Source organism: Pseudarthrobacter sp. efr-133-R2A-89 (assembly GCF_030209315.1).
Taxonomy (GTDB): Bacteria; Actinomycetota; Actinomycetes; order Actinomycetales; family Micrococcaceae; genus Arthrobacter.
On sequence record NZ_JARVSE010000013.1, the window covers coordinates 57312 to 113815 of the forward strand.

The 56504-nt window shown below is 66.6% G+C and carries 54 protein-coding genes, 1 tRNA gene and 2 riboswitches (1 of these 57 only partly in view); of the genes, 42 read left to right on the forward strand and 13 right to left on the reverse strand.

Going from position 1 to position 56504, the window contains the following annotated elements:
- Both QRM95_RS19505 and QRM95_RS19510 read right to left on the reverse strand, forming a co-directional pair.
- Positions 1-1641: the 5' portion of a helicase-associated domain-containing protein gene (locus tag QRM95_RS19505; protein WP_285249081.1), read on the reverse strand. It extends 837 nt beyond the left edge of the window; the window shows 1641 of its 2478 coding nt (coding positions 1-1641); its start codon is at positions 1639-1641; its stop codon lies off the left edge, out of view.
- 10 nt (positions 1642-1651) lie between these two features.
- Complete coding sequence (locus tag QRM95_RS19510) at positions 1652-1885, reverse strand: hypothetical protein (protein ID WP_026264694.1); 234 nt, start codon at positions 1883-1885, stop codon at positions 1652-1654.
- A 222-nt stretch (positions 1886-2107) separates the two neighbouring features.
- Here QRM95_RS19510 and QRM95_RS19515 point away from each other — a divergent pair, with 222 nt between their 5' ends.
- Together QRM95_RS19515 and QRM95_RS19520 are read left to right on the forward strand one after the other, a co-directional pair.
- On the forward strand, positions 2108-2491 hold the full coding sequence (locus tag QRM95_RS19515; RefSeq protein WP_018762148.1) for a cold-shock protein: 384 nt from the start codon (positions 2108-2110) through the stop codon (positions 2489-2491).
- Positions 2492-2497: 6 nt separating this feature from the next.
- A complete protein-coding gene (locus QRM95_RS19520) occupies positions 2498-3022 on the forward strand; it encodes a DUF3027 domain-containing protein (protein WP_502934987.1) in 525 nt (174 codons plus the stop codon).
- 74 nt (positions 3023-3096) lie between these two features.
- Here QRM95_RS19520 and serC read toward each other — a convergent pair whose 3' ends face one another.
- Positions 3097-4227 carry a phosphoserine transaminase gene (serC, locus tag QRM95_RS19525; protein WP_285249083.1) on the reverse strand — a complete coding sequence of 377 codons (1131 nt, stop codon included), beginning with the start codon at positions 4225-4227 and terminating at the stop codon, positions 3097-3099.
- 272 nt (positions 4228-4499) lie between these two features.
- Between serC and QRM95_RS19530 the strand changes: the two genes are divergently transcribed.
- The 9 genes from QRM95_RS19530 to QRM95_RS19570 all read left to right on the forward strand — a co-directional run bounded on the left by QRM95_RS19530 (position 4500) and on the right by QRM95_RS19570 (position 15676).
- Positions 4500-5201 carry an iron-dependent transcriptional repressor DtxR gene (locus tag QRM95_RS19530; RefSeq protein ID WP_285249084.1) on the forward strand — a complete coding sequence of 234 codons (702 nt, stop codon included), beginning with the start codon at positions 4500-4502 and terminating at the stop codon, positions 5199-5201.
- 110 nt (positions 5202-5311) lie between these two features.
- Positions 5312-5553: riboswitch (cyclic di-AMP (ydaO/yuaA leader) on the forward strand.
- A gap of 10 nt (positions 5554-5563) precedes the next feature.
- Positions 5564-6385, forward strand: a complete 822-nt coding sequence (locus QRM95_RS19535) for a M23 family metallopeptidase (protein ID WP_285249218.1) — start codon at positions 5564-5566, stop codon at positions 6383-6385.
- A 128-nt stretch (positions 6386-6513) separates the two neighbouring features.
- Positions 6514-6695: riboswitch (cyclic di-AMP (ydaO/yuaA leader) on the forward strand.
- A gap of 70 nt (positions 6696-6765) precedes the next feature.
- On the forward strand, positions 6766-7443 hold the full coding sequence (locus tag QRM95_RS19540; protein ID WP_285249219.1) for a C40 family peptidase: 678 nt from the start codon (positions 6766-6768) through the stop codon (positions 7441-7443).
- A 161-nt stretch (positions 7444-7604) separates the two neighbouring features.
- On the forward strand, positions 7605-8372 hold the full coding sequence (locus QRM95_RS19545; RefSeq protein WP_285249085.1) for an NlpC/P60 family protein: 768 nt from the start codon (positions 7605-7607) through the stop codon (positions 8370-8372).
- 253 nt (positions 8373-8625) lie between these two features.
- Positions 8626-9126, forward strand: coding sequence for an HNH endonuclease (locus QRM95_RS19550; RefSeq protein ID WP_285249086.1), 501 nt, complete (start codon positions 8626-8628; stop codon positions 9124-9126).
- A 42-nt stretch (positions 9127-9168) separates the two neighbouring features.
- Positions 9169-10173: an NTP transferase domain-containing protein gene (locus tag QRM95_RS19555; protein ID WP_285249087.1), complete on the forward strand. Its 1005-nt coding sequence runs from the start codon at positions 9169-9171 to the stop codon at positions 10171-10173.
- Complete coding sequence (locus QRM95_RS19560) at positions 10170-11609, forward strand: molybdopterin molybdotransferase MoeA (RefSeq protein WP_285249088.1); 1440 nt, start codon at positions 10170-10172, stop codon at positions 11607-11609. The genes QRM95_RS19555 and QRM95_RS19560 overlap by 4 nt, the downstream gene beginning before the upstream one ends.
- Before the next feature lie 50 nt (positions 11610-11659).
- Complete coding sequence (fdhD, locus tag QRM95_RS19565) at positions 11660-12544, forward strand: formate dehydrogenase accessory sulfurtransferase FdhD (protein ID WP_285249089.1); 885 nt, start codon at positions 11660-11662, stop codon at positions 12542-12544.
- Between the two features lie 99 nt (positions 12545-12643).
- Positions 12644-15676 carry an alpha-mannosidase gene (locus tag QRM95_RS19570; protein ID WP_285249090.1) on the forward strand — a complete coding sequence of 1011 codons (3033 nt, stop codon included), beginning with the start codon at positions 12644-12646 and terminating at the stop codon, positions 15674-15676.
- A 210-nt stretch (positions 15677-15886) separates the two neighbouring features.
- Here the strand turns inward: QRM95_RS19570 and QRM95_RS19575 are convergent, their stop codons facing one another.
- Together QRM95_RS19575 and QRM95_RS19580 are read right to left on the reverse strand one after the other, a co-directional pair.
- Entirely contained in the window at positions 15887-16621 is a 735-nt protein-coding gene (locus QRM95_RS19575; RefSeq protein ID WP_285249220.1) for a hypothetical protein, read from the reverse strand.
- The gene (locus QRM95_RS19580) at positions 16618-17349 is read right to left on the reverse strand and encodes a hypothetical protein (RefSeq protein ID WP_285249091.1); all 732 of its coding nucleotides are present in this window, start codon (positions 17347-17349) and stop codon (positions 16618-16620) included. Before QRM95_RS19580 ends, QRM95_RS19575 begins: the two co-directional genes overlap by 4 nt.
- A 253-nt stretch (positions 17350-17602) precedes the next feature.
- On the opposite strand from QRM95_RS19580, the gene QRM95_RS19585 reads away from it, so the two are divergent.
- Both QRM95_RS19585 and QRM95_RS19590 read left to right on the forward strand, forming a co-directional pair.
- Positions 17603-19264 carry an ABC-F family ATP-binding cassette domain-containing protein gene (locus QRM95_RS19585; protein WP_285249092.1) on the forward strand — a complete coding sequence of 554 codons (1662 nt, stop codon included), beginning with the start codon at positions 17603-17605 and terminating at the stop codon, positions 19262-19264.
- 2 nt (positions 19265-19266) lie between these two features.
- Positions 19267-21180 carry an ABC transporter ATP-binding protein gene (locus QRM95_RS19590; protein WP_285249093.1) on the forward strand — a complete coding sequence of 638 codons (1914 nt, stop codon included), beginning with the start codon at positions 19267-19269 and terminating at the stop codon, positions 21178-21180.
- On the opposite strand, the gene QRM95_RS19595 is transcribed toward QRM95_RS19590, so the two are convergent.
- From QRM95_RS19595 to QRM95_RS19605, 3 genes are all read right to left on the reverse strand, one after another.
- Positions 21177-21599 carry an NUDIX hydrolase gene (locus tag QRM95_RS19595; RefSeq protein WP_285249094.1) on the reverse strand — a complete coding sequence of 141 codons (423 nt, stop codon included), beginning with the start codon at positions 21597-21599 and terminating at the stop codon, positions 21177-21179. The two genes, QRM95_RS19590 and QRM95_RS19595, sit on opposite strands and share 4 nt — an antisense overlap.
- On the reverse strand, positions 21596-22081 hold the full coding sequence (locus QRM95_RS19600) for a DUF6314 family protein (RefSeq protein WP_285249095.1): 486 nt from the start codon (positions 22079-22081) through the stop codon (positions 21596-21598). The genes QRM95_RS19595 and QRM95_RS19600 overlap by 4 nt, the downstream gene beginning before the upstream one ends.
- A gap of 1 nt (position 22082) precedes the next feature.
- Positions 22083-22155: transfer RNA gene (locus QRM95_RS19605), tRNA-Arg, on the reverse strand.
- A gap of 82 nt (positions 22156-22237) precedes the next feature.
- Here QRM95_RS19605 and QRM95_RS19610 point away from each other — a divergent pair.
- A complete protein-coding gene (locus QRM95_RS19610; RefSeq protein ID WP_285249096.1) occupies positions 22238-23008 on the forward strand; it encodes a DUF998 domain-containing protein in 771 nt (256 codons plus the stop codon).
- On the opposite strand, the gene QRM95_RS19615 is transcribed toward QRM95_RS19610, so the two are convergent.
- Entirely contained in the window at positions 23005-23631 is a 627-nt protein-coding gene (locus QRM95_RS19615; RefSeq protein ID WP_285249097.1) for a hypothetical protein, read from the reverse strand. The genes QRM95_RS19610 and QRM95_RS19615 overlap by 4 nt on opposite strands.
- A 32-nt stretch (positions 23632-23663) precedes the next feature.
- On the opposite strand from QRM95_RS19615, the gene QRM95_RS19620 reads away from it, so the two are divergent.
- Both QRM95_RS19620 and pcrA read left to right on the forward strand, forming a co-directional pair.
- Positions 23664-24494, forward strand: a complete 831-nt coding sequence (locus QRM95_RS19620; protein ID WP_285249098.1) for an inositol monophosphatase family protein — start codon at positions 23664-23666, stop codon at positions 24492-24494.
- Positions 24495-24571: 77 nt separating this feature from the next.
- The gene (pcrA, locus tag QRM95_RS19625) at positions 24572-27064 is read left to right on the forward strand and encodes a DNA helicase PcrA (RefSeq protein WP_285249099.1); all 2493 of its coding nucleotides are present in this window, start codon (positions 24572-24574) and stop codon (positions 27062-27064) included.
- Between the two features lie 57 nt (positions 27065-27121).
- On the opposite strand, the gene QRM95_RS19630 is transcribed toward pcrA, so the two are convergent.
- Entirely contained in the window at positions 27122-27703 is a 582-nt protein-coding gene (locus QRM95_RS19630) for a TetR/AcrR family transcriptional regulator (RefSeq protein WP_285249100.1), read from the reverse strand.
- 121 nt (positions 27704-27824) lie between these two features.
- On the opposite strand from QRM95_RS19630, the gene QRM95_RS19635 reads away from it, so the two are divergent.
- The 17 genes from QRM95_RS19635 (at position 27825) to QRM95_RS19715 (ending at position 44472) form a co-directional block, all read left to right on the forward strand.
- A complete protein-coding gene (locus QRM95_RS19635; protein WP_285249101.1) occupies positions 27825-28502 on the forward strand; it encodes an NADPH-dependent F420 reductase in 678 nt (225 codons plus the stop codon).
- Positions 28503-28520: 18 nt separating this feature from the next.
- Positions 28521-29327: a zinc-binding dehydrogenase gene (locus QRM95_RS19640; protein ID WP_285249221.1), complete on the forward strand. Its 807-nt coding sequence runs from the start codon at positions 28521-28523 to the stop codon at positions 29325-29327.
- Between the two features lie 51 nt (positions 29328-29378).
- A complete protein-coding gene (locus QRM95_RS19645) occupies positions 29379-29927 on the forward strand; it encodes an NAD(P)H-dependent oxidoreductase (RefSeq protein WP_285249102.1) in 549 nt (182 codons plus the stop codon).
- Positions 29928-29987: 60 nt separating this feature from the next.
- Positions 29988-30665 (forward strand): hypothetical protein, encoded by a 678-nt coding sequence (locus QRM95_RS19650; protein ID WP_285249222.1) that lies wholly within the window; start codon positions 29988-29990, stop codon positions 30663-30665.
- Between the two features lie 224 nt (positions 30666-30889).
- Entirely contained in the window at positions 30890-32059 is a 1170-nt protein-coding gene (sucC, locus tag QRM95_RS19655) for an ADP-forming succinate--CoA ligase subunit beta (RefSeq protein ID WP_285249103.1), read from the forward strand.
- A 10-nt stretch (positions 32060-32069) separates the two neighbouring features.
- Positions 32070-32972 carry a succinate--CoA ligase subunit alpha gene (gene sucD, locus QRM95_RS19660; RefSeq protein ID WP_018762176.1) on the forward strand — a complete coding sequence of 301 codons (903 nt, stop codon included), beginning with the start codon at positions 32070-32072 and terminating at the stop codon, positions 32970-32972.
- A gap of 174 nt (positions 32973-33146) precedes the next feature.
- The gene (locus tag QRM95_RS19665) at positions 33147-33878 is read left to right on the forward strand and encodes a FadR/GntR family transcriptional regulator (RefSeq protein WP_285249104.1); all 732 of its coding nucleotides are present in this window, start codon (positions 33147-33149) and stop codon (positions 33876-33878) included.
- Between the two features lie 226 nt (positions 33879-34104).
- On the forward strand, positions 34105-35454 hold the full coding sequence (locus tag QRM95_RS19670) for an MFS transporter (RefSeq protein WP_285249105.1): 1350 nt from the start codon (positions 34105-34107) through the stop codon (positions 35452-35454).
- Between the two features lie 9 nt (positions 35455-35463).
- Entirely contained in the window at positions 35464-36240 is a 777-nt protein-coding gene (locus tag QRM95_RS19675) for an SDR family NAD(P)-dependent oxidoreductase (protein ID WP_285249106.1), read from the forward strand.
- 118 nt (positions 36241-36358) lie between these two features.
- Positions 36359-37048 carry a GntR family transcriptional regulator gene (locus QRM95_RS19680; RefSeq protein ID WP_109863842.1) on the forward strand — a complete coding sequence of 230 codons (690 nt, stop codon included), beginning with the start codon at positions 36359-36361 and terminating at the stop codon, positions 37046-37048.
- A 141-nt stretch (positions 37049-37189) separates the two neighbouring features.
- On the forward strand, positions 37190-38188 hold the full coding sequence (locus tag QRM95_RS19685) for a sugar phosphate isomerase/epimerase family protein (protein ID WP_285249107.1): 999 nt from the start codon (positions 37190-37192) through the stop codon (positions 38186-38188).
- Positions 38189-38231: 43 nt separating this feature from the next.
- Entirely contained in the window at positions 38232-39953 is a 1722-nt protein-coding gene (gene dhaL, locus QRM95_RS19690; RefSeq protein WP_285249108.1) for a dihydroxyacetone kinase subunit DhaL, read from the forward strand.
- Between the two features lie 10 nt (positions 39954-39963).
- Positions 39964-40458, forward strand: coding sequence for a ribose-5-phosphate isomerase (locus QRM95_RS19695; protein WP_285249109.1), 495 nt, complete (start codon positions 39964-39966; stop codon positions 40456-40458).
- Entirely contained in the window at positions 40455-41408 is a 954-nt protein-coding gene (locus QRM95_RS19700) for a 3-hydroxyacyl-CoA dehydrogenase family protein (protein ID WP_285249110.1), read from the forward strand. Before QRM95_RS19695 ends, QRM95_RS19700 begins: the two co-directional genes overlap by 4 nt.
- A gap of 32 nt (positions 41409-41440) precedes the next feature.
- Positions 41441-42208, forward strand: coding sequence for an SDR family NAD(P)-dependent oxidoreductase (locus QRM95_RS19705; RefSeq protein ID WP_285249111.1), 768 nt, complete (start codon positions 41441-41443; stop codon positions 42206-42208).
- An 81-nt stretch (positions 42209-42289) separates the two neighbouring features.
- Positions 42290-43636 carry an MFS transporter gene (locus QRM95_RS19710; RefSeq protein WP_285249112.1) on the forward strand — a complete coding sequence of 449 codons (1347 nt, stop codon included), beginning with the start codon at positions 42290-42292 and terminating at the stop codon, positions 43634-43636.
- 29 nt (positions 43637-43665) lie between these two features.
- Positions 43666-44472, forward strand: coding sequence for a triose-phosphate isomerase family protein (locus QRM95_RS19715; protein ID WP_285249113.1), 807 nt, complete (start codon positions 43666-43668; stop codon positions 44470-44472).
- Here QRM95_RS19715 and QRM95_RS19720 read toward each other — a convergent pair.
- Entirely contained in the window at positions 44430-44912 is a 483-nt protein-coding gene (locus QRM95_RS19720; protein ID WP_141180834.1) for an SRPBCC family protein, read from the reverse strand. The two genes, QRM95_RS19715 and QRM95_RS19720, sit on opposite strands and share 43 nt — an antisense overlap.
- Positions 44909-45268: an ArsR/SmtB family transcription factor gene (locus QRM95_RS19725; protein ID WP_141161354.1), complete on the reverse strand. Its 360-nt coding sequence runs from the start codon at positions 45266-45268 to the stop codon at positions 44909-44911. Before QRM95_RS19725 ends, QRM95_RS19720 begins: the two co-directional genes overlap by 4 nt.
- Positions 45269-45420: 152 nt before the next feature.
- Between QRM95_RS19725 and QRM95_RS19730 the strand changes: the two genes are divergently transcribed.
- The 9 genes from QRM95_RS19730 to QRM95_RS19770 all read left to right on the forward strand — a co-directional run bounded on the left by QRM95_RS19730 (position 45421) and on the right by QRM95_RS19770 (position 55894).
- A complete protein-coding gene (locus QRM95_RS19730) occupies positions 45421-45825 on the forward strand; it encodes a tautomerase family protein (protein ID WP_285249114.1) in 405 nt (134 codons plus the stop codon).
- Between the two features lie 184 nt (positions 45826-46009).
- Entirely contained in the window at positions 46010-47026 is a 1017-nt protein-coding gene (iolC, locus tag QRM95_RS19735) for a 5-dehydro-2-deoxygluconokinase (RefSeq protein WP_141180835.1), read from the forward strand.
- Complete coding sequence (locus QRM95_RS19740) at positions 47023-47961, forward strand: Cgl0159 family (beta/alpha)8-fold protein (RefSeq protein ID WP_285249115.1); 939 nt, start codon at positions 47023-47025, stop codon at positions 47959-47961. Before iolC ends, QRM95_RS19740 begins: the two co-directional genes overlap by 4 nt.
- A 2-nt stretch (positions 47962-47963) precedes the next feature.
- Positions 47964-49934: a 3D-(3,5/4)-trihydroxycyclohexane-1,2-dione acylhydrolase (decyclizing) gene (gene iolD, locus QRM95_RS19745; protein WP_285249116.1), complete on the forward strand. Its 1971-nt coding sequence runs from the start codon at positions 47964-47966 to the stop codon at positions 49932-49934.
- A gap of 31 nt (positions 49935-49965) precedes the next feature.
- Positions 49966-51480: a CoA-acylating methylmalonate-semialdehyde dehydrogenase gene (locus QRM95_RS19750; RefSeq protein WP_285249117.1), complete on the forward strand. Its 1515-nt coding sequence runs from the start codon at positions 49966-49968 to the stop codon at positions 51478-51480.
- A 75-nt stretch (positions 51481-51555) separates the two neighbouring features.
- Entirely contained in the window at positions 51556-52467 is a 912-nt protein-coding gene (locus QRM95_RS19755) for a sugar phosphate isomerase/epimerase family protein (RefSeq protein ID WP_285249118.1), read from the forward strand.
- A 29-nt stretch (positions 52468-52496) separates the two neighbouring features.
- Positions 52497-53510 (forward strand): Gfo/Idh/MocA family protein, encoded by a 1014-nt coding sequence (locus tag QRM95_RS19760; protein ID WP_285249119.1) that lies wholly within the window; start codon positions 52497-52499, stop codon positions 53508-53510.
- Positions 53511-53582: 72 nt separating this feature from the next.
- A complete protein-coding gene (locus QRM95_RS19765; protein WP_285249120.1) occupies positions 53583-54458 on the forward strand; it encodes a sugar phosphate isomerase/epimerase family protein in 876 nt (291 codons plus the stop codon).
- Positions 54455-55894, forward strand: coding sequence for a sugar porter family MFS transporter (locus tag QRM95_RS19770; protein WP_285249121.1), 1440 nt, complete (start codon positions 54455-54457; stop codon positions 55892-55894). Before QRM95_RS19765 ends, QRM95_RS19770 begins: the two co-directional genes overlap by 4 nt.
- 86 nt (positions 55895-55980) lie before the next feature.
- Here the strand turns inward: QRM95_RS19770 and QRM95_RS19775 are convergent, their stop codons facing one another.
- Complete coding sequence (locus QRM95_RS19775) at positions 55981-56430, reverse strand: MarR family winged helix-turn-helix transcriptional regulator (protein WP_141180842.1); 450 nt, start codon at positions 56428-56430, stop codon at positions 55981-55983.
- Positions 56431-56504: the final 74 nt, after the last annotated feature.

Genomic DNA, 56504 nt, shown 5'->3' on the forward strand with positions numbered 1-56504 from the left:
GTCCGCCTGAAGCAGCACATGGTTCAGCGCTGCCGGGAGGTGCTCGCCAAGGATGGCCAGGGCGGCGTCGGGATTGTCTTCGGCGAAAGCGCTTCCCAGCTGGCTCAGCGCCCCCGATCCCACGAGGCCCAGCAGTTCGGCCTCTGCCAGGACGCCGCGGATCAGGGAACTGAACCGCCTGGCCATCCGCGGCTGTGACCATTCCGCCCGCTGGAGGACCGCGGCGGCATCGAGTACCGGGGCAGCGCCGTCCGGGGCTGATGCCTCGCACGTGAGTTCATGCAGGATTTCCAGGATGCGTTTACGGACCACCGGGGCATCGGGCCGCTGTGCTCCGGCGGACAATGCGGCGATGGTGGTGCCCGACGCGGACCGGGCAGCAGGTGTGCCGGGCGATGTACTCACTGGTTGGCCCACCATTGAGGGGACGCGCTCGCTGGCCAGCCAGGCGTTGACCAGCCACAGCCATTGTTCCTGCCTCGGCAGGAGGAGCCACTCGAGCTGGGGCGGCTGCACCCAGCACGAAGAGTCGACGTCGAGGCGGATCAGGCCGGCCAGGCCACACAGTTCCAGAAGCCGCCCCACCGCGCCCTGGTCGATCCGCAGCTGTTCGGAGAGGCGGCGCATTTCGCGTACCCCCACCCCGCCGCTGCGCAGGGTGGCCAGCGGCTGGTCCCGGACGGCATGCAGCAGTTCGGAGACAAGCCGCAGGGTCTCCGAAATCGCGCTCAGGGCCGCGTTCCTTCGCAGTGCTGCGGTGGTGCGGCCGAGTTCGGGGACAGGGGGCGCAAGGGTGAAGTCGTCGATGATGGCACCGCCGCGGAGAGCCAGCCCCACGCTGTGCGGCAATTCGACGTGCGCGGCGTCGAGCGGGACCAGCAGGCCGCGGGCAAGGAGCCAGTCCACCGGGCCGACATCGGCCGGTTCCGTCAGGACCGAGGCCTTCCGTTGCGCCTGGGGGACGGCACCCATGGCCCAGTTCCGGAACCTGGCGAGGAGCGCCGTCGTCCGCTCCGGGGCTGCGGCGAGGATGTCCCGCAGCGCCTCCGGAGATGATGTCCAGTGCTGGAGGGCCAGTGCCGCTTCCATGGGTGTCGTGGCATCCTGGACGGCGAAGCCGCTGCGGTGCAACTCCGCAACCAGCGGTACTGCCCGTTGGGCGAACGCCGGCTGGAGGCGCACCAGTTCCGTGTAGCTGCGGCCCAGTCCGGCCGGGTAGATTCCCACCACGTCCTTGAGGGCGCCAGCCGGGAGGTAGAAGGCGTGTCCGGACGCTGCGGGCGGGGAGCCGTGCGGTGGAGCGGCCGGGTGGACCAAGGCAAGGTCCTGCAGGGTGCCAAGGATCTGTTGGACGGTGGCCAGGGACGAACCCTGGATCAGTTTTTGCAGGCCTTCAGCGGACGCGCTGTGGCCGGTGTCGGTGTTGGTGCACAGATGCAGGGTCTCGAGCACCTGCATCTGGGGCCGGTTGAGCCGTTCCAATGCCCGCTGGACGCTGACCCGGGAGCTCGCCCGCGCTGCGAGTGCCGCGAAATCCGGCACCGAGGGGGAGATCAGGTCCGGCCGCGCGGCGAACAGTGCCCGCAACGAGTCGTCGCTGCGTGCCTCCAGGTCCTTGCCGAGCGCACGAATGAGGGACATCAGTCCAACGTTACCGCGGCTCCCGCCTTCCCGCCCGCCGCCGGGCGGCCACGCCATCGAGGACCAGCAGGAGCATCAGGATGAAGGCCACCGGGAGGCCGTACAGCGCTGAGTAGGTGACCCATGTGGGAGCGACGGACCCCGCGAAGGCGAGCGCCATGACCGTTCCCACCGCTACCAGGGAGAGCAAGGCAATAACAGCTGCGAGCACCATCAGGGGCCGGCGGAAACGCAAGGGTGTCATGGAGGTAACGCTACAGCGGCGCCGGCGTGCCGCTAAAGCCCGGGGCTTGCGCCAGGGGCGGAACAGTGAGGCCGGAAGCATGATTAGGGCATGCGGCAGGATAACCTTGAAGCATACAGACCAACACGGTTTGCAGGGGCCATACCTTGAACCCGCACAACAATGCGGACGCGGTGGCACCTGGCCGTGTCTCATGACAGCAGAACGAAGAAGGTTGATTACGTGCCTACCGGCAAGGTCAAGTGGTATGACAAGGACAAGGGATTTGGGTTCCTCGCGGGCGAGGACGGCCAGGAGGTCTTCCTGCCCAAGTCGTCGCTGCCCGAGGGTGTAACGGAGCTCAAAGCCGGCACCCGCGTGGAGTTTGGCGTCGCGGACGGCCGCAAGGGTGCCCAGGCACTGGGCCTGCGCGTGCTGGACAAGACCCCGTCCATTGCCAAAGCAAAGCGTCCCAGCGCCAAGGACCTCGCACCGCTCGTGCAGGATCTGGTGACTGTCCTGGACAACCTGTCCGGGACGCTGTCCAAGGGCAAGTACCCGGACGGCAACAAGGGCAAGGCAATCGCGGCCGCCCTGCGCAAGGTTGCCGACGAGCTGGACGTCTAGGCGCCGATGAACCCCCAAGCTGAACAACCGGGCATGGCTCCACAGGAGCAGGCTGCCAAGGCTGCGCCAAAGCGCAAGGCCGGGGTTCCGGTATGGCGGACGGGCAAGCCTGACGCGTTCCTGGCGGCCGCTGTGGATGTTGCACTGGCCGCGGTTGAGGGCATCACGCCCCCCGCCACCATCGGGCCGCACCTTGGTGCCAAGAGCGAGGGCGACCGGCTGGTCACGCACTTGTTCGAGTCCCGCTTGGCCGGCTACGGCGGCTGGCAGTGGTACGCGGTGTTGACCCGCAACTCCCGTTCCAAGGTGGTAACTGTCGATGAGCTGGGCCTGCTGCCGTCGGAAGATTCGATCCTCGCCCCGGAATGGGTGCCGTGGGCCGAACGCGTGCGCCCCGAGGACGAGCAGCAGCAGGAACCCGAACAAGCCCGCCAGGACGAGGCGCCGGCAGCGGAGCAGGGGTCCGGGGATGAAGAGGCTGCCGACGACGACGCGGAGCCTGCCGCCGGCGACGCGGAGCCTGAAGACTAGGCAAGGATTTCCTGCCACACACGAAAAGGCGCCGTCCGGGTATTCCCCGGGCGGCGCCTTCGTGTGTGCCTGGACTACTTGCGGAGCTCGCCCACGACATAGTCGATGCTGGACAGCAGTGCCGAAACGTCGCTGGGCTCGATGGCCACGAAGGTGGCGATGCGCAGCTGGTTGCGGCCCAGCTTTCGGTAGGGCTCGGTGTCCACGATGCCGTTGGCGCGCAGTACCTTCGCCACCGTTGCGGCGTCCACCGACTCGTCAAAGTCGATGGTGGCGATGACGTTGGAGCGCTCCTCCGGGTTGGCCACGAACGGGGTGGCGAACTCCGAGGCGTCAGCCCAGCTGTAAATGCGGCCGGCGGAATCGGCGGTGCGGGCAGAGGCGAAGTCCAGGCCGCCGTTGGCGTTCAGCCACTGGACCTGGGCGTCAAGGGTTACCAGGGTGGACAGCGACGGGGTGTTGTACGTCTGGTTCAGCCGTGAATTGTCGATGGCGGTCTGGAGGTCCAGGAAGTCCGGGATCCAGCGGCCGCTTGCCTTGATGGCGGCAGCGCGCTCCAGGGCGGCGGGGGAGAACAGGCCGAGCCAGAGGCCGCCGTCGGAAGCGAAATTCTTTTGCGGGGCGAAGTAGTAGACGTCGCTTTCGGCAACGTCCACGTCCAGGCCGCCGGCAGCGGAGGTTGCGTCCACCAGGACCAAAGCGTCCTTGTCGGCGCCCTGCACCCGCTTTACCGGGGCGGCGACGCCCGTGGAGGTCTCATTCTGCGGCCAGGCATAGATGTCCACGCCGGCCTCCGCCTGCGCAGCAGGACGGGTACCCGGCTCGGACTTGATGATCGAGGATGCTTCCAGGAACGGCGCATTGTTGGTGGCGGAAGCAAACTTGGAGCCAAACTCCCCGAAGGACAGGTGCTGAGCCTTCTTGGACACGAGGCCGAAGCTGGCGATGTCCCAGAACGCGGTGGAGCCGCCCACGCCCAGGACCACCTCGTAACCCTCGGGAGCACGGAAGAACTGGCTGAGCCCCTCGCGGACGGAGCCCACCAGGTTCTTGACGGGGGCCTGTCGGTGGGACGTGCCGAGGATGGTCTTCGACGCGGCAGACAGGGCATCGATCTGTTCCGGCCGGACCTTTGAGGGGCCGGCCCCGAACCGCCCGTCCTGGGGCAGGAGGTTGGCGGGAATCGTGATGCTGGTGTCGCTCACAGGTGCTCCATTCGGCGGGGACGAAAGCTGTGGTCCGGGTGGTGGGTGGCCGGGAGCCGGCCATGGCTGCAGTGCAGACCTCTCCCAATTCTGCCTGAAGCGCGCAGTGTGGCGGGAGCGGGCGGCGCCAATGTCCAGCCAATGAGACGCCGCAGGCGACGGCCTCTATTCGGACTAAATCAAAATAGGCTAAACTCTTCCCCGGACTACGTCGCGGGAAGAGGCGATACGGTGGGACAACGCAAGGTACTGCGCTCGAGGAGCTGAGCTGGATGACGGATCTGATCGACACTACGGAGATGTACCTCAGGACCATCCTGGAGCTTGAGGAAGAGAACATCGTTGCCCTCCGGGCCCGTATCGCCGAACGCCTGCGCCACTCGGGACCCACCGTTTCCCAGACCATCGGCCGGATGGAGCGCGATGGCCTGGTTGTCGTCTCCGGTGACAGGCACCTGGAACTGACCGACACCGGCCGCAAGCGTGCCACTGAGGTCATGCGGAAGCACCGGCTGGCCGAGCGCCTGCTGGCGGACGTGATTGGACTGGACTGGGCCTATGTCCATGACGAAGCCTGCCGCTGGGAACACGTCATGAGCGAACGGGTGGAGCGGCGCATCTACGAGCTGCTGGATCACCCCACGGAGTCGCCCTACGGAAATCCCATCCCCGGCCTTGCCGCCCTGGGCGGCCAGCCCGGGCCCGGGTTCGGAGATGGCGCCATCAGCCTGGTGGAGGCAATGAAGGCCTATGGGCCTGAATCGGCAGTAACCATCAGCCGGCTGGCGGAACCGATCCAGGTGGAGCCGGAACTGCTGACCCAGCTCGACGAGGGCGGTATCCGGCCAGGCGCGTCGGTCTCACTGGAACGCGTCGGTGACTACATTTCGGTACGCGTGGCAGGAATCGAGGGCGCGCTGGAGCTGCCTCCCGAGGTGGCGGCGCACGTTTTCGTCGCCGTGAAGCAGGCCTGACGCCGCCTTTCCATACCCCACCCAAGGGATTCCACGCAAAGATAACGGAATTGTTACCTAGGGCCTGAAGCCCCTATAGTGGAACCCAGCGTTGATACTTAAGCGTTACCTGATCCGGAGCCGAGCTCTGCCAGCGGGCCAGGTGTACGAGTCGTTACTGGCAGAGGCGGGGGAACCACAACCGGCAGCCGGGGGACTGCCTTGGGGTGAAGTCCGTCAGCAGCAAGCCTCTCCAGTGAAGGATTCTTCCGGGAATACCCCTGCGTAGAAGTTTGCCCATGACGGGCCGGGTCTTTGAACTCTCTGACCCGAATCCGACAGCTAACTCCGCAGGCTATTCCAGAGAGGAACCCTTCTTGACCATGCAGACCTCCCGGGGCCGCCGTCGCGCGGCGCGCCCCCCTGAGGCACCCCGGGTTGTCGAAGTAGCCGCCGCGGAGCGCCCCCGCGACCCGCAGCGGGATGCGCGCCGCCGCCGGGGTCCCTTCCGGCAAATCACCGACTTTGCCGCGGCCAGCGGCATCGGCCAAAAGGCCGGCATCGCCCTCGCCGCCACCGGCCTGGTGCTCACGGTGACCATGCCCGCCACCAGCCCCGTCATGGCGACGGATGCGGCCGGGATCGCACCCCAGGCCGCCTCCGCAATCAGCCCCCAGCCCCAGATTTCCGCGGATGTAGGCGCCCAGATCGACTTCAGCCGCTCAGCCGTCGTGACGCAGGCGGACCCCGACGGAAAGCTGAAGCAGCTGCTGAGCGCCCAGTCGGCCGGATCGGTCACCCGCGCGGCTTCCGCCGGGACCCTGGCCGCCCCGCTGGCATCCCTCGTGACCGCGTCCCCCTTCGGCTACCGGGTCAGCCCAATCACCGGCGGCACCGGAGACTTCCACCGTGGACAGGACTTCGTGGCCCAGTGCGGGACGTCCGTCCTGGCGGCCGCAACAGGAACCGTTACCTTCGCCGGCTGGCACCAGTTCGGCGGTGGAAACCGGGTGGTGATCGACCACGGCAACGGCCTGGAGACCACGTACAACCACCTCTCGTCTTTCAACGTCAAGGTGGGCCAAACGGTCTCCCGCGGCGAAGTCGTGGCGCTGAGCGGGACCACCGGCGCGTCCACTGGCTGCCACCTGCACTTCGAAGTCCAGGTCAACGGCGAAGTGGTCGATCCGATGGGCTGGCTGTAACCGTATGATTGCGCACTCTCAGATCGCGGTGACCCGCCGTGACCTGAATGTGACATTGAAGCAAAACTGCTGTACCGTCTAACTTGCGTCAACTTTTCCGAAGTTGACGCTCTTGAGTGGATTGCCTAACTCTGCCACCGCTCAAGGTCCGTTCGCATTTCATCGTCTGGCAGGGGCGGGGGAACCAATTTTGGCCTTCTGCATTCCGGAAGGCCTTGGGGTTAAGTCATGAGCTTCCCAGGAAGCGAAGTGGCCGGGTGACTCCCATCCGAATCCGACAGCTCACCTCGCAGGCATTGGGAGAGGCTACCTTCGTGTCTTCACGCCATAATTCTGCGCGCCACCGTGCGCAAACGGTTCGCGCCAATCCCTTGGACGCCATGTCCAAGGCCGTGAGCGCCAATGCCGGGACCGTGGGCCGCCAGGCTGCCGTTGTGGCAGCGGCTTCAGGCCTCATCCTGAGCATGGGCCTGCCGGCCAACGCCGCGGACACCACCGCCGGCATCTCGGCCTCCACGGAGTCCGGTTCCGCGCAGACCGCCCTTGCTGTCACCGCGGCCCCCACGGCCACCGTTTCCTTCGAGCGTCCGGCGGTCAAGACCACCGCCGCCCCGAAGGTGGAGCCCGTGCGCACCCAGTCCACCGCGTCCGCGGACCGCACCGCCACCGCTGCCGGCCAGGAGGCGTCCAAGGCCGGACAGGCAGTGGAGGCCGTTTCGTCCGCAGCCACCTCCGGCATTGCCGCGATCGCCTACACCGGCATCGGCCACCCCTACGTCTGGGGCGGCACCACCCCCAACGGTTGGGACTGCTCCGGGTTCGTCCAGTGGGTCTATGCCCAGGCTGGCATCAGCATTCCCCGCACGAACGCGTGGAGCATCATGACCCCCACCTCCACCCCCCAGCCGGGTGACCTCGTGGTCCAGAACGGTGGCGCACACGTCGGCATCTACGTCGGCAACGGCATGATGATCAGCGCGCTCAACCCGTCGCAGGGAACCATGCTCCACTCGCCGGCAGCCACCGGTACTTCCACGTACTACCACCTGAACAAGTAGTTCTTGGGCTCCACGCTCCAAGGGCTATTTCTTTGCCCCAAGCTTTTTCGCTAGAAACCACATCCCCGTTCGGGACGCGCCGGCGTACCCCCAAGATGCCGGCGCATCCAACCCCCTCGGACAGGCCACCGCGGTCCAGAGGAAAACGAAAGAGAGAACTGATGACGACTCGTGCTACCGCACGGCACCGCGCCGAGGTCACCAAAACCAACTCGATCGCAATCATTGCCAAGGCTGTCAGTGACAACGCCGGCGGCATGGGCCGCCAGGCTGCAGTAATTGCTGCAGCGTCCGGCCTGGTCCTGACCAGCGGCATCGCAGCCAACGCTGCCGACACCAACGTCAAGCGCGACTCCGCTCCGGCATCCGCCATGGAAGTTGAATCCGCCGTCGACGCTCCAATCTCAGCGGCTTCCACCATTGCCATCAGCTTCGAGAAGCCCGCCGTCACCACCACCCCGGCGCCTGCTCCCGAGCCCGCGGTTGCGGTACAGGAAGCCGCTCCGGCTCCCGTCGCCCAGACCGTTGCCGCTCCCAAGGTCACCGCCAAGGTTGCAACTGCGGACGCCACGGCTGCCCCCGCCGCCCAGGTTTCAGCCAGCGGAAAGGGTGCTGCCATCCTCTCCGCTGCCTACGCGCAGCTCGGCGTGCACCAGGACTGCACCATGCTGGTGACCAACGCACTGGCCGCTGTCGGCATCCACTTCCACGACTGGCCCGCCGGTTACCTGTCCCTCGGTGACAGGGTGCCTGCTTCGCAGGCCCAGCCCGGCGACCTGATCTACTACGCCGATGGTGGTGGAGGAATGGCCCACATCGCCGTGTACGCCGGAAACGGGATGGCCGTCCACGGTGGCTTCAACGGCAATGACACCGTTGTGTTCAGCGCCAACGTTGGCTCCGGACCGGTCTTCATCCACGTCCGGTAACCACTACGGCCCGCCGCACGCGGCGCCGCGTGGGATTTGCCTGGAAAGACCCCTGCCATTGAGGCGGGGGTCTTTCCCGTTTAAGCCGCGCTATTTTGCGTGCACCCGGGAGGGGGAACCGGCCTCCGCGTGTACCGATTACCTGATATTGCATTTCTCTGTTTACTCTTGTGATGTCGATCCATAGCCCGGACATGCCGAGGGCAGCCGGCCCTCGTGCCCCTGACGGGTGCGGCCGTGAAGAGGTACGTGCATGCGCACTCTCGTTCTGAATGCTGGATATGAACCGCTGGCGGTTATCACCTTCCGCCGGGCGCTGGTGCTTGTGCTCACAGGCAAGGCGAGCGTGGTTGCCGAGGGGGATGATCCCGTGGTGGGCCCCACCGACGTCCTGGGCCGCCCGTCCGTGATCCTCCTCAACCGCTACATCCGCCCGCGGTATAACCACTCAACGGCCGTCAGCCGCCGTGGTGTGCTTCGGCGTGACGGGCATAAGTGTGCATATTGCGGAAAGGCGGCGCACACAATCGACCATGTCCACCCAAAATCGCGGGGCGGGGCCGATTCCTGGGAGAATCTCGTGGCTGCCTGCCTGCGATGCAACAACGTTAAGGGTGACCACACTCCCAGCGAGATGGGTTGGACCCTGCGCTTCGTGCCGGAGCCGCCGCACGGAACCATCTGGCAGATCAAGGAACTGGAGAAGCCGACCCCCGCCTGGGATCCGTTCCTGCTTCCGGAGCGCGCTGCCTGACAAGCGGCTTCCAGGCCGGTTGCTGTTCGCTAGGCTGGGTGGGTGCAAACGGACCCGTTGATCTTTGACGCCCTGATCCTGGCGGGCGGCCGGTCATCACGGCTGGGTGGCGTGCCCAAGCAATCGTTGGTTCTTCGGGGAAGAACCCTCCTGGACTGGACCATTGAGGCCGCTGCCGGTGCCCGCCATACGGTGGTTGTGGGTGATGTTTCTTGCAGCAGCCCGCCGTCCCGGGGGGTTTCCGATGATGCCGGGCCCGCCCAGTCCCTGCCGCCAGGCGTCCTGTCCTGCCGGGAGGAGCCTGCGTTCGCCGGTCCTGCCGCCGGGATTTCAGCCGGCCTGGCGGCCCTTGCCGAACATGGGGGAGGGGCGCCCTTCACTTTGGTTCTTGCGTGCGACATGCCGCTGGCAGCCCGGGCGGTGGCGACGCTCCGGGCCGCGGTGGCCGCTGCGGGCGATGGCCGGGGCGCCGTGGCCCGCTCGGCCGACGGCAGGGAACAGCCGTTGGCAGCCATTTATAACACGGATGAGTTAAAAAGATCGTGCGGCGAGTTGTCCCTTCGGAACGCTTTGGTCAACGGTTCGGTGAGGTCGCTCCTTGCTAATCTGGACGTGCAGCTTGTCAGAGTCCCAGCCGGGTCCACTGCCGACGTGGATACGTGGGGTGATGCTGCCACGCTGGGGATCGCCGCCGGGAGCCAGCGCGAAGACCTTGACCAAAACGTGCGGAGCCAACGTGGGAGGCAAGTCGTGAAAAGCCAGGACGAAACGCTGGAGGAATGGTGCAGGGCCCTGCTCCAGGCATACAAGCTGGAGGACGTCCAGGTGGACGTGAACGCAGTGCTGTCCCTTGCCGGCGTCGCGGCCCACGCCGTTGTCCGGCCGGCTGCTCCCCTCACCACGTTCATTGCAGGCTTCGCCGCGGGGTTGGCCGCCGCACCGGGCAGGGACATGGACAGTGCGTCCATGGAAGCGGCAATGTCCGTGGCACGGTCCCTGGCTGCCGACTACGAGAATGAAACTGCCGCCGGGACCCCCGGCGAATGACGGCAGAACCCCGCGCCTGGCCGGAGGTCCCACCCGCCGACGACCCTGAAGGACCACAGGGGACCGCCGGGCCCGAAACACCTGGACCGGATGCCGAACCCGGCCACGGGCATCACCTGGCGCACACCTGGGAAGAAGCCCGGCAGGCTGCGTTCGATGCCGCCACCCCCATCCCGCCAGGGCCGGTGCCGCTGCGGATGGCCGTCGGCCGCAGGCTCGACCAGGACATCCTGGCACTCCAGGACATGCCGCACTATGCGTCCTCAGCCATGGACGGCTGGGCGGTCAACGGCAGCGGCCCCTGGATTCCGGTGGACCCCGGAAACCGCCTGGCCCCGCACCAGGCAAGCATCATCGTCACGGGAGGCCTGATCCCGGCTGGAGGCAAAGCGGTCCTGCGGACCGAGAATGCAGTTTTAGCCACGGACGACGAGGGACTCCCGCTGCTGATGACCGGCGGAAAGGCGCGCCCGGGGGAACCACGCGCCGGTGAGCACATCAGGAAAGCAGGCGAAGAAGCCCTGGAAGGGGACGTCCTGGTCAAAGCCGGCGTGGACCTCAACCCCGCACACCTGGCCCTGGCCGCACTGGCCGGACACGATGAACTCCAGGTCAGGGGCAAGCCCGTGGTGCGCCTGGTCCTGACAGGCTCCGAGGTGGTGGACTCAGGCACCCCCGATCCGGGCAAGGTACGCGATACCTTCGGACCCCAGTTGCAGGACGTCGTAGCGATGCTGGGTGGCATACCCGGCGGTCAGCAGCGGATCGGCGACTCCTACGGGGAGTGGCTTGCAGCGCTCGAAGACGTTGTGCCGGAGGTGCCGGACGCGCCGGACCTGCCGGCCGACGTCGTCATCACCACCGGAGGAACCGGGCGCTCCGGGACCGACCACTTCCGGCGGGCCGTGGCTGAACTTGGCGGCCGGCTGGTCATCGACGGCGTGGCCATGCGTCCGGGGCACCCGGCCGTCCTTGCCGAACTTCCCGACGGCCGCTTTGTCCTGGGCCTCCCGGGCAACCCGCTCGCGGCCATGATGGCATTGTCCACGGTGGGCGCACCGCTCCTCGCCGCGCTGGGCCACGCCGCCATGCCCGCCGTGCAGGAGGTGCCGTGCGGCACCATGATCGAACCGGACCCGGGGCGCACCAGGCTGATGCCGTTCCGGCTGCTGTACGGCATGGCGTCGCCGGCCCAGCACACAGCACCCGGAATGATGCGCGGACTGGCTGCCGCCGACGGCGTGTTGGTGGTACCGCCGCACGGCGTGCAATTGGGGGAGCCGGTGCCGGCCTTCGCGCTGCCCTGGGGGCCGCCCATCCCGCCGCCCGCGGACGCGGCGGCGAAGGCCAAGCCCCGGGCCGGTGGACGGACCGGGCAGCCCAAGGGCAAGCCCACCCCCAGCGGCCCCGTGGACTGGAGCGCGCTGCTGGACTGAGCCGGGCGCCGAAAGTGCCATGATGGAGTCATGACGAGGCAGGCTGGAACATGGGACGCGTAACCCAGCGCCGAAAGGTGCACAAGTTCGTATTGGATGGATCGCCGGGCGCCCTGGAGTACCCGGTCCGCCACCGCGAAGACGTCCTTGCGGTGGAGGAGCCGCTGGAAATCCGGCTCGGCAGGCTCTCCTACTCGGTGACCATGCGGACCCCCGGGGACGACTTTGACCTGGTGGCCGGATTCCTGGTGTCCGAGGGCGTCATCTGGGCCCCGGAGCAACTGGTATCGCTGCGATTCTGTGCCGGCGAGGACGAGGACGGCGTCCAGACGTTCAACGTGGTGGAGGCCCAGCTGCGGCCCGACGTCGAGGTTCCGGACACGGGGCGGAAGGTCTACACCTCCAGCTCCTGCGGCATCTGCGGAACGGACTCCATTGATGCGGTCCAAAAGTCCTCGCACTTCAGCCCGCAGTCTGATCCGCTGACTGTCGATGCGGAGGTCCTGGCTTCGCTGCCCGGGCTGCTTCGGAAGTCCCAGCGCCTCTTTGACGATACCGGTGGAGTCCACGCCGCTGGCCTTTTCAGGATTGGCGACGACGGCGAGCCGCACCTGCTGTGCCTGCGCGAGGACGTGGGACGGCACAACGCCGTGGACAAGGTGGTGGGGTGGGCGTTGCGCGAAGGCCTCCTGCCGCTCACCGGCACCGTCCTGCAGGTGTCCGGACGGGCGTCCTTCGAACTGGTGCAGAAGGCATCCCTCGCCGGAATTCCTGTACTGGCCGCCGTCAGCGCACCGTCGAGCCTGGCCGTGGAGCTCGCAGAGGCCAATGGGCTGACCGTGGCGGGCTTCAGCCGGGGCACGAGCTTCAACGTCTACTCCGGTGATGCCCGAATCCTGCGACCGGAAGCCGCCGTCCCGCGTGCCCAGGGGTGAACTCCCGGCCCGAGGGGGTTGGATGCCGGGAAGCCAACGGGTAGATTTATCCATCGAATGGACACCATGATCCAGTTCCAAGCTTAAAGAGGACCCATATTGCATGACGACCGCAGGATCACGGAAGTCCGCCTGGCAAGGTTTGTGCGCGAGCGCGTCACTCCGGCCATCTACAGCAGGACGGTCCCGCTTGCCCTGAGCAGCTGGGAAGCTCCCGGCGAACCGGTCCCGGCGCTGGAAGCGATGCGCCAACAGTTCCAGCCGCAGGAACACGGCGCACCCTGGGGCAGGCCGTGGGGCACCACCTGGCTGCGGCTTCAGGGGGAGGTGCCGGAATCGTGGGGCGGCGGCCCCGACACCACCCTGGAGGTGGTGGTTGACCTCGGGTTCACCACGGAGGCACCCGGATTCCAGTGCGAGGGGATTGCCTGGCGTCCAGACGGGTCCATCATCAAGGCGATCTCGCCCCGCAACCAGCACATCCCGCTGAAGCTCCTGGGCAGCGGCATGGCCGTAGACTTCTACGTGGAGGCCGCCGCGAACCCGGACATGGCGCAGGGCTGGACCTTCGCGGCCACTCCGCTGGGCGACAAGGCAACGGCCGGCAGAGCGCCGCAGTACCGGCTCGGTACCATCGCCATCGCTGAGCTGAACCAGTGCGTGTGGGAACTCCAGCAGGACATCTGGACCCTGTCCGGCCTGATGGAACAGCTGCCTTTGGAGCTGCCGCGCCGCCACGAGATCCTCAGGGCGCTGGAACGCATGATGGACGTGATGGACCCGGACAACGTCGCCGGGACAGCAGCGGCAGGGCGTGAGGCCCTCGCCGAGGTCATGCGGCGGCCGGCGTATGCCTCCGCCCACCATTTGGTTGCCACCGGGCACGCGCACATCGACTCGGCGTGGCTCTGGCCCGTCCGCGAAACCATCCGCAAGTGCGCCAGGACGTTCTCCAACGTAGTGGCCCTGATGGACGAAAACCCGGACTTTGTCTTCTCCTGTTCCTCGGCGCAGCAGCTGGCCTGGATCAAGGAGTACTACCCGGAATTGTTCGGGCGGATCCGCGAGAAGGTGCGCGCCGGCCAGTTCGTCCCGGTCGGCGGCATGTGGGTGGAATCGGATACCAACATGCCCGGCGGTGAGGCGATGGCCCGGCAGTTCGTGGAGGGCAAGGGCTTCTTCCTTTCCGAGTTCGGTATCGAGTGCAGGGAAGCCTGGCTGCCGGACTCGTTCGGGTACAGCGCGGCGCTTCCCCAGATCGTCAAAGCGGCCGGCAGCCGCTGGTTCCTCACGCAGAAGATCTCGTGGAACCAGACCAACAGGATGCCCCACCACACCTTCAACTGGGAGGGGATCGACGGAACCCGGCTCTTCACCCATTTCCCGCCGGTGGACACCTATAACTCAGACCTCAGCGGCCGCGACCTGGCCCACGCAGAACGCAACTACCGGGACCACGGACGCGGAACCGTGTCCCTGGTGCCGTTTGGCTACGGCGACGGCGGCGGCGGCCCCACGCGGGAGATGCTGGCTGCCGCAGCCCGCACCCGGGACCTTGAAGGGTCGCCCACGGTGCGGATCGGGTCGGCGGAGAGCTTCTTCCGGCAGGCCGAGGACGACTACCAAGGGCTGCCCGTCTGGGTGGGCGAGATGTACCTGGAACTGCACCGCGGCACCTACACCAGCCAGGCGCGCACCAAGAAAGGCAACAGGCGCAGTGAGCACCTGCTGCGCGAGGCGGAGCTGTGGTGCGCCACGGCTTCGGTCCGTACCGGCGGCGACTACGAGTACCCGGCTGCTGAACTCCGGCGGCTCTGGCACTTGGTGTTGCTGCAGCAGTTCCACGACATCCTGCCGGGCAGCTCCATTGCCTGGGTGCATCAGGATGCCGAGCGGAACTACCAGGCCATCGATACCGCGCTCGAAGCAATCATTGGCCAGGCGGCATCAGCCATGCTGGGTCCGGGCGGACAGGAGTTCCTGCTCAATGCGGCTCCGCACGCGCGGCAGGGTGTTCCGGCGCTCGCCGCAGCCCCGCCCGTTGCCGCGACGGACGCCGTAGAGGCCACCCGGGACGGCGACTGCTGCATCCTGGACAACGGCATCATCCGCGCCGTGGTGGACGCCGACGGGCTGCTGCTCTCCCTCCGCGACCACGCCACCGGCCGCGAGGCCATCGCCCCCGGCCAGCGCGGCAACCTGCTGGAGCTGCACCGGGACACGCCCAACGAATGGGATGCCTGGGACATCGACGAGTTCTACCGGCGCAACGTCACGCCGCTGCGCCACGCGGAATCGGTCCGGCTGTCCACCGACGGGGCGGCGGCCGTTGTCGTCGTGGACCGGCTGGCAGGCACCTCGCCGCTCACGCAGCGCATCACCCTGGCGCCCGGCAGCCCATCCCTGGAAATCACCACCACGGTCGACTGGCAGGAGCGGGAAAAGCTGCTCAAGCTGGGCTTCGCCCTGGACGTGAGGGCAGATCGGTCCGCAGCTGAAACCCAGTTCGGCCACGTTTTCCGGCCCACCCACACCAACACCTCCTGGGAGGCCGCGAAGTTCGAAATCTGCGCCCACCGGTGGATCCACGTTGGCGAACCCGGCTATGGAGTGGCCGTTTCCAACTCTTCCACGTACGGCCACGACGTGGGCAGGAGCGTCAGGGAAGCCGACGGCGGAACAACCACGACGGTGCGTTTGTCCCTGCTGCGGGCGCCCAAGTTCCCCGACCCGGACGCGGATCGCGGCCGCCACGAATTGACGGTGTCCATTCGCCCGGGCGCCGGCATTGGCGACGCTGTCGAGGAAGGGTACCGGACCAACCTGGCACCCCGGCTGGTTCGCGGTGCGGCGCCGGTGGAGCCTCTGTTCACGGTCAGCAATCCTGCGCTGGTGGTCGAGGCGGTCAAGTGTGCGCAGGATGGTTCCGGCGATGTGGTGGTGCGGCTCTACGAGTCCCTGGGACAGCGTTCAGCCGGGCGCATCACCGCCAACTTCCCGGTCCGAGGCGTGGTGGCCACGGACCTGCTGGAGCGGGCAGATGAAGCGCCGGGAGTAGTTCCGGACGGGAGCGGGGCCGGGCTCAGCCTGCGGCCGTTCCAGCTGGTCACCCTGCGTTTCACCCGGCAGTAGCTGGTGCGCGGAAGGGTAAAGAGCCTTTAAACAGGCTGAGTGGGGGCGGTCCCCAACGATCCGCCACCACTCATCCCCCCAATGTGTGCAAAGGCGTTTTGGACGGCCCGGCGATTCAGAATTTATCCCCGTTCAAAAGCGCCTGGCCAGCCCGCCTTCACACATTCATGATTGTGTCACACACTAATGATTTTGTGAAAGCGGAAAAGGTTACGTTTCGGTAGATGTCTTTCGGGACACCGAATGGCGGTTGACGATCCGGGCTGTCCAGATCAGGGCCAGCGCGACGACATAGCAGAGGACTGCCGAGTAATTGATGATGAATTCCGCCGCGTTCATCGACGGCGGGATCAAGGGAAAGAGCAGGGTCAGCGCAACGGCTGCCCCGCCCACTGCCAGCAACCCGGCGGCAATCCGCACCAGGAGTGGCAGGCGTTCCCGCACTGCACGCACCATGGGCGGCACGAGGGCGAGTGCAACGAACGCGGGGTAGGCCCGGCCGGCGGCGCCGTAATACTCGACGAGGGCGTAGTGGTATCCGTCCTTGGCGGAGATGGCCATCAGGCCGGCGGAGGAGCCGGACGTGTCCATGAGCAGGAAAAGCGCAACCATCACCGCGGAGATGGTAAGCAGGACCATGAGCCCGGTCTTTCCCGTAATCAGCCGGTAGGCGCCGTCCGCGCCGAAGCCCCTGGAGACCCGGATGCCGAGGAAGAAGATGGCGCCGAAGACGACGAAGCGCAGCAGCAGGTTGGCCAGGTTGATTCCGCCCATCGCCTGGTCGATGACGAGGTAGGGGCCTTGGATGCTCAACAGGATGGCAAGCGTCATCAAGGCGAAGATGCCGAACAGGGAACGGTTTTCACCTCGGAGGGCGCTGGGGATGCGTGCTGCGGCGACGAGGCCGCAAATGGCCAGTGTGCTCCACTGGAGGGTCTCGATCATCCCAGGTTCTCCCATATTTTTTCCGTTTGTGCCTGGTCATGTTCATGCCGGCGCAGCACCTTGCCCAGTGCCTGCAGCCGGTCTCCCGCGAGGACGGTGAGTTCACCGTCGGAGAGGCTGTCCAGTGCGGCCTGCCGGGCCCCCGCGGGCCAGCCGGCCTCCTCCTCGGTCACCAGTCCCGTCGCCACCAGGCCGCCCACGGGGCCCACCCCCGCGGCCACGGCGGTGGCCATGGCGAGTTCGGGGGAGAGCCGGTTGGCCGTCAGCTGTGCTGAATAGTTTTGCGGGGCCACCCCGGTACTTGCCGACACCCGCTGCCGGACCTCGCCGTCGTCGATCGCATCAACCCAGTTCTTCACCGAAGTGGCGTGCGGGGCAGGGCCCAGGGCGGGTGCGGCAGTTCCCGGGACAGGGTCCATGGCGGACCGGGACAAGAGGGCCCGCAGGAGATCGGGCGTGGAAATCTGGCTCACCAGCTCACACTTGGTGGGCGGCTGGGGCGGGCCGGCCAGGACGCGGTAATCGTCGAAGCCGGCCAGCGAAGCGACCGGATTCGCGTGGTAGGCGCGGCTGATGCTGACCACGGTGTTGACGGCCACCTTTCCCCGGACCAGCTGCTGGGCGAGTGTGGTGCGCTTGATTCCGGAAACCCGGCAGACGTCCGCAGTGCTGGCATCGGGGGCGATGCTTTGCAGCCAGCGTTGAAACGCCTTGGCGGGAATGGTCATGAAAAGCCCTCTGCAGAACGTGTGATGGTGTGGATAACTTTACCGTGCCGGCCGGCCCGGAACCGTGCCGCGGATTTTGCCTGCGCCCCACATTCGTCTATAGTTGATGGTCGAGCCCGTTGGTCCGTACACCCCCCAAGTCCGGACCAGCGGGTTCTTCTATGTCCCGCAGCCCCAGCGGCGCCGCGGCCCCGTAACCGCTGCTGCGCCGGCCGCATATTGGCTGCCCGGGCAGTGGCGAAAGGACGAATCAATGACTGCAACCCTCGTTGCCAAGGACGTCTCCGGCGGCCACGGCCACCGTGTGCTCTTCTCCGGGCTTTCGCTGACGGTCGCCCCGGGCGACGTCGTCGGGGTGGTCGGCGCAAACGGCGCCGGGAAGTCCACCCTGTTGCGCCTCCTCGCCGGCGTGGACCAGCCCCAGGACGGTTCCATCAGCCTGGCCCCGGCGGACGCCTTCGTTGGCTGGCTGCCGCAGGAGCACGAACGCCTCTCCGGTGAGACCGTGGCTGGCTACATTGCCCGCCGGACCGGCTGCGCGGAAGCAACCCTCCAGATGGAAACCACCGCAGAGGCCCTGGGCTCCGGCGAATCCGGGGCAGACGATGCCTACTCACGGGCGTTCGACCGCTGGATGGCCTCCGGCGCTGCCGACCTCGATGACCGCATTCCGGCTGCGCTCGCCGACCTCGGACTGGACGCAGGCCCGGATGCGCTGATGACTGGACTGTCCGGCGGCCAGGCCGCCCGGGTCGCCCTCGCTGCGCTGTTGCTGAGCCGTTTCGACGTGGTGCTGCTCGATGAGCCCACGAACGATCTGGACCTCGCCGGTTTGGCCACCCTTGAAAACTTTGTCCAGGGGCTTCGCGGCGGCGTGGTGCTGGTCAGCCACGACCGTGAGTTCCTGGCCCGCTGTGTGACGCGCGTGGTGGAGCTGGACCTTGCCCAGAACAGCGTGGCCGTTTACGACGGCGGCTACGACGCCTTCCTTGAGGAACGCGCGGTGGCCCGCCGGCACGCCCGCGAGAAGTACGAGGACTTTGCGGCCACCAAGGCAGACCTGGTGTCCCGTGCACGGACCCAGCGCGAGTGGAGCTCCCAAGGCGTCCGGAATGCCATGAAGAAGAACCCGGACAACGACAAGATCCGCCGCGCCGCCAGCACGGAGTCCTCGGAGAAACAGGCCCAGAAGGTCCGGCAAATGGAGTCCCGCATCGCCCGGCTGGACGTGGTGGAGGAGCCCCGCAAGGAATGGCAGCTCCAGTTCAGCATCGGCCAGGCACCCCGCTCCAGCGCCGTCGTCGCCACCCTGCGCGGGGTGGTGGCCCGCCAGGGGGACTTCACGCTGGGACCGGTGAACCTCCAGCTCAACGGGGGGGAACGCATCGGGATTACCGGGCCCAACGGCGCCGGAAAGTCGACCTTGCTGCGGCTGCTGCTGGGCACCCAGGCGCCGGACGACGGCGAAGCCTCCATGGGTGCCTCAGTCGCCGTCGGCGAAATTGACCAGGCCCGCGGGCTGCTTGACGGTGCCCGGCCCCTGGGTGACGCCGTGGAGGCCGTGCTGGCCGATTGGAACAGCGCCGACGTCCGCACCCTCCTGGCCAAGTTCGGCCTCAAGGCGGACCACACGTCCCGGACCGTGGATTCCTTGTCGCCCGGTGAACGGACCCGGGCAGCTTTGGCGCTGCTCCAGGCCCGCGGCGTGAACCTGCTGGTACTGGACGAACCCACCAACCACCTGGACCTGCCCGCCATCGAGCAACTGGAAGAGGCCCTGGAAAGCTACGACGGCGCCCTGTTGCTGGTCACCCACGACCGCAGGCTGCTCGAAAATGTTCGGCTCGATTCACGGTGGCACCTGGAAGACGGCATGGTCCAGGAACTCCACCACACTGCAAGCCAGGAGAAATAACCATGAGCATGGACCGCGTGGCCTGGAGCTCGCTCTACAACATCAGCACCGCCAAGAGCGGCTCGAAGCCGTTCTCCAAGGAAACTTTGAAACGGGTGCTGGCCTTCGCCGCCCCGCACAAGGGCAAGCTCATCGCCTTTGTGCTGTCCTCCATCGTCGCGGCTTTCCTTGCCGTGGCCACCCCGGTGCTGGCCGGCCAGGTGGTTGACGCCATCATCGCCAAGGCCGGCGCCGGCACGGTGATCTGGCTGGCGGTCCTGATTGCCATCGTCGCCGTCGCGGAGGCCGGGGTGGGCCTGTTGACCCGCTGGCTCTCCTCGACCATCGGCGAAGGCGTCATCGTGGACCTGCGCACGCGGGTGTTCGACCACGTGCAGCGGATGCCCATCGCCTTCTTCACCCGCACCCGGACGGGAGCCCTGGTCAGCCGCCTCAACAACGACGTCATCGGGGCACAGTCCGCTTTCGCCGGAACCCTCTCCGGCGTCGTGAGCAACTCGGTGGCGCTGATCCTGACGCTGGCCGTAATGCTCAACAGGTCCTGGTTGGTGACCGTCCTGGCAATGGTGCTGCTGCCGATCTTCCTGATCCCGGCCCGGCGCATGGGCTCCAAACTGGCGGACTTGCGCCGCGAAGCCGCAGCGCACAACGCCGCGATGGGCACGCAGATGACGGAGCGGTTCTCCGCGCCGGGTGCCACCTTGGTCAAGCTGTTCGGCCGCCCGGATGAAGAGTCCCGGGAGTTTGCCGCCCGGGCCGGCCGGGTGCGCGACATCGGCGTCCGGATGGCCATGCTGCAGTTCACGTTCGTCACTGCCTTGACCCTGGTGTCCGCGCTCGCGCTGGCACTGGTGTACGGCCTGGGCGGCTGGCTTGCCCTTGGCGGACAGCTCGCGCCCGGGGACGTGGTGGTCCTGGCGCTGCTCCTGACCCGGCTTTACGCCCCGCTCACCGCGCTGTCAAACGCCCGGGTGGAGGTCATGAGCGCGCTGGTGAGCTTTGAACGCGTGTTTGAAATCCTCGACCTGAAGCCACTGATCCAGCAGAAACCGGACGCCGTGCCCGTGCCCGCCGGGCCGGTGTCGGTGGAATTCGACAACGTCCGCTTCGCCTACCCCTCGGCGGACAAGGTCTCCCTGGCGTCGCTGGAGGACGTCTCCACGCTGGACACCCGCGGCGGCGAGGAAGTGCTGCACGGCATCAGTTTCCGCGTGGAGCCTGGCCAGACGGTGGCGCTGGTGGGCTCCTCCGGGGCGGGCAAGTCCACAATCGCCCAGCTGCTGTCACGGCTGTACGACGTCGATTCGGGCGCGGTGCGGCTGGGCGGCACCAGGCCGGGGTCCGGCCTCGACGTGCGGGACACCACCTTCGACTCGCTGCGCGACACCCTGGGCATGGTGACCCAGGACGGGCACCTGTTCCACGAGTCCATCGCCTCCAACCTGCGCCTGGCCCGGCCGAATGCCACCGAAGACGACATGTGGTACGTGCTCCGGCAGGCACGGCTGGAAGGCATGATCCGGTCCCTGCCGGACGGGCTCGACACCGTGGTGGGGGAGCGGGGCTACCGGCTCTCCGGTGGTGAACGCCAGCGATTGACCATCGCGCGGCTCCTCATCGCCCAGCCGCGGGTGGTCATCCTGGACGAGGCCACCGCAGCACTGGACTCGACGAACGAAGCCGCCGTCCAGGCAGCCTTGGGCGCGGCGCTCGAGGGCCGGACCGCCGTCGTGATTGCCCACCGGCTCTCCACCGTGCGAGCCGCCGACGCCATCCTGGTGGTGGAAGACGGCCGGATTGTCGAACGCGGAACCCACACCGAACTGCTGGCCGCGGGCGGCCGCTACTCGGAGCTGTACCGGACCCAGTTCGCCGAAGCCACCGCCGTCGCGGAGGAAGCCGTCCCTGAGTTCTAGCGGACCTGCGGCCGCGCGGCCAGCACGGGCAGGATATGGTCCGTGAGCAGTGGTGCGAGGTCCGCCGGGAGGGATGCGCAGTCCGTCCCGGCATAGTCCAGCCAGCGGATCTCGGCGATCTCCGCGGCCGGGTTGGCCTGCCAGGTTCCCGGGGCGAGGAAGACGGTTGCCTCGATGTCGGTGGCGGCCTCGTTGGCGGCATCGGCCACCCAGACCCCCATCAGTTCCAGATCCTCCGGACGCACCACGATGCCCACTTCTTCGGCCAGCTCGCGGGCGGCGGCCTCCACCGCAGTTTCGCCCGGCTCCGGTTTGCCGCCGGGGTGCATGAACATGTCCGTACCGCGTTTGCGGACCGTCAAGAGCCGTCCGGCGTCGTCGAATACACAGACGGCGGAGACCACGATCCTGTCCTTCATGCGGGAATCCTTTCCAAGTGCGAGACCAGCAGCAGGTCCTTACGGGGACCGATGACGTCCCAGCTGTAGCTGAACCGGTCAGGTGACTGGCAGGTGTAGGTCACGCGGTAGGTATCAGGGTCACACCAGTGCGCGTCCTGGCTGGCATCCGGGGTAAAGCTCATCCGGTGGAACGGGCGGCCGTCCGGGAAGAACACGTCCAGGGCGTCCGGCCGCGGGGACGCCTTCAGCACGTACTCCCGCGAGGCGGGACCTGTGAAAGCAGGCCAGCGCATGGTGCCTTCCTCACGAAGGGCCAGGCCGTCGCCGTCCATTGCGGTGTAGAGCACGACGCCGGCAAAGGTTCCGCGGGTGCCGTCCGACCTGTCCAGCAGATCGCGCTCCACCCGCCAGCGTCCCGGCCGCTCCGGTGCGGCGGGACCGTCCGCCGGGCTGCCCAGGAGGTAGGCGCGAAGGAGGGACTGCGGGGAACTGGAGTTCAAGTGCCCTCGATTGGAATCGAACCAACGACACCGGCTTTAGGAGAGCCGTGCTCTATCCACTGAGCTACGAGGGCGGGCATTCGGCAACCGGCGGGGCCGGCTGGTCCGAACACGGTTACAAGCATACAAGGTGCCGGGCCGTACTACGCTCAAAGCATGAGTCCAGCTCCGACTGCCGCTCCCGCTGCCGCCTACCTGCCGGACACCGCGTCCACCCGGCACTACATCGGTGCCTGGTCCGTGCTAAGCGTGCTGCAGTACTTCCTCGCCGAGGCGGTGGTGGCCATCGCCTGGGCCGGCCCGCGTCCGTATGACCTCAGGACCGGCTACATCAGCGACCTTGGTGCGCTGCACTGCGGCGTCCATGCCGGGCGGCAGGTGTGCTCGCCGCTGAACTGGGTGATGAACGGCTCGTTCGTCCTCCAGGGCCTTGGACTCCTGCTGGGTGCGGTGCTGCTGAGCTCGGGGTTGCTGTGCGTGGCGGCACGGCATGGTGCCCGGGTTGACCGTACACACCGGAAACCCCTGCTGGCCGCGGTATGGGTGCGGGTGCTGACCGGGGCCGCTGGGGCCGGAACCGTGGTGGTGGGCCTGGTCCCGGAGGACGCCGGCTCACCCTTGCATTACGTGGGGGCCATAACCTACTTCCTGGCCGGCGGGTCTGCCCTGCTGGTCCTGGGCATCCTGTGGCGGCGGCAGACGGGGATGGCGTGGTTCCTGCTGGTCTGCGGAGGCGTGTCGCTGGCGGCCGTGGCGACCGGCGGCCTGACCCGCATGGACGTGCCCGAGCCCGGCACGCTGGAACGGCTGATGGGCTATCCGGTGACGGTGGGGATGGCCGCCGCAGGTTTGGTCATTGCCCAGCGGGTGCGGCGGCACCGGAAGGAACGGCGGGCCGCGGCGCGCGCCGCGGCCACAGCTGCCTAACGCTCTTTCCGTTCCCGCCTGTTGAGGAACACCGAGGCGGCCCCGGCCACGAGGCTCAGCACCAGAAGGACCCAGCCGGCGACGGTGAGGCCGGACGCCAGGGCGACCTGGCCGGCGTCGGGACCTTCCGTGCCCATCATGGTGTCGATGGCCACGTTGCCCCACAGCCGCACCACCACGAACAGCATGGGCAAGGCCCAGAGCGCCCAGCGGAGCGCCTTCCGCGCCACGTTGGTCCCGATGAGGAGAAGCCAGGTAAAGCCAAAAATCAGCGGGAAGAGCGTCCCGGCGGTCTTGTGGACGTAGCTCAGCTGGCCCAGGGCGTCGCCGTTCATGACCGCCTGCAGCCGGCCGATGTAGCCGGCATCGAAGCCGCCCACCAGCGAATCCGGCATGGCCATCTCCTGGGAGAGCTGGGTGAGCTGGGACAGGGTCAGCAGGTGCAGGTACCAGAACAGGAACAGGCTGGCCACCACGCCGGCAATGACAATGAGGTTGCTGTTGCCTTGCGCCTTTTCGGGCGTGCGCGCGGTGGTGGGGTTGACCACCGGTGGCAGGTGATGCTGCGGCACAACCGCGTTGGCGCCGTGCTTCTTGATCCGCTGGGCGGGGGTTTTGGCCATGGCACCATTATCCCGCCCCATAAACTGAACCCATGACCACTGGCCGACACAGCGCAGCTGTTCTTGACCCCTCATTGGACGACTACGAACTGGCGGCGGCGCTGGTCCGTGAAGCCGGACAGCTGGCGCTCCTCATGCGCATGGCCGGCCTGGAATCCGAACAGAAGACCTCCGTCTCGGACGTGGTGACTGCGGCCGACCACGCCGCGGAGGCCTATGTGCTGGAGCAGCTGCGGCGCTGCAGGCCGGAAGACGGCATCCTGGGCGAGGAGAGCGCGTCCGTCCAGGGAACCAGCGGGCGGACCTGGGTGATCGACCCCGTGGACGGCACCTACAACTTCCTGCATGGCTCCACTTACTGGTGTTCAGCCATAGCGCTCAAGGATTCCGCCGACGTGCTGCTTGGCGCCGTCTTCCAGCCGGAGGAGGACAAACTCTGGCTCGGCGGACGGGACCGGCCTGCCACCCGTAACGGCGAAGCGCTCACCGTCTTCTCCGGCGACAGCGGCAAGCGGAACACCACTCCCGTGGCCGAACTCGGCGCCGCCACCTACATCCACCCCACGTGGCTGATGGATCCCCTGTGCGCCATGCCGTGGCACGCCGCGGCGACGTCCGCAGCGTCCCTCCGCATGCTGGGCTCGGGTTCCTGCGACCTGGGCCGGGTGGCGGACGGCCAGTTGGGGTGCTGGTTCCAGCACAGCTGCCCGGAGTGGGACTGGCTGCCGGGCAAGGCAATCGTCCGGGCAGCCGGGGGCGCCGTGGACACCGTCCGGGTCAACGGCCTGGAGTGGTTCCTGGCCGGAGGAACGACGGCGGTCCGGGAGTTGCGTGCGGCCCTCCTGTCAGGCTCGGTGGCGTAGCACCACCGCGGGCCCACAGCCCGTAATCCACAGCCTGGAAGGCGGTGTCGGTCCCACCGCCTAGACTTGTAGGCACCATGGATATGTTGTTTGACCCATACTCTGACGGGCCGTTCAAGGCCGCTCCTGCCACCACCGCCCGCACCAAGTCGCCCTCCGAGGGCGCCGTTGCGGTCCCCGCGGGCGGGGGAGGCGTGCGCGCCGGACAGGCACCGGAAGGGCATTCCCGGGGCCACCGCCCGGATGCCGGAGCCTTGCTGGAGGGGTTGAACCCGCAGCAGGAAGAGGCGGTCAAGCACTCAGGCCCGGCGCTGCTGATCGTCGCCGGTGCAGGATCCGGCAAGACCCGCGTGCTCAGTAACCGGATCGCCTACCTGATCGCCACCGGCCGTGCCCACCACGGCGAAATCCTGGCCATTACCTTCACCAACAAAGCGGCCGCTGAAATGCGGGAGCGCATCGAAGCGCTGGTGGGCGGACGCGCCAAGATCATGTGGATCTCCACGTTCCACTCGTCCTGCGTGCGCATCCTGCGGCAGGAGGCGGCCAACGTCGGGCTGAAATCGAACTTCTCCATTTACGACTCCGCCGACTCCCTGCGGCTGGTTACCCAGGTCTCCAAGTCCCTTGACCTGGACCCCAAGAAGTTTGCGCCCAAGGCCATCCAGCACAAGATCTCCGCGTTGAAGAACGAATTGATCGACGCCGACTCCTTTGCCTCCGAGGCCAACTACAACGATCCGTTCGAGCACGCCGTTGCGGACGTCTACAAGGGTTACACCCAGCGCCTCCGGCAGGCCAACGCGATGGACTTTGACGACCTCATCGCCGAAACCGTCTACATGTTCCGTGCCTTCCCGGCCTTGGCAGAGTCCTACCGCCGCCGGTTCCGCCACGTCCTGGTGGACGAATACCAGGACACCAACCACGCCCAGTACGCGCTGGTGCGCGAAATTGTGGGCGAAGGGCCGGGCGCCTCGGAACTGACCGTGGTGGGCGATTCCGACCAGTCCATCTACGCCTTCCGCGGCGCTGACATCCGCAACATCGTGGAATTCGAAAAGGACTACCCCGAAGCCCGGACCATCAAGCTGGAGCAAAACTACCGCTCCACCCAGAACATCCTGAGCGCCGCCAACTCGGTCATCTCGCGCAACCCCAACCGGCCCGAAAAGCGGCTCTGGACGGCCGAGGGCGAAGGCCACAAAATCATCGGATACGTGGGCGAGAACGAGCACGACGAAGCGCAGTTCATCGCCAAAGAGATCGACCGGCTCCAAGACGAAGACAACCTGCGGCCCGGTGATGTCGCCATCTTCTACCGGACCAATGCCCAGTCCCGCTCCATCGAGGATGTGCTGGTGCGCGTGGGCCTGCCCTACAAGGTGGTGGGCGGCACGCGCTTCTACGAACGCAAGGAAATCAAGGACGCCCTGGCGTACCTTCGGGTCCTGGTCAACCCGGACGACGACGTCAATCTCCGCCGGGTGCTGAACGAGCCGAAACGCGGCATCGGCGACCGCGCCGAGGGTGCGGTGGCAGCGCTGGCCGAGCGTGAGCGGACCTCCTTCATGGCAGCTGCCCGGCGCGCCGACCAGGCACCCGGGATGGCCACCCGGTCCGTCAATGCCGTCCTGGGCTTCGTGAAGATGCTGGACGACCTCGCCGAGGTGGCGGTGGGGTCCGGCGCCGCCGCCGCACTCGAAGCTGTCCTGGAGCAGACCGGATACCTGGCCGCGCTGCGCTCCAGCACCGATCCCCAGGACGAATCCCGGGTGGAAAACCTGGCGGAACTGGTTGCCGTGGTCCGTGAATATGAACAGGAAAACCCGGAAGGCAGCCTGGCCGCGTTCCTGGAGCAGGTGTCCCTGGTGGCCGACGCCGATCAAATCCCGGATGCCCCCGGCGCGGACATTGATGCCGCGGTGGCCGAGGCAAAGCGTCTCGGCGTGGTCACGCTGATGACCCTGCACACGGCCAAGGGCCTGGAATTCCCGGTGGTGTTCCTCACCGGCATGGAACATGGACTATTCCCGCACCAGCGATCCGCCACCGATCCCAAGGAGCTGGCAGAGGAACGCCGGCTGGCCTACGTGGGACTCACCCGTGCCCGCAAGCGGCTGTACGTGACCCGCTCCGAGGTCCGCAGCATGTGGGGGCAGAGCCAGTACAACCCTGCCAGCCAGTTCCTCGAGGAGATTCCCGCAGAGCTGCTGGAGTGGAAGCGTGAGGGCACCAGCCGGCAGTCGTGGGCCGGCGGAGGTTCCATCGGATCCGGCCGTTACAGCGGGTCCTTCTGGGGCGCCGGCACGTCCCGCGGAGCGGCGGCAGATTCTTCTGCCGGGTTCAATGCCGACGTTCCGGCGTTCCTTGCCAAGACCCGGGTGCAACCGCAGAAGGAAATCATCGCCGTCAGCGTGGGGGACAAAGTCAACCACACCAGCTTCGGAAACGGTACGGTCCTGGCGCTCGAGGGGGCGGGGGACAAGACGGTCGCCAAGGTCAAGTTCGACGTCGGCGAGAAGCGCCTGCTGCTGCGCTACGCGCCGTTGACCAAGCTCGACGCCTAGGGGCGGACGAGCAGGCGGACGCCCGGGCTGCCGCCCTGAGCATCCGCCGTTGCGGCGTTAACTGCGTGCGGGGCAGGACGTGGCCACCAGGCGGCGGGCCATCTCCACCGCACGCGATCCATACACGGCGCCGTCCAGGACCGCGGCCGTGGCGTAGGCGCCGTTGAGGACAATGAGGAGTTCTTCGGCGAGCCGGTCCGGGTCCTCGGCCCCTGCCTCGGCCGCCAGGGTGTGGAACCAGTCGCGGACCTGCTGCTTGTGCGCGACCGCGGCGAGGTGGGCCGGGTGCACGCCGTCGGGGAACTCCGTGTTGGTGTTCAGCATGGGGCACCCCCGGTAGCTGCTTCCGGCGCAGTCGGAGGCCAGTATTTCGAACACGGCAATGAGCTTGTCCTGCGGCGATCCTTGCCCGCCGGCAGCCTCACGCATGCGCTCGAACCAGGCGTCTGCCCGGCCCTGGACATAAGCCGTGGCCAGGGCGTCCTTGGTGGGGAACTGGCGGTAGACGGTCGCGTTGCCCACCCCGCACTCCTTGACCACGGTGTCCATGCCCACCGCCCGTATGCCGTGCGCGTAGAACAGCCGCGTGGCCACCCCAAGTACGTTGCGCCGGTTTTCCTCAGCCGTCCTGCGCGCCACAATTCTCCTCCAGTGTGCTCCAATACCGACCGACCCAGTTTGACAGACGGAACGATCCGTCACAAACTTGTGAACGATCCGTCACATTGAATGGCGGCGCCGCCATCACCAGGAGAACACCATGAAGACAGCAGTACTTGGAACCGGAATGGTTGGCCGGACCATCGCCGCACGCCTCGCGGAGCTCGGCCATTCCGTCACCGTCGGCACCCGCGACCCCGCTGCCGCGATGTCCCGGACCGCAGCTGACGCCATGGGCAACCCTGCCTTTGGGACCTGGGCTGCGGAGAACCCGGCCATCAAGGTGGCACGTTTCTCCGACGCGGCGGAAGGTGCCGGGCTGATTGTCAACGCAACCAACGGCGGTGCATCGCTCGAGGTGCTGGAGCAGGTCGGTGCCGCAAACCTCGACGGTGCGGTAGTCCTGGACATCGCCAACCCGCTCGACTTCAGCAACGGCATGCCCCCCACCCTTTTTGTCAAGGACACCGACTCCCTGGCGGAGCAAATCCAACGGGCCTTCCCCGCAGCCCGCGTCGTCAAGGCCCTCAACACCATGAATGCGGACCTGATGGCCTACCCCGGTCAGCTGTCCGACCCCGGCTCTGTCTTCGTCTCCGGCAACGATGCCGAAGCCAAGGCCGTGGTCACCGGACTCCTGAAGGACTTCGGCCACCAGGACATCATCGACCTCGGAGACATCACCACGGCACGCGGAACCGAAATGCTGCTGCCCGTCTGGCTCCGCCTGTGGGGCGCCCTCGGAACGCCTGCCTTCAACTTCAAGATCGTCCGCTGAAAGGACGGAACCGTTGAGCTGCTGGGCGACGGCGTGACCCGGTGGGCGCCCGGCCAGCGCGTGGGCGTCGGATGGTTTGGCGGGGCGTGCTTTCAGTGCGACCCATGCCGGCGCGGGGATTTCATCTCCTGCGAGGCCGGAAAGATCACCGGGCTGACCGCTGACGGCGGCTATGCAGAGTACGTCGTCGCCCCGGCTGATGCCCTCGCTGCCGTTCCCGACGCACTAACGCTTGCGGAAGCCGCACCGTTGATGTGCGCAGGCGTCACCACCTTCAACGGCTTGCGCCACAGCGGTGCCCGGCCGGGAGACCTGGTTGCCGTCCTTGGGGTGGGGGGCCTCGGCCACCTCGGTGTCCAGTTCGCGGCCAAGATGGGATTCGAAACCGTCGCCATTGCGCGCGGCGCCGAAAAGGAACCGTTTGCCCGTGACCTCGGCGCCCACCACTACATTGACAGCCTCAGTTCCGACGTCGCCGCGGAACTGAGGGGCCTCGGCGGTGCCGCCGTCGTCCTCGCCACCGTCACCGACTCCCATGCGATGTCTGCCGCCGTTCCGGGACTCGCGGCCCGTGGCCGGCTCGTGGTCCTTGGCGTCCCGCACGAACCAGTCCCGGTTAACGCCGGCCTCCTCGTGGGCGGCAGCCGCTCGATCGGCGGACATGCCTCCGGGACGGCAAAAGACTCCGAGGACGCGCTTCGCTTTGCGGCGATGACCGGGGTGCGCCCCCTGATCGAAACCTACCCGCTCGTGCAGGCAGCCGAGGGTTTCAACCGGATGATGTCCGGCCGGGCGCGCTTCCGCGTGGTCCTGACCAATGACTAGGCCCCTGGCGCCGGAACCCGAAGCTGCACTGGAAGGACATACGAACACTCCATGACCAACCAACGCACACTTGTCATCGTGGCCCACCCCGATTTGTCAGGATCCCGGGTCGCCGCACACCTCACCGCCTCCATCGGGGACCTTGATGGTGTCACGGTCCGGGACCTGGCGGCCCTCTACCCTGACCGTCGCGTGGACGCCGAACTGGAACAGCGGTACCTGCGGGAACACGACACCATCGTGCTGCAGTTTCCCTGGCACTGGTATTCCGTTCCCGGGCTGCTGAAGGAATGGATGGACCAGGTGCTCACCCGCGGTTTTGCCTACGGCGCCGGTGGGGACGCGCTGCACGGGAAGCGCCTGCAGCTTGTCACCTCAACCGGCGGACCGGAATCCTCGTACTCGCCAGCCGGCCACAACCGCTTCACCATGGCCGAGCTGCTGCGGCCCCTGGAAGCCACCGCACACCTCTGCGGGCTGGACATGGCCGAGCCCCTGGTCCTGCACGGGGCGCATGGGGCGACGCCGGAAGAACTGGCGGCGCATTCCCGGCGATACCGGGACCTGCTCTCCGCGGTGCCTGCAACATCAGGCAGCTGAGCGCGCCCCGTCTGCCGGCGGCGGGGCATAATGGAGGCCATGCGACGGACTGTATGGGGGATGCTCGCCGCCCTTTTCCTGATGGCCGGCACCGGATGCTCGGTGACGACCAGCGACCCTTCCTATGTCCCGCCGCCACCGCGGCCGCCGATGGAGCAGCTGGCGAACGCGCCGCTGGCCGACGCGAAGCAGTTCTCCAGCGGCGGCGATGTCCTCTCCTTCATTACCGCGGACCGGACCGTCGCCTGCTCGTTGACCTCCGCACGCGGAGATCACCTGAACCTGCCGTACGAGCAGAACAGCTACAGCGATGCGGCCAACAACAAGCTGCCCATCGTCCCCGTGGCCCACTGTGAATTGGCCGCCTATCCGGCGCCGAAAGCCGCCGATATCAAGGACGACTGCGCAGGAACCCACCTGGGCTACCTCGGCGGCACAGCCCTGCTTGCGCCGGACAGTGCACGCTACGGCGAGTGCCGTTCCGGCGTCACGACCATGGAGGCAACCTACGGGCCCAAGGGAAACAAGGCAGGGCCGCTGGCCCAGCTGCCTGTGCTTGCCGACGGGCAGAACCTGGAGCGCAACGGACTGCGCTGTTCGGCCTACAACGGCGGTGTGGCGTGCGGAAACGTCTCCGCCGGCGTCGGATTCTTCGTTTCAACTGAACGTTACGAGCTGATTCCCGGACCGGACAAAAGCACCGCACCGCCGCAGGCAGGGGCCTCAAAAACCCCGTAAATCCGCGGTTTTTCTACGCCCCATAGAATAGTGTGCTTACTCACATAAGAGGTAGTCTGGGACGGCCCGGCCGCTCCAAAGGACTAGAGTTCCCCATGGAGCATTACGCCGCGTGGCTCGTTTCCAGACAGGCCGCCGGTGCGTGCAATCCGCAGCCCGGTCATCGTCCTTCCGATGGTGTCCGACTGTACAGAAACTACTTCGACGTAGAAGGACACTAAACCGTGGACCTGTTTGAATACCAGGCGCGCGATATGTTCGAGGCGCACGGTGTACCCGTGCTTGCCGGCATCGTGGCGTACACCCCAGAAGAAGCAAAGGCAGCTGCCGAGAAGATCGGCGGCGTGACTGTTGTCAAGGCACAGGTCAAGGTTGGCGGTCGCGGCAAGGCCGGCGGCGTCAAGGTCGCGAAGTCTGCCGACGAGGCGCTTGAGCACGCCACCAACATCCTGGGCATGGACATCAAGGGCCACACCGTTAACAAGGTGATGATCGCCCAGGGTGCAGACATCGCCGAGGAATACTACTTCTCCGTCCTGCTGGACCGGGCCAACCGCAACTACCTGGCCATGTGCTCGGTTGAAGGCGGCATGGAAATCGAGCAGCTCGCCGTCGAACGCCCCGAAGCGCTGGCCAAGATCGCCATCGACCCCGCCGTGGGCATCGACCAGGCCAAGGCCGACGAAATCGTCGCAGCCGCAGGCTTCGCCGAGGAACTGCGCGGCAAGGTCGCCGCCGTGATCCTCAAGCTCTGGGATGTCTTCAAGAAGGAAGACGCCACCCTGGTGGAAGTCAACCCGCTCGTCAAGACCGGCGCCGGCGACATCGTCGCCCTGGACGGCAAAGTCTCCCTCGACGAGAACGCCGACTTCCGGCACGCCAAGCACGCGCAGCTCGAAGACAAGGATGCTGCAGACCCCCTTGAGGCCAAGGCAAAGGCGCAGGACCTCAACTACGTCAAGCTCGACGGCGAAGTTGGCATCATCGGCAACGGTGCAGGCCTGGTCATGTCCACCCTGGATGTCGTTGCCTATGCCGGCGAAAACCACGGCAACGTCAAGCCCGCCAACTTCCTGGACATCGGCGGCGGAGCCTCCGCCGAGGTCATGGCCGCCGGCCTGGACGTCATCCTGGGCGACGAGCAGGTCAAGTCCGTGTTCGTCAACGTCTTCGGCGGCATCACCGCCTGCGACGCCGTCGCCAAGGGCATCGTTGGCGCGCTGGCCGAGCTGGGCCACTCCGCCAACAAGCCGCTGGTAGTCCGCCTTGACGGCAACAACGTCGAGGAAGGCCGCCGCATCCTCACCGAGGCCAACCACCCGCTGGTAACCCTGGCCGCCACCATGGACGAGGGCGCCGACAAGGCCGCCGAGCTCGCCAACGCAGCTAAGTAAGGGACGCACCATGTCTATCTACCTCAACAAGGATTCCAAGGTCATCGTCCAGGGCATCACCGGCGGCGAAGGCACCAAGCACACCGCCCTGATGCTCAAGGCAGGCACCAACATTGTTGGCGGCGTCAACGCCCGCAAGGCCGGCACCACGGTCCTGCACGGCGACAAGGAAATCAACGTCTACGGCACCGTCAAGGAAGCCATGGCTGAAACCGGCGCCGACGTCTCCATCGTCTTCGTGCCGCCGGCCTTCACCAAGAACGCGGTCGTCGAAGCCATCGAGGCAGGCATCGGCCTGGTCGTGGTCATCACCGAAGGCGTTCCGGTCCAGGACTCCGCCGAATTCTGGGCGCTGGCACAGTCGAAGGTGGACGCCGACGGCAACCAGGTCACCCGCATCATCGGCCCGAACTGCCCCGGCATCATCACTCCCGGCGAAGCACTGGTGGGCATCACCCCCGCCAACATCACCGGCAAGGGCCCGATCGGCCTGGTCTCCAAGTCCGGCACCCTGACCTACCAGATGATGTACGAACTGCGCGACCTGGGCTTCTCCACCGCCATCGGCATCGGCGGCGACCCCATCATCGGCACCACCCACATTGACGCCCTGGCAGCCTTCGAGGCTGACCCGGAGACCAAGGCCATCGTGATGATCGGTGAAATCGGCGGCGACGCCGAAGAGCGTGCTGCCGACTTCATCAAGGCCAACGTCACCAAGCCGGTTGTTGGCTACGTGGCCGGATTCACGGCTCCCGAAGGCAAGACCATGGGCCACGCAGGCGCCATCGTCTCCGGTTCCGCCGGTACCGCCCAGGCCAAGAAGGAAGCCCTCGAGGCCGCAGGCGTGAAGGTCGGCAAGACGCCGTCCGAGACCGCCAAGCTGCTGCGCGAGGTTTTCGCAGCCCTCTAGGGGGCCCTGCACTCAGCGCGGGGCCACTCCCGGCCCGCCCCATCAGATGGGGCGGACTGGCAGTGGCCCCGCGTTCGGCGTTTAAGCGGGTCGTGTAACCGACGTCGCTGCGCTGCCTGCGTCGAGTAGGGTTGAAGGGCAAGAGGGGTCACGGTGCCCAGGCAGGGGAGCAGGATGGCAGAGACGCGGCGCACGCTGGTTGACGTCGTCGTGGACAAGGTCCTTGAGCACATTCTTAGCGGAGAGATCAAGGCCGACGACGCCCTGCCGCCGGAGGCGGACATCGCCAAGGAATCCGGGGTCAGCAGGCTGACGGCCCGGGAGGCCATGAAAGTGCTGAAGGCCCAGAACGTGGTGTACGTCAAGCGCGGCCTCGGCACATTCGTCAACCCGCCCGAACGCTGGACCGGCATGGACGCGATCATGCAGGCGGCCTCCAGGGGAGTAGCCTCCGACCAGGTGGCCCTTCGCCTGCTCGAGGTCCGCCGGATGGTGGAGACCGGGGCGGCCGAACTCGCTGCCTCCCGCCATCGCCCGGCTGACCTTGCTGCCCTGCGGGAGAGCGTGGAGCAGATGGAAGCGGCGCACAATGCCGGAGACGTCGATGCCCTGACCGTTGCCGACATCGCGTTCCATGACACAGTGCTGCGGGCGTCCGGCAACCCGTTTGTCCCTGCCCTGCTGGGCCAGCTTTCCACCCTGTTGTATGCCATGCGCCGCGAAACTTCAGCCTTCCCCGACGTGCAGCGCCACGCCATCCACCACCACAAGATGGTCCTTGCAGCCATCGCTGCGGGCGATCCTGCCACGGCGCGCTCCACGATGGACGCCCACATCACCCAGACCTTCGAGGACTACGAGAACTTCCTCGCCGTCTCAAGCCGAAACGACGCCGCGGCCGGCTAGCCACTGCCGGGTGCAAACCCGGTTTTGCGCGTCCGGACGCGATTCTTCCTGCCGCCCGCGGGCAGCCTCCTGCATGTGTTGACGCCCACATCCGCCTGTGGCTAGAATCTCAGTCAGACATCAGACATCTGATATCAAAATCCCCCGAAATGCCGCCAGCCAAAGGAGTCGTTATGTGCGCGCATTCCCCTCTTGAAGGTCCCCACGCCACTGCGGGAGGCCAGCGATGAGCTCCCGTACCGCCGCCCCCGCACTCAGCGAACTGGGCGAAACCACCCTCCGCAAGGTCCGTCGGCGGCTGATGCCCCTGATCGTCCTTCTGTACTTCATCGCCTACCTCGACCGGAACAACGTCGGCTTCGCCAAGCTTGGCATGCAGGGCGACATCGGCCTCACCGAGGCTGCCTATGGCCTGGGTGCCGGCATCTTCTTCCTGGGCTACGCCCTGCTGGAAATCCCCAGCAACGGCGGCATGTACCGCTACGGTGCCCGCAAGTGGATTGCCCGCATCCTGATCAGCTGGGGCATCTTCGCCACGGCCATGTTCCTGGTCAACGGCGAAGCCACTTTCTACGTGATCCGCTTCCTGCTTGGAGCGGCCGAGGCCGGCTTCTTCCCGGCCATCCTCTTCTACCTGACCCTGTGGTTCCCCGCGGCGCAGCGCGTGACTGTGCTTGGCATCTTCATCCTGGCCCAGCCCATCTCCAACGCCCTCGGTGCTCCCGTCTCCGGCATGCTCCTGAACCTGGAAGGCGTCGCGGGCCTGCACGGCTGGCAGTGGATCTACATCCTTGAAGGCATCCCCGCCATCATCCTGGGCATCATCACGCCCTTCGTCATGACGGACCGCCCGGAACACGCCAAGTGGCTCAAGCCGGAGGAGCGCGAATGGCTCTCTACGACCATGGCCGCGGAACTGGCGGACAAGCAGAAGTCCGGCAACCACAACTTCCTGGCCGGCTTGAAGGACCCGCGCACCATCGCCTACTCGGCGCTGTACTTTGGCCTGGTCTGCGGCATCTATGGCCTGGGGCTCTGGCTGCCCACCATCGTCAAGGCGCTTGGTACGTTCGACTCCACCCAGGTGGGATTCATCGTCTTCATCCCGTACGCCATCGCAGCGGTGTTCGTCTACTTCTGGAGCAAGCGGTCCGACCGCACCGGCAACCGTGTGTGGCACGCCAGCATGAGCATGGTGCTCGCCGCCGTCGGCCTCCTGGGCGCCGGGTACCTGCTCCCGGTCAATGCCGTGCTGGCCATGGTCTTCCTGACGCTCGCGGCCATGGGGATCTACTCGGCGATCGCACCCTTCCTGGCCATGCCGTCGGCCGCCCTCACCGGCGCTGCGGCCGCAGCGGGCCTTGCCATGGTCAACTCCCTTGGCAACCTGGGCGGCTTCGTGGCCCCCTACATCGTGGGCATCCTCAAGGACGCCACGGGGAACAGCCAGACCGGCCTGGTGTTCCTGGCCGCCTGCCTGGCCGTGACCGCCGCCGCCACCTACCTCTACGCACGCAAGCGGCCCGAAGGTGCCTCCGCCCCCGGAGCCACCGTGCCTGCCCCCGAAACCCACTAGGAGACCCCCATGACCACACAGCACATCTTCCCCGCGGAGCGCACCGCCGTCCTGACCGGTGCGGCGTCGGCGCGCGGCATCGGCCGAGCCACGGCTGACCGGCTGGCCAGCGAGGGCTGGTCCATCGCGATCCTGGATATCAATGCCGAGGACGCCCAGGCGGCAGCCGCCGAAATCGGTTCCAGCCAGGCGGTCAAAGCGATCGGCGTGGGAGCCGACGTGTCGGACGAAGCATCCGTGGACCAGGCCATCACGGAGATCGAGCAGGCCCTTCCGCCTATCGTGGGACTGGTCAACCTGGCCGGAATCAGTTCGCCCACCCCCTTCATGGAGACCACCGTGGCGGAATGGGACAAGGTCTTCGCCATCAACATGCGCGGCACGTTCATCGTGTCCCAGCGCGTCCTCAAAGGCATGATCGAACGCGGACTGGGCAGGATCGTCAGCATCTCCTCCATCTCCGCCCAGCGCGGCGGCGGCACCTACTCCAAAGTGGCATACAGTGCCTCCAAAGCAGGAATCCTGGGCTTCACCCGTGCCCTGGCCCGGGAAGTGGGCGAGCACAACATCACCGTGAACGCGATCGCGCCGGGCCCGATCGACACGGACATCATGGGCGGCACGCTGACCGACGAGCGGAAAGCCCAAATGTCGGAGGGCATCATGATGGGCCGGGTGGGAACCAGGGAAGAAGTGGGTGCCCTGATCGCCTTCCTCCTGGGCGAGGACGCCGGTTACATCACTGCGGCCACCTACGACATCAACGGCGGCCTGCAGGTCTCCTGACCGCGCAGCCGGGACTGGTGCCGTGCGGCGTGGCGGCCGCACGGTACCGGCGTGGGTGTGCCCGGGGACACCCGGCTCCGCAGCGTTCCCGCCAGTTCACCGGCTATAGGATTTCTACATGGCAACCAAAAACCAGGCCTCGGGCGGCGTCAGCAGGCAGGTCCTCGCCGACCACGTTTACGAGGCGCTCCTGGGTGCCTTGATGGACGGCCGGCTGGAAGCCGGTACCCCCGTCAGCATTGATGGCATGGCCCGGGAACTGGACGTTTCCCCGACCCCGGTCCGTGAGGCGCTCGCGCGGCTGGAAGCCACCGGTATGGTCCGGCGGATGGCCCTGCGCGGATACCGGGTGGCGCCCCTGTTCTCTCCGGAAGAGCTTGCAGACCTGATGGACGCGCGGCTGGTGATCGAACCGGCCAATGCCTTCATGGCCTGCAAGCACGCGGACCAGGAACTCACCGGGCGGCTCCAGCAGGCCATCGAGGACCTCAAAGCGGCGCCCCGCGGCCCATCGTTCGCCGAGTTCCGCGCTTATTGGGAAGCGGACGAACGCTTCCACCGCATGATCGCCGAATCGGCGAACAACCAGTTCCTGCTGTCCGCGTACAACGCCCTTGGTGGCCAGGTGCAGCGTTTCCGTTTCTTCGGGGGCCTGGGCGTCACGGACGCCGACTACGCCATTGCCGAGCACACGGAGATCCTGAAAGCCTTTGAAGCCGGCGACGCCGAGCTTGCCCGGCAGAAGATGATCGACCACATCGAAGGCGTCAAGCAGCGCTCGCAACACGACAGCGAAGTGCGGAACTAGCAGCACCGCCCGGCGCTGTCCTGGCGGCCCCGCGGCCCCCGGTCGCCACCTCATGGCCCATTGGCCTCCACAAGACCCCTTGACAATGTCGTCGAACAGCATAGATCCTATAGGAAATGCGATTCATGATCTGGAGTGACAATGCCGTACACCGCTGAAAACTGGCCCATCGCCGCTGCCCTGCTGCAGTTCCCCGGAACCCGGCCGGACGGAACCGCCGTCCAGGACGCCCCTGCCGGAGACTGGCAGCAGGTCTTCGAAGAAGTCGCCGACGCCGGTTTCACCAATGCCGACCTCACCGACAGCTGGGTCCGCCCCGGCGACCTTTCCAGCGCCCGGCTGGACGAGCTGAAAGCCGCTGCCACGGCCGCCGGCCTCGGACTTCCCTCCATCTCGGCCATCCGCCGCAGCGTGATCGAGGAAGGCAACTGGGAAGAAAACCTTGCCTACACCCACCGCACGCTCGACGCCGCAGCACAGCTTGGCTGCGAGGTGGTCTCGATCGGGCTGCACCAGGCCATCACCCCCGAGCAGCGGAAGCAACTGTGGTTCTGGACCGTCGAGGGCCACAAGGACCCGGTGGGTGACAAGGAATGCTGGAACAACGCCGTCACCCGCATCCGCGAAGTGGGCAAGCACGCCGCCGACCTTGGCCTCCTGGTGTCGCTGGAGATGTACGAGGACACGTACCTGGGCACCGGCGATTCCTCCGTGCAGCTGGTCCAGGACATCGACCTGCCCAACGTAGGGCTGAACCCGGACCTGGGTAACCTGATCCGCCTGCACCGCCCCATCGAAGACTGGCGGGAGCTGGTGCACAAGACCCTGCCGTACTCCAACTACTGGCACGTCAAGAACTACATCCGCGATGAAAACCAGGCCCGCAACCAGTACGTCGCCATGCCGGCTCCCATGGAATCAGGCCTCATCAGCTACCGCGAGGCGTTCCAGTTCGCCATCTCCGTCGGCTTCCAGGGCATCATCTGCACGGAGCACTACGGCGGCGACGGCCTGAGCGTCACCGCCGCCAACCAGGAGTACCTCCGGCGCCAGGTCCTGCCCAAGCGCGACGGCTACGCCCTGGGCACCAGCCTGGTGGCGCAGGGCCGGCAAACCCCCGCGGCAGTCCCTGCACGCTAGCCGGCAGGCTTCCCAACCGATCCAACGGGTTCAACGAGGAATCATGACAAGAATATTTGACGATCCAGCGCAGTTCGCAGACGACGCCCTTGACGGTTTCGTGGCCGCCAACCGCCAGTATGTGGCGCGTGTTGACGGCGGTGTTGTCCGTTCCACCGAAACTCCCGAGGGCCAGGTGGCGGTGGTCATCGGTGGCGGCTCCGGCCACTACCCCGCCTTCGCCGGCCTGGTGGGGGCCGGGCTCGCCGCCGGAAGCGCCTGCGGCAACATGTTTGCCTCTCCCTCCGCGGGGCAGGTCTACCGCGTTGCCAAGGCAGCCCAGACCGGCGGCGGCGTCCTCCTCAGCTACGGCAACTACGCCGGCGACGTCCTCCACTTCGGCCAGGCCCAGGACAAGCTGAACGCCGAAGGCATCCAGACCCGGACCGTGCTGGTCACCGACGACATCGCCAGCGCACCGGCCGAAGAGATCGGCAAGCGCCGCGGCATCGCCGGCGACCTCACGGTCTTCAAGGTTGCCGGCGCTGCGGCAGAAGCGGGACTGGACCTCGACGAGGTGGAGCGGCTTGCCACCAAGGCGAACCACCACACCCGCTCCTTGGGCGTGGCGTTCGCGGGATGCACCCTTCCCGGAGCAGCAGAGCCCCTCTTCACCGTGCCGGAAGGCATGATGTCGGTGGGACTGGGCATCCACGGCGAACCCGGCATCTCCGAGCAGCCGCTTCCCACCGCCAGTGAATTGGCCAAGCTGCTGGTGGACGGCCTGCTGAAAGACAAGCCCGCAACCGCCGGCCGCCGGGTAGTGCCCCTCCTCAACGGCCTGGGGACCGTGAAGTACGACGAACTCTTCCTGCTGTTCGGCCGGATCGAAGCCCTGCTCACCGCGGCCGGACTGGAGATCATCGAGCCCGAGTGCGGTGAGCTGGTCACCAGCCTCGACATGTCCGGCCTGTCCCTGACGCTGTTCTGGCTGGACGCCGAACTGGAGAAGTTCTGGGCCGCCCCCGCCGACACGCCGGCCTTCCGCAAAGGCAACCTGGCACCCCGCCGCGCCCGCGCCGTCGAATCCCTGGCCGAGGCGGCAACCATCACGGCGCTGGCAGCCACTCCGGCGTCAACCGCCCTGGCCGCCACCGCGGTTGACGCGCTGAAGGAGGCGCGCGCCGTCGTCGTCGAACACGAAGACGCCCTGGGAAAGCTGGACGCCATCGCCGGGGACGGCGACCACGGCATCGGCATGCGGCGCGGCGTGGACGCTGCCGTAGCCGCCGCGGAGCAATCCCACGCCGGCGGCGCCGGCCTGGAGGAAGTCCTTGCGGCGGCAGGGGAGCAGTGGGCCGAGCGGGCCGGGGGTACCTCCGGGGCCCTCTGGGGCGCGGCCGTCACCGCCGTCGGCAGGACCCTGGGCAGCAAGGACGCCTACACCGCCGCCGACGCGACCGCGGCCGTCAACGCCCTCCGCGACGCCATCATCACCCTGGGCAAGGCGGAACCCGGGGACAAGACCATGGTGGATGCGCTGCTTCCGTTCGCCGAGACCTTTGCCAAGGCAATAGACGACGGCGACAGCCTGGCCGCAAGCCTCAGTGCGGCAGCGGAGGCGGCAGCAAAAGCCGCTGACGAGACCGCAGGCCTCAGCCCGAAGAAGGGCAGGGCCCGGCCGCTGGCCGAGAAGAGCCTCGGCCACCCGGACCCGGGCGCGGTCTCCTTCGGCCTCATTGCCCGCAGGGTGGCCGACTACGCCGCCACCGTTGAAAGCCACTAAGGAGAAACGCATGACCGAGAACACCAAACCCGGCTGGCGCATTGTCGTCGGCAATGACGAGGCCGGCGTGGAATACAAGAATGCCCTGCGCGAACTGTTGGAAGCGGACCCGCGCGTCGCCTCGGTGGAGGACGTGGGCGTTGGCGCCGATGACACCACCGCCTACCCGCACCTGGCCGTCGCTGCTGCCCGCAAGGTAGCGGCCGGTGAGGCGGACCGTGCCCTCCTGATCTGCGGAACCGGCCTGGGCGTCGCCATCTCAGCCAACAAGGTGCCGGGCATCCGGGCCGTTACCGCCCACGACAGCTACTCGGTGGAACGGTCCGTACTCTCCAACAACGCGCAGGTCCTGACCATGGGCCAGCGCGTCATCGGCCTGGAACTGGCCAAGAAACTCGTGGGCGAGTGGCTGGACCACCGCTTCGACGAAAATTCCGCATCCGCGGCCAAAGTAGACGCCATCTCCTCCTACGAGGACGCGTCGGAAGGACAAGAGGACAAATGAGCACTCGCAACATCGCCGTCGTCGGCTCAGGCTACATGGGCGGCGGGATCGCCCAGGTCCTGGCCCTTGCCGGGGCCCGGGTTGCCTTGGCCGACGTCTCCGCCGACATCGCGCAAAGCAACTACGAACGGCTGCTGAAGGAATCCGACGAATTCGTCGCAGCCGGGCTGTTCCCCGCCGGCGCCACCGAAAAGCTCAAGGAAAACCTCTGGGCCGCCAAAGACATCGAGGAGGCCGTGGCCGGCGCCGAGTACATCGAGGAAGCCGTGCCGGAGGTCCTGGAGATCAAGCACGCCACCCTGGGCCGGATCAGCGCCGCAGCCCGCCCGGACGCCATCATCGGTTCCAACACGTCCACCATCTCCATCGCCAAACTGGCCGAGGTAGTGGACAACCCGGAGCGCTTCCTGGGCGTCCACTTCTCAAATCCGGCTCCCTTCATCCCCGGTGTGGAAGTCATTCCGCACGAGGGCACCTCAGAGGCCACCGTCCAGGCAGCCCGTGCCATCGTGGGGGAGACCGGCAAGGAAACAGCCACCGTCAAGGACGTTACCGGCTTCGTGCTGAACCGGCTCCAGTATGCCCTGTTCCATGAGGCAGCCCAGGTGGTGGAGGAAGGCATTGCCACCGCGGAGGACGTGGACACTCTGGTACGCACCACCTTCGGCTTCCGGCTGCCGTTCTTCGGGCCGTTCGCCATCGCCGACATGGCCGGCCTGGACGTGTACGCATTCTGCTACAAGTCCCTCCAGACGGGGTTCCCGGAGCGGTTCGCCACCCCGGCGATCCTGCAGGAAAAGGTCGACGCCGGGCAGTTGGGCACCAAGACCGGGTCCGGCTTCCTGGACGTCCCCGCAGACCGGACCGCCGCCCTGGTTGCCTACCGGAACAAGGCGTATGTCGCCATGCAGAAGCTCATCGAGGAACTGGGCCCGGCACCGCTTTCCTAAGCCGCCCGTCCACCCCACACGAAGGAACGACCATGACTTCATTTCCCACAGAACGCACGGTGATCGTCACCGGAGCCGTGTCGGAGCGCGGCATCGGCCGTGCCACCGCGGAGTACCTGGCCGAGCGCGGCTGGAACATCGGCGTGATCGACCTTGACGATGCCGCCAGCAAGGCACTCGCCAAAGAGCTGGCGGCGAAGCACGGCGTCCAGGCCCACGGCGCCGGCGCCAACATTGGCGACGAAGCCTCAGTGCGCGCTGCCATCGACGAGATCGAGGCCGAACTGCCCCAGCTGGTGGCCCTGACGAACATCGCCGGAGTCAGCTCCCCGGTTCCCTATCTCGAACTCGACGGCGCCGAGTGGGACCGGGTGCTCAACATCAACATGAACGGCGTGCACTATGCGACCCGCCGGGCCGCCGAATCGATGGCCAGGAACCGGCTGGGGCGGATCGTCAACATCTCGTCCGTCTCCGCCCAGCGCGGCGGCGGAACCTTCAGCAAGACCCCTTACTCGGTGGCCAAGGCCGGCGTCATCGGACTGACCCGCGCCACCGCCCGGGAACTGGGGGAGTACGACATCACCGTCAACGCGATTTCGCCCGGTCCGATCGACACCGACATCATGGGCGGCACCCTCAGCGAGGAACGCAAGGATGAACTGGTCAAGGACCTCGTGGTGAACCGGGTAGGCACCACTCGGGATGTTGCGGCAGCCATCGCCTTCCTGATCGGTGAGGACGCCGGGTACATCTCCGGCCAGACGCTGAACGTGGACGGCGGCCTGTACATGCACTGACGGCACCTTGCCGCCACCACCAAGCCCTGCGGGCCGCCGGCCCGCAGGCCCATTACCGTCACCCACTCGAAGGAGAGTGCTGTGTCTGAAACCACCGCAACATCCAAGGAACTCCTGGCCAGGCCGGTCCTGAAGTCCGCGATTTCCAAGGCGGCCCGCAGGCTCATGCCGATGCTGGTCATCCTGTACGTCGTGTCATTCCTTGACCGCACCAACGTCGGCTTTGCCGAGGCGGCCCTGGGAGCAGACAAGGGGGTGTCCGCCGCGGCCTTCGCCCTCGGTGCCGGCATCTTCTTCATTGGCTACGCCATCTTCGAAATCCCCAGCAACCTGCTGCTCAAGAAGGTTGGCGCCAAGGTTTGGCTGGCGCGCATCGCCATCACCTGGGGCATTGTTTCCGCGTGTTTCGCGTTCGTGCAGGGCGAGACCTCGTTCGTGATCCTGCGTTTCCTCCTGGGCGTCACCGAGGCCGGGCTGTTCCCCGGCGTCATCATGTACCTCGCCGAGTGGTTCCCCAACAAGGTCCGGGTCCAGATGTTCGCCATCTTCTACCTGGCCCAGCCGTTCTCCCAGATGATCGGCAACCCGCTTTCGGGCTGGCTGATCAACATTGGCGACCAGGTGCCGGGCCTGCGCGGCTGGCAGGTCATGTTCTTCGTCGAAGGCCTGCTGGCCGTCCTGGCCGGCATTGCGGCCTTCTTCTTCCTGATCAATGGCCCGGAAAAGGCCAAGTTCCTCAGCCGCGAGGAAAAGTATGCGCTGAAGGAGGTCATGGCACTTGAAGACACCATCAAGGACGAGACCGGGCCCCGCGGCATCCTCGCCGCCATGCGCAACGGCCGCGTCTGGTACTTCACCGTGATCTATTTCTGCCTGCAGGTCGCAGTGTACGGCGTGACGTTCTTCCTGCCGCAGCAGGTGTCCTCGCTGACCGGACAGAAGGTGGGCCTCGCCGTCGGCCTGCTCATCGCCGTCCCGTGGTTCTTCGGCATCTTCTCCTGCTACTTCATCGGCAAGGCCGCAGACACGGTGGCCAAGCGCCGCAAGTTCGGCACCATCCTGTTCGTCTCCACCGGCCTGTGCATCTTCGGGTCGGCCTGGGCAGGTACCAACCACCAGCCCGTCCTGGGCATGATCTTCATAACCCTGGCTGTCTGCAGCTTCCTGGCCGTGGGCCCGGTGGTGTGGTCCTATCCCACCGCGTTCCTTGCCGGGTCCGCTGCCGCCGCAGGTATCGGACTGATCAACTCCCTGGGCAACCTGGGCGGCTTCGTGGCACCCATCCTGCGTACCGCTGTTAATGAGGCCACCCAGTCGCCAACGGGTTCCATGGGCGTCTACGCCCTGGGCGTCCTGCCGTTCGTGGCGGCGGCGATGATGTTCGCCACCAGGCGGTTCAAGAACAAGGCCGACGACCTGCTCGACTGAGCGCTCCACACCATCCACGCAAGGAAACCATGAGCACCTCCGGCAGCAGCCCCCTTTACATCGGTGTCAGCACCAAGATGTACCTGGGCTACCAGGCAAGCCTGCGCTGGCTGTCGGAGGTGCGTTCCATCGTAGACAACAGGCCCGGACTGGGCATGGATTCTGCCACGGAGTCCCCGGTCCGGGTCTTCGTCATCCCTTCCTTCCCTGTCCTGGAGCCCGCCGCGCGGATCCTGGCAGGTTCGCCCGTACTCCTCGGCGCGCAGAACTGCGCCTGGGGCGACGGGCCACTGACCGGTGAAGTCAGCCCCGGCATGCTGGCCGAACTTGGCGTCTCCCTCGTCGAGATCGGCCATGCCGAACGCCGCAAACTTTTCGCGGAGGACGACGCCGTGGTGGCACGCAAGGTTCGTGCCGCCGTCGAACAGTCCCTCACCCCGCTGCTCTGCATCGGCGAGCCGGACAGGCTCGACGACGGAGCTGCCGCCGCCTTTTGCGTGCAACAGGTCCGCGCCGCCACGGACGGCGACCCCGCCCTGCTGAACCGCCTGGTCCTGGCCTACGAACCAGTCTGGGCCATCGGTGCGGAGGAGCCCGCCCCACCGCGCCACGTCAACGCCGTCCTGGCGCGGATCCGTGCAGAGCTTGGCCCTGCCTGCCCCCTTATCTACGGCGGCAGCGCGGGGCCCGGACTGCTTCCCCGGCTGCCGGCCGCGGACGGACTCTTCCTGGGCCGTTTCGCCCACGATGCCGACAACCTTGGCCGTGTGCTGGACGAAGCCCTCCTCCTGCGTCAGACCGATGCGCCCGCCAACAGTTCGTCCAGCCGCTCGTAGCCTTCGGACATGCCACCCTCCATGCCTGAGTGCAGCATGCCGTCGCGTGCCTCCATACTCTGGTACATGGCGTGGCCCCGCAGCCGGCACCGGCCGCCGTCGAGCTCCTCGAACGTCATGGACTCCAGGCTGACCGAGTCCGGATAGCCACCGAACTCGAAGGTCTGCAGGGCGAACTCGTTCTCGCGCACCGTGTGGAAGATGCCACGAAACTCGTACGGCACCCCCTCCGGGCCGGTATGGATGTACCGGTAGCTTCCGCCGGTGCGGAAGTCGTAGTGGTCCATTTCCATCTTCATGCCCCGCGGGCCAAGCCATTGGACCACCAGTTCCGGGTCCTTGTGGGCCCGGAACACGTCCGCCACCGGAAAGTCGAACTCACGCTCGAAGTCGATGTAGGGGAGCCCCTCGGGGGCGGTGATCTTCAGTTCGTTGGTCATTTCCTGTCCTTTGCCTTTGGCGCCGTTTGCCCGGCGCTGGATTCAAGCACCGCATCGAGGCTGCGGAACTGCCCTTCGCGGACCAGCCTGTACTGGTCGATCCAGGCAGTGAGCGCCTCCAGCCGTGCAGGGTTCAGGTGGACGGGCCGGCGCTGGGCGTCCCTGCTGCGGGTGACCAAATTTGCCTGCTCGAGTACCTGGATGTGCTTCGAAACTGCCTGTTTGGAAATCTCGAAGGGTTCGGCCAGGTCATTGACGGTGGCCGGACCACGGCTCAACCGGGCGATGATGCGTCGACGAACGGGGTCGGCCAGGGCAAGGAACGCCACATCCAAAGCCGCGTCGTCATCCGCCACGATTCCCACCTTCTCATAATCAACCTAAATGTTTATAAACCTCTAGGTTGATTAATACTAGGCCTGCCTGTCATCATCCGCAAGAGGTGTCTTGCGATATCAAAATCCTGTTTGTTAGTATGTCAGTACAAACTACGTGAAGGAGAAGCTCCATGCCATTGGTTCGCATTGACGTTAACGAAGGCCGCACCGCGGGCGAGCTGCAGCAGCTGAGCCGCGGAATCCACGACGCGATCCTTGCGGAGTACGGCATTCCGGAGCGGGACTACTTCCACATCCTCACCGAGCACCCGCGGGGGCAAATCTTCGCGCAGGACGCCGGACTGGGGTTCGAGCGCACCGGAGGAGTGGTGATGATCCAGATCTTCACCCAGGGCGGCCGGTCCCAGGAGGCCAAGCAACGGCTCTTTGCTGCAGTGGCTGAAAAGCTTGCCGAAGTTGGGGTTGCCGGCGAGGACGTCTTCATCGGCTATGTCGAAAATACTGCCGGCGACTGGTCTTTCGGCTTTGGCCGCGCCCAGTACGTGACGGGCGAATTGGCCGTTCCGCGGAAGTAGCGCGGGCGTGCCCATCCGGGGTGGCTTGTTCGAATCTATGTTGTAAGCATGTCAGTACAAACCTTTGACAGGACATTCGATCTAGGGCAAAGTAGTCCGTGTGGCCCACGCCACGGCCTGCCAGTCCCGGACCTCCTGCTCCGCAAAGGACCCGAGTTCCACACCAGAAAGGTCCACGATCACCGTGACCCACGAGCTTCTTACGATCGGGCGCATCAGCGTTGATATCTACCCGAACGACATCGGGGTTGGCCTGGAGGACGTCAACTCCTTCGGCAAATACCTGGGCGGTTCACCGTCCAACGTCGCTGTTGCCGCAGCCCGCCACGGCCGCCGGACGGGGGTCATTACCCGCACCGGGGACGACGCATTCGGCACCTACCTGCACCGGGAACTGCACAAGTTCAATGTCGACGACACGTTCGTCACGCCGGTAAGGGACTGGCCCACGGCGGTCACATTCTGCGCCATTAAACCGGCCACAGACGAGTTTCCGCTGTACTTCTACGGCCGTTTTCCCACCGCTCCGGACCTGCAGATCAAGGCTGAAGAGCTGGACCTCGAAGCCATCCGCGGGGCCCGCATCTTCTGGTCCACGGTGACCGGCCTGTGCCAGGAGCCTTCCCGCTCCGCGCACCTCGCTGCCCATGAGGCCCGTCCACGCACCGGCCTGGCCGAGGGGCAGTTCACCATCCTGGACCTGGACTACCGGCCCATGTTCTGGGCCTCCGAGGATGAAGCCCGCGCAGAAGTGGCCAGGATCCTCCCGCATGTCACCGTCGCCATCGGCAATGACAAGGAATGCGCCGTGGCCGTAGGGGAGGGAACCCCGGACGAGCAGGCGGACCGGCTGCTGGCCGCCGGCGTCGAGATCGCCGTCGTCAAGCTCGGTGCCGAAGGCGTGATGGCCAAGACGCGTACCGAGCGCGTGGTCTCCGCCCCCGTCCCGGTGGAAACCCTCAACGGCCTGGGTGCCGGTGATTCGTTCGGCGGCGCGTTCTGCCACGGGCTGCTGTCCGGCTGGCCGCTGGAGCAGGTCCTGGACTACGCGAACGCCGCGGGAGCGATTGTGGCCTCCCGCTTGTCCTGCGCCGATGCGATGCCGACGCCGGATGAGGTCACCTCGCTGCTGGCCGAACGCGGCCGTACCGTGCCGGGTGCGGCTTCGGGCGCTTCAATTCCCGAAGGAGCAGCACTGTGACCCTGACGCACGCCGCCTCGACCAACGCCGTGGATGACAATCCCCGCCGCTACGAGCACCTAAGCACCATCCGCCTGGAAGACCCTGACGCTGTGGCCCGCGCCGCGAAGTCCCGCCGCCACCACCCCGGCGTAAAGGCCGGCCGGCAGAACTTCATCGTCGCCGCCGACCACCCGGCGCGCGGTGCCCTGTCCGTCGGCAGCGATCCGGTGGCCATGGCGGACCGGCGCCAGTTGCTGGACCGGCTGCAGATCGCCTTGGCCAACCCGGCCGTTGACGGAGTCCTGGCCTCCCCGGACATCATGGACGACCTGCTCCTGCTGGGCGCCCTGGACGGCAAGCTGGTGTTCGGATCGATGAACCGCGGCGGCCTGTCCGGCCTGGTCAACGAGTTCGACGACCGGTTCACCGGCCACACCGCCGCCGCCCTCGAAGCGCTCGGTGCGGACGGCGGCAAGATGCTGACCCGTATCTGCCTGGGCGACCCGGACACCGTGGCGACCCTGGAAGCGACAGCCAAGGCCATCGATTCCCTGGCGGAGCGGAAATTGATCGCCATGGTGGAGCCGTTCCTGTCCGTCCGCGAAAATGGCCGGGTCCGCAACGACCTCTCCACCAACTCCGTGATCAAGTCCATCGCCATCGCCGAGGGCCTGGGTTCCACGAGCGCCTACACCTGGATGAAGCTTCCCGTGGTGGCGGAGATGGAACGCGTCATGGCCGCCACCACCATGCCAACCGTCCTCTTGGGCGGGGATCCGGACGGATCCCAGGACGAAGTCTTCGCCTCCTGGCAGGCTGCGCTGGCACTGCCCGGCGTCCAGGGCCTCACCGTTGGCCGTACCCTTCTCTATCCCGCGGACGGGGACGTCGCCGGCGCCGTTGCCGCGGCAGCCTCGCTCCTGCACCACACCATAGAATTCCCGGAGAACTAGCCATGGGCACAACTACGCGCAGGATGACGGTGGCCCAGGCCGTCGTCGCATACCTTTCCAAGCAGTACACCGTGGACACGGTGGGCGGCGTTGACTACCGTGAGCGGCTGATTCCGGGCACGTTCGGGATTTTCGGGCACGGCAACGTGGCCGGCGTGGGCCAGGCGCTGAAGCAGTACCAGCAGCAGGACCCGGCCCTGATGCCGTATTACCAGGGCCGGAACGAGCAGGCCCAGGTCCATCAGGCCGTCGGCTATGCCCGGCACACCCGCCGCCGCCAAACGTTCGCCATCAGCACCTCGATCGGTCCGGGTTCGTCCAACCTGCTCACCGGCGCCGCCCTGGCCACCACCAACCGGCTCCCGGTGCTGCTGCTGCCGTCCGATACGTTTGCCACCCGCGCGGCCGACCCCGTCCTGCAGCAGCTGGAGCAGCCCCACGCCTATGACATCACCGTCAACGACGCGTTCCGGCCGCTGTCCAAGTTCTTCGACCGGGTGAACCGTCCGGAGCAGCTGTTCTCCGCGTTCCACCACGGCCTGCGCGTCCTCACCGACCCCGCCGAGACCGGTGCTGTCACGATTTCGCTGCCGCAGGACGTCCAGGCCGAGGCCTTCGACGTCCCCGCCGAGTTCCTGGCGGAGCGGGAGTGGCGGATCCGCCGCCCCGAGGCCGACGACGAGGACATCGCCCGCGCCGCCGCAGCCATCCGCGCGGCGAAGCGTCCGCTGATCATCGCCGGCGGCGGCGTCCTCTACGCCTATGCCAACGAGGAACTGGCAAAGTTCGCCGAGCTGACCGGGATTCCGGTGGGTAACACGCAGGCAGGCGTCGGCGTGCTGCCATGGGACCACCAGTTCTCCCTCGGTGCCATTGGTTCCACGGGCACGACGGCGGCCAACGCCCTCGCCGCCGGGGCGGACCTGGTCATCGGCATCGGCACCCGCTACGAGGACTTCACCACTGCGTCCCGGACCGCGTTCCAGAACCCCGACGTGAAGTTCGTGAACATCAACGTCGCCCCGATCGACGCCTACAAGCACGGCACCGCGCTGCCGATCGTTGCCGATGCCCGCAAGGCCCTGGTCAAGCTCAACGCAGCCTTGGGCGGTTACCGGGTCGGGGCGGACCTGGAACAGAAGGTCGCCGCCGAGAAGAAGCGCTGGAACGCCACCGTGGACGAGGCGTTCGACACCCGGTACACCCCGTTGCCGGCGCAGAACGAGATCATCGGCGCCACCAACCGGGCCATGGACGCCCGCGACGTGGTCATCTGCGCCGCCGGGTCCCTGCCTGGTGACCTGCACAAGATGTGGCGCGTGCGGGACCCGTTCGGCTACCACGTCGAATACGCCTACTCCTGCATGGGCTACGAGATCCCCGGCGGACTGGGAGTCAAGCGCGCCGCCATCGCCGAAGCAGCACGTACGACGGCGGCAGGCGGGTCGGGTGATCAGGTGCGGGACGTCGTCGTGATGGTGGGGGACGGCTCCTACCTGATGATGCACACGGAGTTGGTCACCGCCGTCGCCGAACGCATCAAGCTGATCGTGGTCCTGATCCAGAACCACGGCTACGCCTCCATCGGCTCCCTGTCCGAATCCCTCGGGTCCCAGCGGTTTGGCACCCAGTACCGGGCGCTGGACGAGGAGCAGCACAGCTTCGACGACGGCGAGACCCTGCCGGTGGACCTGGCCCTTAACGCCGAGTCCCTGGGCGTGAAGGTCATCCGGATCGAGCCCGGCGGGAAAGTCATCGCCGAACTGGAACAGGCCATCCGCGACGCCAGGGCCGCCCCCGAGAACAGCGGCCCGATCCTGATCCACGTCGAATCGGACCCGCTCCTTGACGCCCCGTCCTCCGAGTCCTGGTGGGACGTCCCCGTTTCGCAGGTCTCCGAACTGGACTCCACCAAGCAGGCCTTCCAGACCTACGTCGACCACAAGTCCCGCCAGCGCAAACTGCTCGGCTAAGCACACTTTCCACTACTCAAGGAAGAGTCACATGACTGCCACCACCACCGAAACCACGGTTATCAACCACTTCATTAACGGCGCCGAGACCGCCGGCGAAGGCGACCGCACCACGAACGTGTACAACCCGGCCACCGGTGCGGTGACCGGGGAACTGCGCCTGGCCAACCGGGCCGACCTGGACACCGCCGTCGCCGCCGCCCGCAAAGCCGCAGATACTTGGGGCGACATTTCCCTGGCCAAGCGAACCGCCGTGCTGTTCAAGTTCCGCGAGCTCGTCGCCGCCCACGTCGATGAACTGGCCCAGCTGGTCACCGCCGAGCACGGTAAAGTCCTCTCCGACGCCAAGGGCGAGATCGGGCGCGGCCTGGAAGTCGTCGAATACGCCTGCGGCATCCCCACCCTGCTCAAAGGCGACTACTCGGACCAGGTCTCCACCGACATCGATGTGTTCTCCTTCCGCGAGCCGCTCGGCGTGGTCGCGGGCATCACGCCGTTCAACTTCCCGGTCATGGTGCCGTTGTGGATGGCGCCGATGGCGATCGCCACTGGCAACGCGTTCATCCTCAAGCCCTCCGAGCGTGACCCCTCCGCCTCGCTGCTGCTCGCTAAGCTGTGGAAGGAGGCCGGGCTGCCGGACGGTGTGTTCCAGGTCCTGCACGGGGACAAGGAAACGGTCGACGGCCTGCTGACCCACCCGGACGTGGACGGCATTTCCTTCGTCGGGTCCACCCCGATCGCCCAGTACGTCCACGAAACCGCCACGAAGCACGGCAAGCGCGTCCAGGCCCTGGGCGGGGCAAAGAACCACGCCATCATCCTGCCCGACGCCGACCTGGACAACGCCGCCGACCACCTCGCCGCCGCTGCGTTCGGCTCCGCCGGGGAACGCTGCATGGCCATCTCGGTCGCCGTTGCCGTTGGAGACGCCGCCGACGCCCTGGTCGCCAAAGTCCAGGAACGCGCCGAAGCCGTCCAGGTCAACAACGGCACCGAACCCGGCGCCGAAATGGGGCCGGTCATCACCCCGGCCTCCAAGGAACGCATCGTCAAGATTGTCACAGAGGCGGAAACTGCCGGCGCCGCCATGGTGGTGGACGGCCGCGACCTCGTGGTGCCGGGCCACGAGAACGGCTTCTGGGTGGGCCCCACCGTCATCGACCACGTGAAGACCGAAATGACCGCGTACAAAGAGGAAATCTTCGGGCCCGTCCTCGTCGTGGTCCGCGTCGACACCCTTGAAGACGGCATCACGCTGATCAACGCCAACCCCTACGGGAACGGCACCGCCATCTTCACCTCCTCCGGCGCCGCCGCCCGCAAGTTCCAGCGGTCGGTGACCGTGGGCATGATCGGCATCAATGTGCCCCTCCCGGTCCCGGTGGCCTACCACTCCTTCGGCGGCTGGAAAGCATCCCTCTTCGGCGACAAGCACATCTACGGACCCGAAGGCGTATCCTTCTACACCCGCGGCAAGGTGGTCACCTCCCGCTGGCCCGAAACCCACCACGCCTCCGGCGCCTCCTACAACTTCCCCTCCAACTGATCCCCACCGCCACCCTCGCCTCGCAAGCCCGGCCAGGGAACCCTAGCGGCGTGGCCCCTATCAAAGAGACAGACAATGACTGAGAACAAGCTGATCATCGGCACGGCGCCGGACTCCTGGGGCGTCTGGTTCGCAGATGACCCCAAGCAGACCCCGTGGGAACGCTTCCTGGACGAGGTGGCCGAATCCGGCTACAAGTGGATCGAACTGGGCCCCTACGGCTACCTGCCCACAGACCCCGCCCGCCTGGCGGAGGAACTCAAGCAGCGCGACCTGCAGATCTCCGCCGGCACGGTGTTCACCGCCTTCCACCGTGGCCTGGACCAGTGGGAAACAGCCTGGGAGCCGGCCCGCAAGGTGGCTGAACTGACGGCCGCCATGGGCGGTGAGCACATCGTGGTCATCCCGGCCATGTGGCGCGACGACGTCACAGGCGAAGCCGTGGAAAGCGGCACCCTGGACGACAAGGCCTGGAGCGACCTGTTTGACGGCCACAACCGCCTGGGCAAGACCCTCTTGGAGGACTTCGGCCTGAAGCAGCAGTTCCACTCCCATGCCGACTCCCACGTGGGCGCGCAGGCGGACATCGAGACGCTGCTCGGTGCCACGGACCCGCAGTACCTGAACCTCTGCCTGGACACCGGCCACGCCGAATACTGCGGCGCCTCCAGCCTGGAACTGATCAAGAATTACCCGGACCGGATCGGCTACCTGCACCTGAAGCAGATCAATCCGGACATCCTCAGGCGGGTCAACGAGGAAAACATGACCTGGGCAGCTGCCAACCTGGCCGGCGTCATGACCGAACCGCCCAACGGCCTGCCGGACCTGCGCGCCGTCATCGACGCCGTGGAAACGCTCAACCGGCCCATCTTCGGCATCGTGGAGCAGGACATGTATCCCGTGGCCTTCGACGTCCCCATGCCCATTGCCAAGCGCACGCGCAACTACCTGCTGTCCTGCGGCTCCCGCACCGCCGTCAGCTAACCCGCCACAGACACTGAAGGAACAAAACAATGACTGAAACCCTCCGCGTCGCCGTCATCGGCGCAGGCCGCATGGGCGCCGACCACATCCAGCGCCTCAACAAGCGCATCCACGGAGCCGAAGTTGCCGCCGTCGTCGACGTCGACCTTGCCCGAGCCCAGGCCGCCATCGAAGGCATTCCGGGCGCCGTGGCCCTCGCCGATGCCGAGGAAGCGCTCAACAACGGTGATGTCAACGCCGTCCTGATCGCCACCCCCGGCTTCCTGCACGAGGACATCCTGCTCAAGGCCCTCGCCAGGGATATCCCCATCCTCTGCGAAAAGCCGCTCACCCCCGACGCCGCATCCTCCTGGAAGATCGTCGAGGCAGAGGTGGCTCTGGGCCACAAGCGGATCCAGGTGGGCTTCATGCGCCGCTTCGACGCCGAGTACGCCACGCTGGGTTCGATCATCCGCAACCACGAACTCGGCGAACTGTTGATGCTGCACCACCAGCACCGCAACCCGAGCACCCCCGAGGGCTTCACCAACGAGATGCTGATCAACGACTCCGTGGTCCACGAGTTCGACGCCATCCGGTTCTTCACGGGTGAGGAAATCACCAGTGTCCAGGTCCGCCTGGGCAAGGCCACCCGGAACGCCCCGAACGGCCAGCACGACCCCCAGCACGTCCTGCTGGAGACCGAGTCCGGCGTGCTGGCCGACGTCGAAATCTACGTCAACGCCAAGTTCGGCTACGAGGTGGCCACCCAGGCCTCGTTCGAGGACGGCATCGTCAGCATCGGCGGCGACAAGGGGCCCTACACCCGCAGCTCCGGCCGCTGGGGCGGCAACGTCTCCCCGGGCTTCGAAGAGCGCTTCGGTGCGGCGTACGACGTCGAAATCCAGTCATGGGTTGATGCGGCACTTAAGGGCGAAATCGGCGGCCCCTCCGCCTGGGACGGGTACGCCACCGCGGCGTGCTGCGAAGCAGGCGTCGAAGCGCAGAAGAATGGTGAAAAGGTCGCCGTGAAGCTGGCCGCAAAGCCCGACCTCTACAAGTAGGACAAACAAGGGGACGGAATGCATTCCGTCCCCTTCTCCTGCCCCCTGACTGATCCACAATGGAGTGTTTTCGTGAAAATCGCACTTGACCCCACCCCGTTCCACCACTCGCACAGCCTGCTGGAGTTCCCCAAGGTGGTGGCGGACCTTGGCTACAAGTACATGCAGATGACCCCGCACGCGGACTTCATCCCCTTCTTCAACCACCCCAAGGCGGACGATGAGCTGGTGGGCCAGCTGAAGAAGGCCTGCAAGGATGCCGGAATCGAGATCGCCTCGGTCCTGCCGGTGCTTCGCTGGTCCGGCCCGGACGAGGACGCGCGTGAGGCCGCCGTCCGCTACTGGAAACGTGCCATCCAGATCACCGTGGACCTGGGCGTCAGCACCATGAACACCGAGTTCAGCGGCAGGCCGGAAAAGGCCGAGGAATCCGAGCGGGCGTTCTACCGTTCCATGGAGGAACTGCTGCCCATCATCGAGCGTGAGGGCATCGACCTGCTGATCGACCCCCACCCCGACGACTTCGTGGAGGAAGGCCTCGCCGCCATCCGCGTGATCCGGGGCGTGAACTCGAAGAACGTCGGCATGGTCTATGTGGCGTCGCACAGCTTCCACATGGAGAACTCCCCGCTGGACATCATGCGGGCGGCGGGGGACAAGCTCCGCCTGGTCCACGTGGCCGACACCATGGATCACCACGCCTCACACGGGCTGCGCTACATCACCAACCCGCCGGGCAACCCGGTCCGCGTCCACCAGCACCTGAAGATCGGCGACGGCGACGTCAACTGGGACGAGTTCTTCGGCGGCCTGAAGGAAATCGGCTTCCTGGACCGCGAGAATACTGTGATGGTCTCCAGCGTCTTTGCCGAAAACGAATATGCCGAAGAGGTCTCCCGCTACCAGCTGGAAACCATGAAGCAGTACGTCCAAAAGGTAAGCCTATGAGTTCGCCTGCCTCCGGGAGGTCAGCGTCCATGCAGCCCGGCAACCATCACCGGGCCCTGCGGACCGTCACCATCATCTCCACCTTCGGCGGCCTGCTGTTCGGCTACGACACCGGCGTGATCAATGGCGCACTGCCGTATATGCAGGAGGACCTGGGCCTTACGCCGCTCACCGAAGGCCTGGTCACATCGTCCCTGCTGTTCGGTGCAGCCTTCGGCGCCCTGTTCGGCGGACGCCTGGCGGACCGCAACGGCCGACGCAAAATGATCATGGTGCTGGCGGTCATTTTCCTCGCGGGCACCATCGGCTGCACCTTCTCGCCCAACACCGGGGTGATGATCGCCGCCCGGTTCATCCTGGGACTCGCCGTGGGCGGGGCATCGGTGACAGTGCCGGTGTACCTGGCGGAGGTATCGCCGAGCAACCGGCGCGGCCGGATCGTCACCCAGAACGAACTCATGATCGTCACCGGGCAGCTGCTTGCGTTCATCTTCAACGCCTACCTGGGCAACTCCTTCGGTGAATCGCACGGCATCTGGCGCTGGATGCTGGTCATCGCCACCCTGCCCGCCATCGCGCTGTGGATCGGGATGAACTTCATGCCCGAGAGTCCACGCTGGCTGGCCTCCATCGGCAGCTTCGGCGAGACGCTCAGCGTACTGCAGCGGATCCGGTCGCAGGAGGAAGCCCGCAGGGAATTCGAGGAAGTCAAGGCCATGGCCGTAGAGGACTACAAGTCCAAAATGGGTTCATGGAAGGACCTGGGCATCCCGTGGCTCCGCAGGATCTTCGTGGTGGGCCTGGGCCTCGCGGTGATCCAGCAGATCACCGGCGTGAATTCGATCATGTACTACGGCACCCAGATCCTCTCGCAGTCCGGCTTCGGACGCGAAGCTGCCTTGACGGCCAACATCGCCAATGGGGTCATTTCGGTACTGGCCACGTTCGTGGGGATCTGGCTGCTGGGCAGGGTGGGGCGGCGCAGGATGCTGATCACCGGGCAGGTGGGGACCACCACGGCACTGTTGCTGATCGGCTTCTTCTCGCTGATCCTGCCGGAAGGCTCCGCCCGGGGCTTCGTCATCCTGGCACTCACTGTGACGTTCCTGGCCTTCCAACAGGGCGCAATTTCCCCGGTCACCTGGCTGATGCTCTCGGAAATCTTCCCGCTGAAGATCCGCGGCCTGGGCATGGGGGCCTCGGCCTTCCTGCTGTGGATCGTGAACTTCCTGATCGGATTCGGGTTCCCGCAGCTGCTGGCCGCCATCGGCATCTCCAACACGTTCTTCGTGTTTGCAGTCCTTGGTGTGGGGGCCATCGCCTTCGCCGCGAAATACGTTCCCGAAACCAAGGACAAAAGCCTTGAGGACCTGGAGCACTACTTCAAAAACGTCGCCGGCGGCAAAGCTGAGGCGTCCGCCGCGAAGATTTCCTGACCGGACCAGCCACACCCGCTTCTTACCAGCAACGCCCCCACGAGCACCATCCGGGGGCGTTGCTGGTGTCTTAAGGAGCCGGTGTCCTAGGCGCGCGCGTGCAGCCGCGGCAGCGCATCCACCAGCGGTGCCAGCTCGGGGATGTCCCGCGCCGCTCCCAGGGCACGTTCCAGGGTGGCGTCGTGCACCGGCCTCGCTTCCTCAAGGAGGCTGAGGCCGCTGGGCGTTAACTCGGTGTAGATGCCGCGGCGGTCGTCGTCGCACAGGATCCGGGTCAGCAGGCCCCGGTCCTCCAGCCGGTTCACCAGCCGGGTGGTTGCGCTGGGGCTCAGTGCCGTGGCGCGCGCCAGCTGCTGCATCCGCATGTGCCAGCCGTCCTGCCGGCTCAGGGCATCAAGCACCGTGTATTCCACCACAGACAGCTTCGACTCGGCCTGGAGGCTGCGTTCCAGTTCGTTTTCGATCAGCCCGTGCAGGGCTGCCAGGGTGCGCCAGCCCTGGGCACGGACCTCAACGGCGTCGTCCTTGATGCCCATGGTTGCTCCTTCGAAGACGGCGGAAGGCGCCATCCATTGCTGCGGTCATAGATAGTTGCTTGCGCGGTATATTT

Excerpts from the sequence above, each read along its gene's own strand:
- QRM95_RS19700 (WP_285249110.1), top strand. The coding sequence starts at position 40,455 with ATGAGCACTCGCAACATCGCCGTCGTCGGCTCAGGCTACATGGGCGGC.
- QRM95_RS19545 (WP_285249085.1), top strand. The coding sequence starts at position 7,605 with ATGACGACTCGTGCTACCGCACGGCACCGCGCCGAGGTCACCAAAACC.
- QRM95_RS19585 (WP_285249092.1), top strand. The coding sequence starts at position 17,603 with ATGACTGCAACCCTCGTTGCCAAGGACGTCTCCGGCGGCCACGGCCAC.
- QRM95_RS19535 (WP_285249218.1), top strand. The coding sequence starts at position 5,564 with ATGCAGACCTCCCGGGGCCGCCGTCGCGCGGCGCGCCCCCCTGAGGCA.
- QRM95_RS19705 (WP_285249111.1), top strand. The coding sequence starts at position 41,441 with ATGACTTCATTTCCCACAGAACGCACGGTGATCGTCACCGGAGCCGTG.
- QRM95_RS19720 (WP_141180834.1), bottom strand. The coding sequence starts at position 44,912 with ATGACCAACGAACTGAAGATCACCGCCCCCGAGGGGCTCCCCTACATC.
- QRM95_RS19665 (WP_285249104.1), top strand. The coding sequence starts at position 33,147 with ATGGCAGAGACGCGGCGCACGCTGGTTGACGTCGTCGTGGACAAGGTC.
- QRM95_RS19680 (WP_109863842.1), top strand. The coding sequence starts at position 36,359 with ATGGCAACCAAAAACCAGGCCTCGGGCGGCGTCAGCAGGCAGGTCCTC.
- QRM95_RS19685 (WP_285249107.1), top strand. The coding sequence starts at position 37,190 with ATGCCGTACACCGCTGAAAACTGGCCCATCGCCGCTGCCCTGCTGCAG.
- QRM95_RS19595 (WP_285249094.1), bottom strand. The coding sequence starts at position 21,599 with ATGAAGGACAGGATCGTGGTCTCCGCCGTCTGTGTATTCGACGACGCC.
- QRM95_RS19750 (WP_285249117.1), top strand. The coding sequence starts at position 49,966 with ATGACTGCCACCACCACCGAAACCACGGTTATCAACCACTTCATTAAC.
- QRM95_RS19580 (WP_285249091.1), bottom strand. The coding sequence starts at position 17,349 with ATGACCATTCCCGCCAAGGCGTTTCAACGCTGGCTGCAAAGCATCGCC.
- QRM95_RS19635 (WP_285249101.1), top strand. The coding sequence starts at position 27,825 with ATGAAGACAGCAGTACTTGGAACCGGAATGGTTGGCCGGACCATCGCC.
- QRM95_RS19670 (WP_285249105.1), top strand. The coding sequence starts at position 34,105 with ATGAGCTCCCGTACCGCCGCCCCCGCACTCAGCGAACTGGGCGAAACC.
- QRM95_RS19510 (WP_026264694.1), bottom strand. The coding sequence starts at position 1,885 with ATGACACCCTTGCGTTTCCGCCGGCCCCTGATGGTGCTCGCAGCTGTT.
- QRM95_RS19775 (WP_141180842.1), bottom strand. The coding sequence starts at position 56,430 with ATGGGCATCAAGGACGACGCCGTTGAGGTCCGTGCCCAGGGCTGGCGC.
- QRM95_RS19715 (WP_285249113.1), top strand. The coding sequence starts at position 43,666 with ATGAGCACCTCCGGCAGCAGCCCCCTTTACATCGGTGTCAGCACCAAG.
- QRM95_RS19610 (WP_285249096.1), top strand. The coding sequence starts at position 22,238 with ATGAGTCCAGCTCCGACTGCCGCTCCCGCTGCCGCCTACCTGCCGGAC.
- QRM95_RS19730 (WP_285249114.1), top strand. The coding sequence starts at position 45,421 with ATGCCATTGGTTCGCATTGACGTTAACGAAGGCCGCACCGCGGGCGAG.
- QRM95_RS19615 (WP_285249097.1), bottom strand. The coding sequence starts at position 23,631 with ATGGCCAAAACCCCCGCCCAGCGGATCAAGAAGCACGGCGCCAACGCG.
- QRM95_RS19675 (WP_285249106.1), top strand. The coding sequence starts at position 35,464 with ATGACCACACAGCACATCTTCCCCGCGGAGCGCACCGCCGTCCTGACC.
- pcrA (WP_285249099.1), top strand. The coding sequence starts at position 24,572 with ATGGATATGTTGTTTGACCCATACTCTGACGGGCCGTTCAAGGCCGCT.
- iolD (WP_285249116.1), top strand. The coding sequence starts at position 47,964 with ATGGGCACAACTACGCGCAGGATGACGGTGGCCCAGGCCGTCGTCGCA.
- QRM95_RS19530 (WP_285249084.1), top strand. The coding sequence starts at position 4,500 with ATGACGGATCTGATCGACACTACGGAGATGTACCTCAGGACCATCCTG.
- QRM95_RS19755 (WP_285249118.1), top strand. The coding sequence starts at position 51,556 with ATGACTGAGAACAAGCTGATCATCGGCACGGCGCCGGACTCCTGGGGC.
- QRM95_RS19575 (WP_285249220.1), bottom strand. The coding sequence starts at position 16,621 with ATGATCGAGACCCTCCAGTGGAGCACACTGGCCATTTGCGGCCTCGTC.
- QRM95_RS19695 (WP_285249109.1), top strand. The coding sequence starts at position 39,964 with ATGACCGAGAACACCAAACCCGGCTGGCGCATTGTCGTCGGCAATGAC.
- QRM95_RS19560 (WP_285249088.1), top strand. The coding sequence starts at position 10,170 with ATGACGGCAGAACCCCGCGCCTGGCCGGAGGTCCCACCCGCCGACGAC.
- sucD (WP_018762176.1), top strand. The coding sequence starts at position 32,070 with ATGTCTATCTACCTCAACAAGGATTCCAAGGTCATCGTCCAGGGCATC.
- QRM95_RS19645 (WP_285249102.1), top strand. The coding sequence starts at position 29,379 with ATGACCAACCAACGCACACTTGTCATCGTGGCCCACCCCGATTTGTCA.
- QRM95_RS19760 (WP_285249119.1), top strand. The coding sequence starts at position 52,497 with ATGACTGAAACCCTCCGCGTCGCCGTCATCGGCGCAGGCCGCATGGGC.
- QRM95_RS19520 (WP_502934987.1), top strand. The coding sequence starts at position 2,498 with ATGAACCCCCAAGCTGAACAACCGGGCATGGCTCCACAGGAGCAGGCT.
- QRM95_RS19770 (WP_285249121.1), top strand. The coding sequence starts at position 54,455 with ATGAGTTCGCCTGCCTCCGGGAGGTCAGCGTCCATGCAGCCCGGCAAC.
- QRM95_RS19590 (WP_285249093.1), top strand. The coding sequence starts at position 19,267 with ATGAGCATGGACCGCGTGGCCTGGAGCTCGCTCTACAACATCAGCACC.
- dhaL (WP_285249108.1), top strand. The coding sequence starts at position 38,232 with ATGACAAGAATATTTGACGATCCAGCGCAGTTCGCAGACGACGCCCTT.
- QRM95_RS19540 (WP_285249219.1), top strand. The coding sequence starts at position 6,766 with ATGTCCAAGGCCGTGAGCGCCAATGCCGGGACCGTGGGCCGCCAGGCT.
- fdhD (WP_285249089.1), top strand. The coding sequence starts at position 11,660 with ATGGGACGCGTAACCCAGCGCCGAAAGGTGCACAAGTTCGTATTGGAT.
- QRM95_RS19650 (WP_285249222.1), top strand. The coding sequence starts at position 29,988 with ATGCTCGCCGCCCTTTTCCTGATGGCCGGCACCGGATGCTCGGTGACG.
- QRM95_RS19550 (WP_285249086.1), top strand. The coding sequence starts at position 8,626 with ATGCGCACTCTCGTTCTGAATGCTGGATATGAACCGCTGGCGGTTATC.
- QRM95_RS19620 (WP_285249098.1), top strand. The coding sequence starts at position 23,664 with ATGACCACTGGCCGACACAGCGCAGCTGTTCTTGACCCCTCATTGGAC.